This window comes from Bacillus sp. WC2503 (assembly GCF_052682895.1).
Map to the genome: position 1 here is coordinate 4,601,543 of NZ_JBQYMD010000001.1, position 40,958 is coordinate 4,642,500.

Below are 40,958 nucleotides of genomic sequence, written 5' to 3' on the forward strand. Positions count from 1 at the left end.
ATAAGCTCCGTATAAATAAAATAAAACACTCCAAGCTACAAAAGGTATAATTACCTTACTTGCACGTTTCTGTATAAATTCTCCAATAGAAATATCTTTCGTACCCTTTAATAATAAAGCTCCACTAATCATCACAAAGATTGGAACGCTAGCGCGTGAAAGTGACTCAAAAAGATTCCCAGACAACCAACGCGAAACGTTATTTGCATCCAATGTGGAAACATAACCAGCGGAGACATGAATTGTAACTACTGCGATTGTCGCTAACACACGCAACCAGTCCATATACACTAATCGTTTCATTAACAGCTCTCCTAAATTTACATATTTGATTTTTCCTATACCACACATAATTTTACATTAAATCATGTTATGTTAAAACAAATTTTGACGATATAAACCTACAGTAGACTTAAATCAACTTAATTTTTTTATATAAACATTAAAACCTTTGACTTATTAGTGAAAATAATGTAAATTATCCTTTGGACGAACATTTTCAAACGAAACAAATAAAATATTCGTATTTTAGGGGTGTAAATGATGGAAAACGTATTTGACTATGAAGATATTCAATTAATTCCTGCAAAATGCATTGTAAACAGTCGATCTGAATGTGATACAACTGTCACTTTAGGAAAACATAAATTTAAATTACCTGTCGTACCTGCAAATATGCAAACGATTATAGATGAAAGAATCGCAACTTATTTAGCTGAAAATAATTACTTCTATATCATGCATCGTTTCCAACCAGAGAAACGAATCTCATTCATTAGAGATATGCAATCACGTGGATTAATTGCTTCAATCAGCGTTGGTGTTAAAGAAGACGAATACGAATTCGTACAACAATTAGCCGCTGAGCAACTTTCACCTGAATACATTACAATCGATATCGCACACGGTCACTCTAATGCTGTGATCAACATGATTCAACATATTAAAAAACATTTACCAGAAAGCTTTGTTATCGCTGGAAACGTTGGAACTCCAGAAGCGGTAAGAGAATTAGAACACGCTGGCGCTGACGCAACAAAAGTTGGTATTGGACCCGGTAAAGTTTGTATTACTAAAATTAAAACAGGCTTTGGAACTGGTGGTTGGCAGTTAGCTGCACTTCGCTGGTGTGCAAAAGCTGCAAGTAAGCCGATTATTGCTGACGGTGGTATTCGTACACACGGTGATGTAGCTAAATCTATTCGATTTGGGGCAACTATGGTTATGGTCGGTTCTCTATTCGCTGGTCATGAAGAGTCTCCAGGGGAAACAATCGAAAAAGATGGAAAGCTTTATAAAGAATACTTCGGTTCAGCTTCTGAATTCCAAAAAGGTGAGAAGAAAAACGTTGAAGGTAAGAAAATGTTCGTGGAGCATAAAGGTTCTTTAGAAGACACTTTAATCGAAATGGAACAAGATCTTCAATCTTCTATCTCTTACGCTGGTGGAACAAAATTAGATGCTATTCGTACTGTAGATTATGTTGTCGTGAAAAACTCTATTTTCAACGGTGATAAAGTATATTAATTCTTATATTGAGCTCGAAGGACAAGCATGTGTATGCCTGTCCTTCTTTTTTATGTATAAAACCGTTAAATATTTTTATTTTACTGAATTTTCTAGTATCATATTTTTAAATACTTAAAATAAGGGGGCTATAATAAATGAAAAATGTAATTGAAAATCGCCTTATTCGCGCAGAAGTTCCTACTGAACTAACATGGGATCTTTCTGATTTGTATAAATCTGATGCCGAGTGGCACGCTGCATTAAACGTATTAGAAAATGATATACAGAAACTTGGTGCATTTAAAGGACGCTTGCATACTAGCTCCACTACTTTACTAAATTGCTTACTTATAGAGGAAGAGCTTTTAATGAAATTAACAAAACTGAGCTCATATGCAAACCTAAAAGAATCTGCTGATCGGACAGATCCAGTTATTCAAGCGAACTCTTCCAAAGTTTCTGCTCTAGGAACGAAAGTACATACAGCACTATCCTTTATTCATAATGAAATTCTCTCATTTGAAGAAGGCACGATTGAAAAATATTTAATTGAGGAGATAAAACTCAACCCTTTTCGTAAATCATTACTAGAAGTGCTGAGCAAAAGGCAGCACACTCTTTCACCTGAAACAGAAGAAGCACTTGCTGCACTTGGCGAAGTTCATAGTTCTCCATACAAAATTTACGGCATGACTAAATTGGCCGATATGGATTTCAATCCTATACAAGACGAACAAGGAAACGAATTCCCTTTGTCATTTGCATTATTTGAAAGCAATTATGAATTCTCTCCAAGCGCATACATACGTAGAAAAGCATATGAATCGTTTGTTTCCACTTTGAAGCGATATAAAAATACAGTTGCCACAACATATGCTACTGAAGTAAAAAAACAAGTGACACTTTCTCGTTTACGCAAATATGAATCCGTTACTCATATGCTTTTAGAGCCGCAAAAAGTTCCACTTGAAATGTATAACAATCAACTTGATATTATTTATAAAGAATTAGCGCCTCATATGCGCCGTTTTGCAGATTTAAAAAAGAAAGTATTAGGACTCGATCAAATGCTTTTCTGCGACTTACATGCACCTTTAGATCCTGAATTTAATCCAGCAATTACTTACGAAGAAGCAGGCAAACTCATTCAAGATTCTTTAAAAGTATTAGGAGATGAATATAGTTCCATTATCGAAAAAGGCTTCAAAGAAAGATGGGTAGATCTTGCAGATAATGTAGGCAAATCAACAGGAGCATTTTGTTCAAGTCCATATGGTTCTCATCCATATATTTTAATTACATGGCAAAATACGATGCGCGGATGCTTCACATTAGCACATGAATTTGGTCATGCTGGGCATTTTTATTTAGCAAATAAAAACCAGCGCATTATGAATGTACGTCCATCTATGTACTTTGTTGAAGCACCATCAACAATGAATGAATTATTACTAGCCCAACATTTACTTGCAACAACTAACGATAAGAGAATGCGCAGATGGGTCATTCTACAACTACTTGGCACATATTATCATAACTTTGTTACTCACTTACTTGAGGGCGAATACCAACGAAGAGTATATACTCTAGCAGAAGAAGGACAAGCACTTACAGCTAAAAGTTTAACCGAAATAAAAACAAATGTCCTTTCTACATTCTGGGGGGATTCTGTAGAAATCGATGAAGGTGCCGGCTTAACTTGGATGCGCCAACCTCATTATTACATGGGCTTATATTCTTACACGTATTCTGCAGGTCTAACTGCATCTACCGCAGTAGCCCAAATGATTAAAGAAGAAGGGCAGCCCGCCGTTGATCGCTGGTTAGATGTACTTCGCGCTGGTGGTACAATGAAACCACTTGAATTAATGAAACATGCCGGAGTAGATATGTCAAAACCAGATGCAATCCGTAAAGCTGTTTCTTACGTTGGCTCCTTAATTGATGAATTAGAGCGTTCTTATCAAGAATAAAAAAATAAGCCCTCGCTTCTTTATGAGGGCTTATTTCATATTTACTTTCCAAATCTTTTACGGTATCCACATTTCCTACATAACTCTTCGACTGCAACTCTTTTCGAAAATCCATCGACAATGTTTGTTGCTCTTTCACCTTCTATAATGTTAGAAAATGAATCATTATTAATATTCCCAAGATTAATAATCCCTTCACCGTCTAAACAGCAAGGAATAACCGTTCCATTTGCTAAAATACCCGCTTGATTTCGAAGACCATGACAGAATCCTTTTCCATCATCCTCTTCTTCATGCAATGCCGGCCATTGAAATTCATAATCTTGATTAATAAAGACACGTTCCGCAATTTTTATACCTTTTCCTGGTGTAAGCTTCTCTTCAATTTGATAAGGCAGATCAAACTCATTTTCAATTATGGATAATAGCTCTCTATTTTTCTGGATTTCAGCATTTGTCTTATTATCCTGAGTTAAATTCCATAACCTTAGCGAAACAATTAAATCTGATTGACTTGTTGCTTCCCTAATGAAGGCAAGTATACTTCTTACATAGCCCTCTTTATCTTGCGAACCTGGATGTCCATCAAAACTGTGCAGGGAAAAGTTCATTTGTCTTAGAGCAGGCTTATTTAACAGTCTATGCCTTCTCTTATTAATTAACGTTCCGTTCGTTGTAATATTAACTTTAAATCCTTTTTCATGGCTTAAATCTAGCAGTTGATCTATTTTTGGATGGAGCAACGGCTCACCCTTCACGTGCAAATAAATGTAGTCTGTGTGAGGTTTAATTTGGTCTAATCTTTTAGCAAAATCCTCCACAGAAATGAATTGCTTCTGCCTTTCCGTCGGCGGACAAAAGCTGCACGCAAGATTACATACACTTGTAATCTCTAAGTAAAACTTCTTAAACTTCTTCACCTTTAATTCCTCACTTCTCTGACTATTTATAATTTTTTCCTCTTCATATTACAGCATACTTTTTTAGAAATAGAAACATACTTATTTTAGGAAATCTGCATACCACCTATTAATGTTTAAAAGACCATCGGTGATTTTTATCCAATGGTCTTTTTTACTCTTTTTATATACAAATGGAAATTTACTTATGATATGGTTCACCACGATTAATACGAAACGCTCTATACACTTGCTCAAGCAATACTAATCGCATTAATTGGTGTGGTAATGTCATTTTCGAAAAAGAAAGAGATTCATTGGAACGCTTCATTACTTCTGAACTTAGTCCAAGTGATCCACCAATTACAAAGGCAACTTTACTCTTTCCATATGTAGCAAGACGATCTAGGCTTACTGCAAATTCTTCTGATGACTTTTGTTTTCCTTCTATCGCTAATGCGATCACGTGCGTATCATCAGAAATTTTATCCAGTATACGTATACCTTCTTTTTCTTTTACAATTAACATTTCGGCTTCACTTAAATTTTCTGGTGCTTTTTCATCTGGCAATTCAATTACTTCTACTTTTGCGTACGCAGATAATCGTTTTAAATATTCTGCTATACCTTGTTTTAAATACTTTTCCTTTAATTTTCCGATTGAAATAATCGAGATATTCACATTTATTCCCCACCTTACAAACATGTTATCCACATAACTTATCCACATATCCACAAATGTTACCCACATATTGTGTGAGAATCTGTGTTCGATACAACATATGTCGCCTCATTTTGACAAAATTCACATGTTTTTTTATCTTTTTCTGAGTTATCCACATTGTTAATAACCGGTGCAACTTCACATTCATCAACAATAATATCTAACGCTAATTCAACATGTTCTAAACAACAAGGTAAATTCATATTCTTCACCTCACTTTTCTACAATAGAAAACAGGAGGTAGGCCCTCCTGTTTTTAATATTTTTGAATGCCTAATTTCACCGTTGTTGTTGCTCTTTTTGTACCACGATAAAACGTAAGAGTCATTTTATCATTAATTTTTTTATCATATAAGGCCGTACGGAACCCAATAATATCGTTTACTGGTTTTCCATCTACCGCTACAATAACATCATGTTCTCGCAAACCAGCATCCGCGCCTGGTGAAGGACTTTTCACATCTAAAATGCAAACTCCCTCTGCTACATTGCCTGGTAAATGTAATGTTTTGGACCAATAATAATTCGGAATCTCATTTAATGATCTAAGTTCAATTCCAACATAAGGTCTTCTTACTTTCCCGTACTTCTCAAGTTCATTCATAATCGGAACGGCTCTAGTAACCGGAATAGCTAATCCGATTCCTTCCACTTCTTTTGCAGCAATTTTCATTGAGTTAATACCAACTAATTGTCCTGCCGCATTTACAAGTGCACCACCACTATTACCTGGATTAATCGCTGCATCTGTTTGTAATACTTCTACTTGCCAATCGTAATGACCATCTTGGTCTAAGTCTACAGGAACAATACGCTCGTTAGCTGAAATAATGCCTTGTGTAACGGTCCCCGAAAATTGCAGTCCGAGTGGATTTCCAATCGCAATGACCGGTTCTCCTCGACGAACTTTATTAGAATCGCCAATCTCAATTATTTTTTTCACATGCTTCGCATCTATTTCTAGTACAGCTAAATCTGTGACTACATCGGTTCCTAATACTTTCCCTGGGACCTTCTTACCGTCACTTAGACTTACTTCAATACGATTTGCTCCAGCAACGACATGGTTATTTGTTACAATGTAAGCTTGTCCATCTGTCTTTTTATAAATGACACCAGATCCTGTACCGGCTTCTGAATCTGCCTCTGAAAAATTGTCTCGTTGAATATTAATAATACCAACAACAGCTTCAGAAGCGCGATCAACAGCGTCTACAAAGCTAACCTGTTTAATCCCTTGAGCTTCAGCCATGTTACTTCCACTTGCTTCAGCTTGCGAAAGCGCGCCAGCATGATTCGAAAATAAAGGCGCCCCAAATGCAAATAATGAAGCCCCTACAATTGTTCCTGCTATGCTAGAAATGACAATACCTTTATGCTTCTTTTTACCTGCACGTTTTATACGATACTTTTCTTCATCAATAAAGGACATATTTGTTCACCTATCTTCCTGAAAACAACTATATTCACCTTTATTGTTTACTAAAATGAAGAATTATACGTATTGAATTTTCGTAGGCATTTTTGGATCTGTATCATGAATTTCAAAGGATTCTCCCACTCCAAATCCTTTTTCCTCTAACACTTGCGATACTGACATACGCGCTAGTTCTTTCATATTGTTATCTAAGCTTAAATGTGCTAAATAAATATGTTTTGTTTCATCTGTAATTACATCTGCCATCGCTAACGCAGCATCCTCATTACAAACGTGACCAACGTCGCTTAAAATACGTCTTTTAATGCTCCACGGATAACGTCCCATACGAAGCATTTCCACATCATGATTACTTTCAAATACGAAAGCATTAGCTCCCTTAATAACACCTTTCATACGGTCACTCACGTATCCTGTATCTGTAATAAGGGCTAATTTTCTATTATTGTTATGAAAAGCATAAAACATCGGCTCTGCCGCATCATGGGAAACTCCAAATGACTCGACCTCAATATCACCGAATGTTTTCACATCGCCAACTGAGAAAATGAACTTTTGCTCAGTTGGAATATTTCCTATTAAATGTTCCATTGCATTCCATGTTTTCTCGTTCGCATAAACTGGTAAATCATATTTACGCGCCAATACACCTAATCCTTTAATATGGTCACTATGCTCATGTGTGACAAGAATACCTGATACATCATTTATATTCAGTTCTGCTTGTTTAAATAAAGCCTCTGTTGCTTTACCGCTTAAACCTGCATCGACGAGTAATTTTTTTTCATCCGTTCCTACATATAGCATATTCCCTGTACTTCCACTTGCAAGCACACTAAAATGCATACTCATTCTTTCTCACTCCATTATGTTCTTCCGGCACTTGAGTTTCCCCTAATTCCATAACTTGTCCTTCAATTGCATTCACAAAAAAGTCCTTTTTCTGCTCTGTCTTTAAGTTCCAAGTTGGAGCTAGCACTTGTATATTAGAAGATGATTCAGCTAGAGCCGCATATCCAATCTGCGCCTCTTTCACGTGCGTATTTTCTGCAATTTTATTTTTTAAATATATATTTTCCAAAGCTGTTTGAGCAGTGATAATTTCTTGTTCTTTCGTTTTTTCACTTTCGCCCATTTCCTTCAAATCCGTTAACATTGTTTGTGTATACGAAACAAGCTCGTTTTTTTCATTTAAATCCACAACAATCATTGCATGATTATTGTGGAAAATCGGCTTATCCTTATACTTTTGGAAGAAATAAATTTTAGAGTCTTTCATTGCTCCAAATTCGTATTTCTGCCCATCAAGGACACTGTTTTTTAAGAAATCATTATATTTATCCTTAGATAATGATTTTGCATTTAAAAATGGCTCTTTCAACTTACCTTCTATCGTATATTCATTTTGCAGATGCGCTGTTTGATTTTTTAAAGATTGCACATCTTCTTCTTTAAAGTTTTTATTTTTCGCCATAATAAATGACTCTTTTTTCGGCTCTTTAGGAAAACTCCCCATAGTAATTTTAGATTCTTTTAATTGTTGATCAATTTTTGTTTCTGTCACAATTTCCAACTGATTACTATCTTGCTTTTGAATGAACTGAAAGATAAGAAAGAGGTCTAAAACAAAAAAGGTCACAATAAATATCGTTTTAATTCGATCCCAATCCATTTAGTCCTCCCTCACTCCACTCATATATTTTTTGTTTACCCTCTTCATCACATTTTACATACCATATCGGCTGTAAAATACTGATCTCTCCTCCGTTCACAGGACCTCCGTTCACGGAAGATTTCAATGACATTTTATAACCAATACCAACATCCTGAATTGAATTTTTGTCAATTTCCGGATTATTCTCTAATGATGTCATCACTGTACGACCTGATGCAAGAGAAGTGGGTGTACTAGGTAAAGGAATATTGAAATCAAAAAGAGATCTCTCATACTGCATGATTTCGCCTGAACCCCATGCTTGTTTTAATTCAGCCATTCCATCTGCATTAAATACAGGTAAACCGCCCTCGTATAAACGGAATGAGGTTTTCCCCTTATTAATATAATCAAGACGATAAGAATTTAAGTTACCACTGTGCCCACTTACAAAGTCGAAGCTTTTCTTCAAAAGCATCGCATTATCTGTAACTTTATCACTATATACTGCGGAATTTTTATATTTCAACATTAAATTCAACTTATCAATTTCCATAGATCGAATACCATCTGTAAATGTTTCCTTTGATTTCTCGGTAATAGGACTTAAATAACGCGGATCACTAAATAAAACATTTTTAAATGAATCCACATCTAACCCAGACACAAAATACTCTATCTGATTTAATTCCGTAATTCCATCTGGTAAAAACAGTTTTTTCGTATCATTTACTTGATATTCAAAATATGGTTTTGCTAATGTAATAAATCGATTTTGGTCGTTTATAACATCCTTTACATAAGCACCACTCAACATCGCTTGATATATTCTACGAGGATTATCATAAGAAATAAAATTAACTTTAATTTCTTGGTCCTTGCTTCGAGAAGGATCGATTATAATGCGATTAAAACTTCTATTAGATTCTAAATTTTTATCTTTAATATTGAACATGTCTTTAATCGTCTCAAGTGGCACATTTGTAGGAAAAACAAATTCAATCTTTTCTTCTCCGTGTACATAAGAAAGAAAATCCCCTTTAGGAACTGTGCCTGTTATTTCCCTAAAATCATGTAATTCTCCATTTTCAAGAATTTTATAAAGTGAGTTCACGTTGTTCGTATTCTCACTTACGTAATGATTTTTTTCTTTATGAACAATAACAGAGGATGGGCGAACAACTCCTGAAATCTTTATCGGATTTATCTCTTCATTACCTTGAACAAATTTTGTATTTTGCACAGAAGTGGAATCGGGAACATATGTCCATAAATTAAAAGTTAAAAATAGACTAATAACAACTAAATTAATTAGAACTATCGTTTTAAAGTTTTCCATACTCATTCCCAATCGTCCTCTTCATCTGGTGCCAGTGGCAGTGTGAAATAAATCGTCGTTCCTTTTCCTTCCTCACTCTTCGCCCAAATAGAACCACCATGTGCCTCAATCATTTCTTTTGCAATAGCTAATCCAAGACCTGTACCACCCATTTGTCTTGAACGGGCTTTATCCACACGATAAAAACGTTCGAAGATTTTATCTACGTTTTCTTTCGGAATACCCATACCTTGGTCACTTACACTAATCTCTAATAACTCCCCTCGATCACGTAAGCGATATGTTACTGTTCCACCTTCTGGCGAATACTTTAATGCGTTAGAAATAATGTTATACAACACTTGTGTAATTTTGTCCGTATCCATATCAATAAATCTAGATTTTTTAGAGAAAGATCGTTTGAAACTTACATTTTGCTCTTTAGACATTTCAAAGCGATCAATAACATTATTAAAGAAGTCAGTAAAGTCGACCCACTCTTTCATCAAACGATGTTCTGTACTATCAAGCTTAGATAGTTGCAACAGCGCATTTACAAGCCTTATCATTCTTTCTGTTTCCTCTTGTGTAACTGTTAAAAATTGCGGTGCAATATTTGGATCTTGCCATGCACCATCTGTCAGCGCTTCTAAGTAACTACGCATCGTTGTTAATGGTGTTCTTAATTCATGAGAGACGTTCGCCACAAACTCGCGGCGTTCCCCTTCTATACGCTCCTGCTCCGTTACATCGTATAATACAGCAATTAAACCATTTGCCTTCCCCGTCTCTTTTTGAATAACAGAGAAACTAGCACGTAAAATGTATGGTTCATTTCTCGTACTAAAATCTAATAAAACAGAATCAGGCTCTTCGTATAAATGATCGAGCGTAAATTCTTCCTGTATCCCCAATACTTCTAAAACCGATTGATCCAGCGCCGTTTCACGCGAAACATTTAGCATCTTTTCCGCAGGGTCATTTAATAAAATAATATCCCCTTTTCGGTCAGTAGCAATTACTCCATCTGTCATATGTGATAAAACAGATGATAATTTACGTCTTTCGCTTTCTGTTGAAGAACGAGCTTGTTGTAGCTTTTTTGATAAATTATTGAAAGATAATGCTAATTGGCCAATTTCATCATGACTATGGACCTTTACTTTTCTCGAATAATTTCCTTTTGCCATTTCAATTGCTTGCCTTCGCATATCTGAAATTGGTCTTGTAATTGTTTGAGCTAGTAAAATCCCAAGTACAGCCGTTACTAACAAAGCAATCACTGTTCCGGTAGCAAAAATTTGATTTATATCCTTCATTTGTTTGTATACATCTTCCATAGATGCAACAATACGAATGACACCAAGTACCTCCCCAGCTTTATCGCTTTGAATAGGAGTAATCATCACTTGAACTCGATGGCCAGTTCCTCCATCTTTCTCAATTTTTGATTCTAGTTTATTTTGTACAATTACCCGTTGAACAGCTATATCTGTCGATGTTCTGCCTATCTTATTTTGCTTAGCCGTGTCTGAAATCGCCATTAATTTTCTATTAGAATCAAATACACTTACTTCTTGAATATCTTTCTTACGATCCGATGCAAACTTTTGAATCGAATTTTTTATAGCGTCATCTAATGATTCTGGATCTGTTTTTTCACGACTTTTTGTAAATTCTTGCTTTAAATTATACGATAGTAAATTCGTTTGTTGTGTCAGGGAATCCTTAAAGCCTTGTACAAGACTTTTTTCTAATTCTCTTACGAAATATACACCGATTACTTGCATCGCTATTAATATTAATAGCATATATATGAGCACAAACTTTAAATGAATGGATTGAAAAAAACCAACCTTTTTCATATATTATTCCTGCTCTGGGTCACGCAAGTAATACCCTACCCCACGTCTAGTTACAATTAAAGTAGGATGACTTGGATTATCTTCAATTTTTTCACGTAAACGACGTACTGTTACATCCACTGTACGCACATCTCCAAAATAATCATAACCCCAAACTGTTTGCAATAAATGTTCACGTGTCATAACTTGTCCTAAATGTTTTGCTAAATAATGTAGCAATTCAAATTCACGATGTGTAAGCTCAATATTTTCCTCACGCTTTGTTACACTATAAGCATTTGGATTAATAATAATTGGTCCAATAACCATTTCAGTATTTTCTTCTTTTTCTGCTGCACCACCTTGTTGATGGCGGCGTAAATTCGCCTTCACACGAGCAAGTAATTCCCTCGTACTAAATGGCTTCGTTACATAATCATCTGCTCCAAGCTCAAGCCCTAATACCTTATCAATTTCAGAGTCCTTCGCTGTAAGCATAATAATCGGCATTTCTGAGTTTTTACGTATTTCACGACAAACCTCTAAACCATCTTTTCCTGGTAGCATAATATCTAATAAAACCATATCTGGCTGTTCTTCATTAGCTTTCTCAATTGCTTCATCACCATCATGTGCCATTACAATTTCAAAACCCTCTTTTTCTAGGTTGAACTTCAAAATGTCTGCAATCGGCTTTTCATCATCAACTACTAAAATTTTCTTTCCCATCATCGTCTATTTCCTCCTCATAAAAATATGGTCAATGATTCTTAAATATATTGATGTTTCTATAGTATATCCCTATATGACAGCAACCTTTATTTAAGTGTTCTCTCCTCTATTCTCATAGACTCATGTATGATCCACCTTTACACGGAATCCTATACGATCTACAGAAAAACCTCTAGCTTCAACTGCTAGAGGCTCCTCATCCTATTGTAAAATAACTACCCACATTTGTAAAACTACACAAAATAAAAAGGATATTAAGTGGGCCCACTTAATATCCTGAGAGTGGCTCGGGACGGAATCGAACCGCCGACACGAGGATTTTCAGTCCTCTGCTCTACCGACTGAGCTACCGAGCCAAAACTATATATAAAACCACTAATGGTGGTATAAACAAAAGTGGCGGTCCCGACCGGGGTCGAACCGGCGATCTCCTGCGTGACAGGCAGGCATGTTAACCACTACACCACGGGACCAAAAATAAACATAAAAAAACATGACCCGTACGGGATTCGAACCCGTGTTACCGCCGTGAAAGGGCGGTGTCTTAACCACTTGACCAACGGGCCACGAAAAATAAAATGGTGAGCCATGAAGGATTCGAACCTTCGACCCTCTGATTAAAAGTCAGATGCTCTACCAACTGAGCTAATGGCTCATACTCACCAACGTCATATTTTCGTGACGACAAGATGTATCATAACATATCATCTTTCACTTTTGCAATACTTTTTTTGTTTTTTTTATAAAAGATAAGAAAAAACTCATGCGGACATGAGTTTTTCTTAAAAATATCAATTAAACTTCGTATACGTTACGAACGATATTCGTTTGGTTACGATCTGGTCCAACTGAGAACATAGATAATTGGATTCCTGTTAATTCAGAAACACGCTCTACGTATTTTCTTGCATTTTCAGGAAGCTCATCTAATGATTTAACACCAGTAATATCTTCTTCCCAACCTGGAAGCTCTTCATATACAGGCTCACATTTCGCTAAAATGTTTAAGTTTGCTGGAACTTCATCTATAACTTCTCCGTTATATTTGTAAGCAACACAGATTTTAAGAGTTGGAATACCTGTTAATACATCAATAGAGTTTAATGATAAATCCGTTAAACCACTAACACGACGCGCATGTCTTACAACAACGCTATCGAACCAACCTACACGGCGTGGGCGACCAGTTGTTGTTCCGTATTCACGACCAACTTCACGAATTTGATGACCAATTTCATCATTAAGTTCAGTAGGGAATGGACCATCACCAACACGGCTTGTATATGCTTTACATACACCTACAACGCGAGTAACTTTCGCCGGACCAACTCCAGTTCCAACTGTTACACCACCAGCAATCGGGTTAGAAGATGTAACAAATGGGTACGTACCGTGGTCAATATCAAGCATAACACCTTGTGCACCTTCAAATAATACACGGTGATTGTTATCTAGTGCATCATTTAATACAACAGATGTGTCGCATACATATTGTGCGATTTGTTGTCCATATTCGAAGTACTCTTCAAAGATTTCTTCTACGCTGAAACCTTCTGTATCGTACATTTTTTCAAATAAACGATTTTTCTCTACTAAATTGCGCTCAAGCTTCTCTTTAAATGCTTCACGGTCTAAAAGATCAGCCATACGGATACCAATACGAGCAGCTTTATCCATATATGCAGGACCGATACCTTTTTTCGTTGTACCGATTTTGTTATCACCTTTACTAGCCTCTTCTAACTCATCTTGTTTTAAATGATAAGGTAAAATAACGTGTGCACGGTTACTTACACGTAAATTATCAGTACTTACACCACGGTCGTGTAAGTATTTTAACTCTTCAAGTAATGCTTTTGGATCTACTACTAAGCCATTTCCGATTACACAAATTTTCTCTTTATAGAAAATACCAGATGGAATTAAGTGTAACTTATATTTAACTCCGCCGAAAACAATTGTATGTCCCGCGTTATTTCCACCTTGATATCTTGCAACTACTTCCGCATGCTCAGAAAGAAAATCAGTGATTTTACCTTTTCCTTCGTCGCCCCATTGTGTTCCTACAACTACTACTGAAGACATTATTAAAGCACCTCCGCAATTTTCAAACGATCTATTCAAACAATATAATTGTACCAAAACCGAAAAAGAAGTCAACCAAAAAAGCGAACATTTTTTTATTAAAAATCATTTTCGTTCGTAAGAATTATATTTTCACCTTATGAAAGCCTTATCTTTACTCTATAAAAAAAGAAACACATCTTATTATAAGAAATGTGTTTCTTTTTTATACTGCCTTTATGCCCCATCCTCAAAGCGTCGTTCTAAGTTAACGAACTTATTAAATTCTTTAACAAACGCAAGCTCTACTGAACCTACCGGACCATTACGTTGTTTTGCGATGATAATTTCAATCGTATTTTTATTTTCCGTTTCACGGTCATAGTAATCTTCACGATACAAGAATGCTACAATATCAGCATCCTGCTCAATACTCCCCGATTCACGAATATCAGACATCATAGGGCGTTTATCTTGACGAGATTCAACACCACGGGATAACTGTGAAAGGGCAATAACAGGCACTTGTAATTCACGCGCAATCCCTTTTAATGTACGCGAAATCTCAGATACTTCCTGCTGACGGTTCTCGCCCGACTTCCCACTTCCCTGAATAAGCTGTAAATAGTCAATTAAAACCATCCCAAGACCTTGTTCCTGCTTTAATCTACGGCATTTTGCTCGAATCTCATTTACCTTAATCCCTGGTGTATCATCAATATATATACCGGCATTTGAAAGGCTTCCCATCGCCATTGTTAACTTCGCCCAATCATCAGAAGTTAATGACCCAGTACGAAGTCTTTGCGCATCAATATTACCTTCTGCACAAAGCATACGCATAACAAGCTGATCAGAGCCCATCTCCAAACTAAAGATCGCTACATTTTCATCCGTTTTCGTCGCTACGTTTTGTGCGATATTTAATGAAAATGCAGTTTTCCCTACTGACGGACGCGCCGCTACTATGATTAAATCATTTCGTTGGAAACCTGCGGTCATCTTATCTAATTCAGTAAATCCAGTTGGTATTCCTGTAACTTCACCTTTTTGATTATGCAAAAGTTCGATTTTATCGTAAGCATCCACAAGAACGTCTTTAATATTCTGGAATGCTTTAGCGTTCGTTTGATGAGATACTTCTAATATTTTTTTCTCAGCCTCATTTAAAAGGCCGTCCACATCATCTTCTCTCTCATATCCATCAGACACGATATGAGTCGCCGTTCGAATTAAACGACGTAAAAGCGCCTTTTCAGCGATGATTCGTGCATAATACTCTACGTTAGCAGCAGTTGGAACAATCTCTGCTAACTCTGCTAAGTAAGAAACCCCACCAACTTCTTCTAGTAATCCTTGATCAGCCATCGCTGACGTCATCATTACTAAGTCAATTGGCTCTCCCTTATCAGACAAGCCAAGCATCACTTCAAAGATCTTTTGATGTTTCGTTCGATAAAATGAGTCAGGTACCAATAGTTCTGATGCTGACGTTAACGCATCTTGATCAATCAATATGGCACCTAAGACTGCCTGCTCAGCTTCTATATTATGCGGAGGGGTACGATCAGCCATTACATCACTCATACGCAATCCTCCTTGTTTAATTTATTTTTATTGTTCACTAACATGAACTTTTACTTTTGCTGTTACTTGCGGATGCAATTTTACAGTCACATTTGTATAACCTAATGCACGAATTGCATCATCCATTTCAAATTTACGTTTATCAAGTTTGATTTTATGTGATTTTTGCATTGCGTCTACGATTTGTTTGCTTGTGATAGAACCAAATAAACGGCCACCTTCCCCAGATTTCGCCTTCAGTTCCACAGTTAATTTCTCTAAAGTTTCTTTCAGCTCTTTTGCATTCTCAAGCTCTGCTGCTGCATCTTTTTCTTCTTTACGCTTTTGAGCTTCTAAAGTTTTCATACTGCTGTTTGTCGCTTCAGCAGCTAATCCTTGTTTTAGTAAAAAGTTATTTGCATAACCATCTGGTACGTTTTTTATTTCTCCTTTTTTACCTTTACCTTTTACGTCTTTTAGAAAAATTACTTTCATGATTGTGTGCCTCCCTGTAAATAGTCATCAATAACAAATCGAAGCTTCTCCTCAGCTTCATCTACTGTAACATTTTTCATTTGTGTGGCTGCATTCGTCAAATGCCCGCCACCTCCTAGATTCTCCATAATTAGCTGCACATTCACTTCACCTAAAGACCTGCCGCTAATTCCAATGAAATTCTCCCCACGTTTCGCTATAACAAATGATGCAATAATACCCGTCATCGTTAATAGCGTGTCCGCTGATTGTGCAATAAGCACTTGATCGTAATAGTCATCACTATCAACTTTTGCAATAGCAATTCCATTTTTATAAATGTACGCATTTTTAATAGCTTTTGCAACTCGTAAATACTGATTCATATCTTCTTTTAACAATTCTTGTACAAGTACAGTATCTGCACCATGCGAGCGTAAATAAGAAGCTGCATCAAACGTACGAGCACCCGTCCGGAACGTAAAACTTTTCGTATCAACAATAATACCAGCTAACAATGCCGTCGCTTCTAACATTGTCATCTTTAAATTTTTCGGTTGATACTCAAGTAATTCTGTAACAAGTTCTGCCGTCGAAGAAGCATATGGTTCCATGTAAACAAGTAATGGATCTTCAATAAAATCTTCTCCACGACGATGATGGTCAATCACCACTACATTTTCAATTTTACGAACCAGTTTTTCCTCCATCACCATAGAAGGCTTATGTGTATCCACAACAACAAGTAAGGACTCATCATTTGCAAATTCCATCGCTTGATCTGGGGTAATAAAATGAGACCATAGTTCTTCATTTTGTTTCACTTTATCCATCAGACGTTTAATTCCCTTATCGGAATCATTTTCATCTAACACAATATATCCTTTGCGCTCATTTAATTGAGCTACCTTTAAAATACCAATCGCAGCACCAATTGCATCCATATCAGGGGCCCTATGTCCCATTATAATGACATTACTACTTTCTAATACTAAATCCTTCAATGCATGCGAAATAACTCTAGCACGTACACGAGTACGCTTTTCAACTGGATTTGTTTTACCGCCGTAAAATTTAACTTTACCTGTCGCTTGTTTAATAGCTACTTGATCCCCACCACGTCCAAGCGCAAGGTCTAAACCAGATTGAGCCATTGCTCCAAGCTCTGATAAAGGCATATCACCTGATCCGACACCCACACTTAACGTAAGTGGTATATTCCTTTTAGATGTTTCTTCACGCACTTGATCTAAAATGTTAAACTTGCCTTTCTCCATTTGTGCTAAAATACTTTCATTTAGTACAACGAAGAACCTCTCTGAAGATGCACGTTTTAAATAAGCGCCATACTTAACGGCCCATTCATTTAGACGTGACGTCACAAGACTTGTTATATTCGTACGTAATTGATCATCTAATCCTTGTGTAACTTCATCATAGTTATCTAAATAAATAACAGCTAAAACAGTGCGTTGATCTTCATACATCTTTTCAATTTCTGTTTGTTCCGTTACATCAAAGAAATAAATTAGCTTTTCTTCTTTCCTTACAAAAACACGGAACTTTCGATTATTTAAAGAAACTATATCGTCAGAAGTTTCCCCCTTAATAAAAAGGAGTAATGTTTCTGATACATCGTAAAGGTGCCAACCGGCTAATGCATGCTGTCCCAAACATGATGATAAATAAGGATTTGCCCAATCAATCCCATAATCCTTATTGTATAACAAAATACCAATTGGCATTTGGTTAAATGCTTCATTACTCACTTTCTTTACCCTTGTAATCATATCTGTCGTATGTTTTTCAAAATTTCTTTGGAAAGTAAGTTCGAATCGTATAACGACAAAAAGTACAATACAAAAGATAAAAAAGGCTGATATTCCCATAATTAAATGAAAGTAACAGAGGAGTGAAATTAGCACAAATACAAAAAATGCCAATACATAAACAGGATATAAAAACCACTGTTTCTTATAAAATTCAGGCATGTATACAACTCCTATAAAGTAAAACTAACTCACCTTCCAGTTAGTTTTACAGATTAAAATAGTATAAGGAATATTATTTTATCCCCCTATTTTAGAACGCAATGAAATCCCTAAGTCAATTATACCTAAGATTGTTACAAGAGGAAACATCATCGGAATAAACATGCATACAATAAAACTAATAATAGGAACACCTTTAGTAAATCCTTTTCTATGCGCTAAAAAGGTGATAAATGTCAGACCTTGCAGTACGAGCAATAGTGCAAATATGACATATAGGTTGGAAAATACCATATATAAATATGATGCTGGTTCTACCTTTATAAAAGTTGCTAACAAAATAAATATAACGTAATACCAGACAATGCTCTTTGGCAATTGTATATCTTTAAATTTAGGCCAAGATATAACGTCATACTTTAACTTCCTCAAGACACTACCCGATAGGAGCACTGTAATCCAAGAAAAACAAACAGAAACCATTACAAGTAAACTCGGGAATAGTGTTTGTAATATCTCATTGAATTGTCCAAATAACTCTTTTTGTTCTTTACTAATTGGCATACCTGCAGCGCTTACCATCTTTTCACTTTGCGCCATACTTTCATTAAACATATTTTGTATTTGCTTCATTAAATCTATGTTAAAAAACTTTATACTTGCAACATAAATGAGCACAAAACCAATTAAATATGCAAGGGTTCCTGCCATCAAGATCTCTATTGGCTTTTTTCTTTTTTTATACATGGATCCTAAAACAATCCCTATCAATCCAAACATTATTGTCTTCACTAGATTCAAGGGCTGGCTCACAATAACGGTAATAAAAAGCGCAGCTGTAAAAATTATAAAAGCATTGGATAACCTATATTTTATCGTAAACAATATAAACGGTAATGGTAATGCGAAAGTTACAACTGTACCTAAAACCGGAACGTATAAAGACACAAGCAATAATATCGCGTATATAGCTAATAACGCTGCGCCTTCAGTAATAAATTTTGTTTGTTTCATGATTTAACCTCTCTTTCAAAAAAGAAAAGCATAGCAAAATGCACAGTAGAGTCCGACTCTACTGTGCATTTCATACGCTATTATTCACCAACATATGGTAAAAGTGCCATTTGACGAGCACGTTTAATTGCAACTGTAAGTTTGCGTTGGTATTTTGCGCTTGTTCCTGTTACACGACGAGGTAAAATTTTACCACGTTCAGAAACGAAACGTTTTAATAAATCAACATCTTTATAGTCAATGCGAGTGATGCCGTTAGATGTGAAGAAACACACCTTACGACGTTTCGCACGTCCACCTTTGCGTCCTGCCATGTCTATTCCCTCCATTCTTTGTTAAAAATAGCCGATTCATACCATTAAAATGGTAAATCGTCGTCCGAAATGTCAATCGGTTGACCAACATTCGAAAATGGATCGTCATTCTTCGTAAATCCAGAGTTTCCAGTGTTACCTGAGTTGCCTGAATTACTAGATTGACCAAATGGGTTAGAGCTTTGGTTACCGAAACCAGCTCCTGATGGTTGCTGATTGAATGAACCACGTTGCTCCCCACCGCCATTACGCGGCTCTAAAAATTGTACGCTCTCCGCAAGAACTTCTGTTACATATACACGTTTACCATCTTGTCCATCGTAATTACGAGTTTGAAGACGTCCGTCTACGCCTGCTAAGCTACCTTTTTTCAAATAATTTGCCACGTTTTCTGCTTGTTTACGCCATATTACACAATTAATAAAGTCAGCTTCACGCTCACCTTGTTGATTCGCAAATGCGCGATTCACAGCTAACGTAAAAGTAGCTACTGCAACACCATTGGGCGTGTAACGTAAGTCAGGGTCCTTAGTTAAACGACCAACGAGGATAACACGATTCATCAATCGAACCACTCTCCCTTATATATCAATTATTTTTCTTCTTCTTTAACAACGATATGACGAAGGATATCTTCGTTGATCTTAGCTAAACGGTCGAATTCGTTAATCGCTTCTGCGTTAGAGTTCACGTTTAAGATCATGTAGAAACCTTCACGTAAGTCGTTGATTTCGTAAGCTAAACGACGCTTACCCCACTCTTTCGTGTTAATGATTTCTGCACCATTGTTTGTTAAAACACCTGCAAAACGTTCAACTAAAGCTTTTTGAGCTTCTTCTTCAACGCCAGGACGAATGATGTACATAATTTCGTACTTTCTCATTACACTTTCACCTCCTTTTGGTCTAAACGGCCCATAATGGGCAAGGAGCAATTAATTTATAGTAATTACTCACGAGTTTAGATTATATCATAGTAAGTTATATGAATCAACTCACCAATACGTAAAAAACTTGGCAAACACATAATATATTTGCCAAGTTCATACCTTTATTTTTCCTAGGAAATATTAAATTAAACGTTAAAACGGAAGTGCATAACATCTCCGTCTTTTACGATATACTCTTTTCCTTCTAAACGTACTTTTCCAGCTTCTTTTGCAGCTGTCATAGAACCGTTTGTCATTAAATCATCATAAGAAACTGTTTCTGCGCGAATAAATCCACGCTCAAAGTCTGTATGAATTACGCCCGCACATTGTGGTGCTTTCATACCTTGTTTAAACGTCCATGCACGCACTTCTTGCACACCAGCTGTGAAGTAAGTAGCAAGTCCTAATAAGTCATATGCAGCACGGATTAACTGATCTAAACCAGATTCTTCAATGCCTAGTTCTTCCAGGAATACTTTTTTCTCTTCCTCATCTAACTCAGCGATTTCTGATTCAATTTTTGCACATACAACAATTACTTGTGAATTTTCATTTGCTGCAAATTCTTTTACCATTTGTACGTATTTATTTTCAGAAGGATCCATAATATCATCTTCACTTACGTTTGCTACGTATAGCATTTCTTTCGTTGTAAGTAAATGAAGGCCTTTAACAATCTTCATTTGCTCTTCTGTAAATTCAACAGTACGAGCTGGTTTCCCCTCTTCGAAAGCTTCTTTTAAACGCACTAAAATTTCATGCTCATATACTGCTTCTTTATCTTTTTGTCTTGCTAATTTCGCAACACGCTCGATACGTTTATCAACAGACTCTAAGTCTGCTAAGATTAGCTCTAAGTTGATTGTTTCAATATCATCAATTGGATCTACTTTTCCTGAAACGTGCGTAATATTTTCGTCTTCAAAACAACGAACAACTTGGCAAATTGCATCTACTTGGCGAATGTGAGATAAGAATTTATTTCCTAACCCTTCGCCCTTACTTGCACCTTTTACGATACCTGCAATATCAGTAAACTCAAATACAGTCGGAACAGTCTTTTTCGGTTCTACTAATTCCGTTAATTTATTTAAACGCTCATCTGGTACTTCTACAATTCCTACGTTTGGATCAATTGTACAGAATGGATAGTTCGCAGATTCTGCTCCTGCTTGTGTAATTGCATTAAATAAAGTGGACTTCCCTACGTTAGGTAATCCAACAATCCCAGCCGTTAATCCCATATTTTTCACTCCTATGTCTCAATCTTTCATCATTATAGATAGTAACGAAAAAAATGACAAGTTTCCTCCAAACGAAAAAAGCAACAGCCACCTACTGCAACTGTTACTTTTTCTCTATTCTTCGTGCTTCACAAGTATTTTTTTCACCTTACGATCAAACTCTCTTCGAGGAATCATTACTGAATGGTCACATCCCTCGCACTTAATGCGGATATCCATTCCCATACGAATAATTTTCCAACGATTCTCACCACATGGGTGGGCTTTCTTCATTTCCACAACGTCGTACAAGTTATATTCCTTTTGCTCCACTCTCCAAACCCCTCTCGATACTAAAGTGCTTTTCCACTAACCAGTTCTTCACGATTATATAAAACCATACGTGGATATGGAATTTCAATTCCATGTAAATCTAGACGATTTTTAATCTCTTTACGAAGTGCTCTTGCAATAACTGCATGTTGCATCGGTTCTACTTCAGCAATAACGCGTAATATAACTTCTGATGCAGCTAATGTTTGCACACCTAATAATTGAGGCGTCGTTACCATTTTTTCGTATTGTGCAGGTAACTCTATTAATAAATCCTCAATAACTTGCTCTGCTTTCGCAATGTCAGCCTCATATGAAATAGATACATCAACAAATGCTACACTATTACTAACTGAGTAGTTAGTAACTTGAACAATACTTCCGTTTGGTAAAGTATGAATTTCACCTGTCCAACTCTTTACTTTCGTTGTACGAAGTCCAATTTCTAAAACGACTCCTTCAAATTGACCGATTTTAACATAATCGCCAACTGAAAACTGATCTTCTAGCAAAATAAATAAACCTGTAATAACGTCTTTCACTAAACTTTGAGCACCAAATCCGACTGCTAAACCAATTACCCCGGCACCCGCTAATAAACCTGATGCATTAATATTAAACACACCTAAAATCGCAATTAGCATAATGAACATAACAACGTATGCTACAATATTTTCAAGTAATTTCGCTACCGTAACTGTACGACGTTCTGAAATTTGGATTGGAGAACGGCTCCCCATGCGAAACGCATTTCGTACAACCGCTCTTGCAACTCGCACAACAACTGCACCAATTGTTAAAATAATACATATTTTTAATGTCGCAACTCCAATATGAGCCCAACGATCAGCATCCAATAAATACTGTTTCGTAGAATTAAACCACTTCGTTAATAAATCCATGTATCTCTACCTCTCCAGCCAAAATTTCTTTTTAGTTATTCTTCTTATTGTATCAGAAGTCTCTCTGATTGCTGAAAAAATTTATAACTTTAATTGCATTTGTTAACTTCTATCCAGGTATAAAATGGAACGAATATATATATACTAGTACTATTATTTCCGTTTTCATTTACATTTTGCAAAAAGTACGCACTTATAGTTTTCCATTTTATTCGCCATATAACATATTTTGAAAATTTATTAAAAGGATGGGTGCTTCATGAATATTGGAAGTTTTCGCTTACCTTTTTTCGAAAAAGAAACTCAAAATGTTATGCACCAAGACTTAGAAGCCTCCGAGACAATCAGTAACTTCTTGCTTTCCCATATTCCTATTCAAACTAATATACCACTTATTCTCGTTTGTATCGGAACAGATCGTTCCACCGGTGATGCACTCGGCCCATTAGTTGGCACTAAGCTAGAACAAGTAGAAATCAAAAACTTCCAAGTGTTCGGCACACTAGATGAACCAGTGCATGCACTGAATCTAGAAGAGAAAATTCAAAATATACAGAAAGAAAATCCTACTTCCTTTATAATTGCCGTTGATGCATGTTTAGGAAAGTCTCAAAATATCGGTTCAATTACTACTGGAAAAGGACCTAGTAAACCTGGTGCTGCGATGAATAAGAAATTACCTGCAGTTGGTGATTTGCATATACACGGCATCGTCAATTTAAATGGTTTTATGGAGTTTTTTGTTCTTCAAAATACGAGATTAAGTTTAGTGATGAAAATGGCCGATGTAATCGCACAAAGTATAAAAGAGACGGATCAAAAATTATCTGCATTAAAAAAAGCAAACCATCTATAAATAATAAGATGGTTTGCTTTTTAATTTTTATGTGATAATAATTCTAAAATACGATTTAAATCTTCTTTATTAAAAAATTCAATTTCGATTTTACCTTTTTCTTTTTTCGTCTCTTTAATTTTCACATCTGTGCCAAACTTTTCTCTTAAGAACGTTTCACGTTCTACGAAAAATATATTTCGCTCTTTTTTCACTTGTTTTGTTTCACGTGAAACGTGTTGATTAATCTCTTGGACGATTTTCTCTAATTGACGAACATTTAATCCTTCTTTTTCAATGCGTTTCAATAAGGACTTCAATTGTTCTTCATCTTTGATTGTAAGTAAAGTTCTCCCATGAGCCATTGAAAGTTGACCATTTGCAATCATATCTTGTACGAAAGAAGGGAGGCTTAATAACCGAGTATAGTTTGCAATGTAAGGTCTACTTTTACCAAGACGTTTCGCTAATTGTTCTTGCGTTACATTTAGCTCATTCATTAACATCTGGTATGCCATTGCCTCTTCCATCGGATTTAAATCTTCTCGTTGTAAGTTTTCTAACAAAGCAAATTCCATCATTTGCTGCTCGTTTAATTGCCTTACAACGGCAGGTACCTTTTCAAGTCCAGCCTCTTTGGCAGCACGATATCTTCTTTCACCTGCAACAATTTCATATCCTTTAATACTCTTTCTAGCAATTAACGGTTGTAATATGCCGTGTTCTTTAATAGAAGCCGCTAATTCCTCAATCGCAGCTTTATTAAAGTGCTTACGCGGTTGGTATGGATTCGGCCTTAATTCAGTTACGATAATCTCCTGAATCGTTTCTTCTTCTTTCACATCTAAATCAGGAAAAAACACATTAATCCCTCTTCCTAAACCTTTAGCCACCTGCAATCACTTCCTCTGCTAAATCTATATATACTTCTGCCCCTCTTGATTTAGCGTCATACTGCATAATCGGTTTCCCATGACTTGGTGCCTCACTTAAGCGAACATTACGTGGAATAATGGAACGGTATACTTTATCCCTAAAGTATTTCTTCACTTCATCTATAACTTGAATCCCTAAATTTGTACGGGCATCTAGCATTGTTAACAATACACCTTGAATTGCTAGATCTTTATTTAAATGTTTTTGTACAAGTCGAACTGTATTTAATAGCTGACTTAATCCTTCGAGTGCGTAATATTCACACTGAACAGGAATAATAACAGAATCTGCTGCTGTTAATGCATTAATCGTTAATAACCCTAAAGACGGGGGACAGTCGATAATAATGTAATCATATTCATCACGAACTGGCTGTAATGCCCTTTGCAAACGTACTTCCCGGGAAATAGTCGGTACCAATTCAATTTCAGCACCAGCCAATTGAATTGTAGCGGGTAGAACATCTAAGTTTTCAGTTGCGGTTTTCCGTATAACTCCCTGAACATCTGCATCTTCCACAAGAACATTGTAAATACATTGGTCTAATTCTGACTTTTCAATTCCCACACCAGTCGTTGCATTTCCTTGAGCATCAATATCTACGAGAAGGACTTTCTTACCTACTTGCGCCAATCCAGCCCCTAAATTAACAGATGTTGTTGTTTTTCCAACACCGCCTTTTTGATTAGCAATAGCAATGATTTTTCCCATGATGTCACCTACTTTCAACCTTTCTATCTTATTCTAGTAACAATTACGTTTATTGTAACATGAAATAAAAGTTTTTCTTTTCCGTCCTTATTAAACTTCAAAATTTATTTCTAAACTCCTTCTTCATTAACAAGAAAATATAGCAAAAGAGACCTCTCCAGTAGGATAAGGTCTCTAACACATCATTATTATTTTTTCTTCGGAACTTTAATCGTAATTTGATAGTACTCATCAAATTCTTCTTCCTCAGAATTAACATTTAAACCACTGTCAGCCACCATTTGTAATGATTGCCTAATTGTATTCATAGCAATTCTCGCGTCTCGGCTTACTGCTTTTTGCTTCGCCTTGCGCTTCGGTTTTACTTCTTCTAGTAATTTCGCGATTCGTTCCTCTGTTTGTTTTACATTGAGTTGTTTTTCCACAATTTCTTGTAAAACTTTCAGTTGTAATTCCTCATTTTTTAAAGGAATGAGAGCACGAGCATGACGTTCTGTAATACTTTTTTCTAACAATGCACTTTTTATTTCTTCAGGCAACTTTAACAATCGCAACTTATTTGCGATTGTAGATTGTCCTTTTCCAAGTCGTTGTGCCAATGCTTCTTGCGTTAAATTATGTAACTCAATCAGCTTTTGATATGCCACAGCTTCCTCGATTGCTGTTAATTCCTCACGTTGCAAATTTTCAATTAACGCTACAGAAGCCGTCTCTGTATCATTTAAGTTCTTTATGATCGCAGGGACCTTTTCCCAGCCTAACTTCGTTGCTGCGCGAAAACGTCTTTCTCCAGCAATAATCTCGTACTTATCATCCTCATACTGCCTCACAACAATCGGCTGAATGAGCCCGTGTGTACGAATCGTTAATGCCAACTCGTCGATACGTGCATCGTCAAAAACCGTTCGTGGTTGATAACGATTAGGAGTAATATTTACGATCGGAATTTCTTGTATTTCTTCATATACCTTTTTATCTATTTCTTCATGGCTTTCGTCTTGTAATTCGAATTCGCTCTCTTTATCTCCAAAGCCAAATAAACGAGAAAACGTATTTTTCATACATATTCCACCACCTTTTAGGCCTATTGACTATTCTACATAAAATGTTTCCTATGAAACATTTACGTTTTCATTTATATAATTTAATCTTACGTCTAATAAGATTTATTTTTCAATAGGTAATTTATTGGGTGTTCCCGGTTTGCGTGGATATTTCTTTGGTGTCTTGCGCTTTTTCTCGATTAATAAAATATTACGTTCACTTTCTTCAAACGGTAATTGGAACGTAGACATCTCTTTTAACTCTCCGCCAAGCACCTCTAAAGCATACTTGCCATTTTCAATTTCTTCGTTTGCTGCTGCACCCTTCATCGCAATGAATGTTCCTCCGACTTTTACAAGTGGTAAACATAGCTCACTTAATACAGAAAGACGCGCAACTGCACGTGCCATTACAATATCATACGATTCACGTACACCTTCTTTTTTCCCAAATGTTTCAGCACGATCGTGACAAAATGCAACGTCACTTAATTCTAGCTTTTGTGCTAAATGATTTAAGAAATTAATACGTTTTTGCAATGAGTCTACAATTGTTACTTTTAAGTGCGGGAAACAGATTTTTAAAGGAATACTTGGGAATCCAGCCCCTGCACCAACATCACAAATTGAGAATGGTTTTGAAAAATCATAATAAAAAGCAGCTGTAATAGAATCAAAAAAGTGTTTTAAGTATACTTCTTCTTTTTCCGTAATAGCCGTTAAGTTCATTTTTTCATTCCACTCTACTAATGTTTCAAAGTAGATTTTGAACTGCTCTAACTGCCTAGAAGAGAGGGTAATACCCTTCTCTTCTAGCATAGATTGAAATTGTTCTATGTTCATCTAGCGATAGCTCCTTACTATTTATTGGTTCGATACGCGCGCAATTTTTCCTTGTTCAATATACACAAGTAAAATGGAAATATCTGCTGGATTTACGCCGGAAATACGTGAAGCCTGCCCCATTGAAAGTGGACGAACATCTTTCAATTTCTGTCTAGCTTCTGAAGCAAGGCTAGAAATTGCATCATAATCAATATCCACAGGGATTTTTTTATTTTCCATTTTCTTCATACGCTCTACTTGCTGTAATGATTTTTCAATATATCCTTCGTACTTAGTCTGAATTTCAACTTGTTCCGTAACTTCATCACTTAATTCTACTTCGCTTGGTACTAAAAGATGAATATGCTCATATGTCATCTCTGGACGACGTAATAAGTCACTTGCACGTATTCCGTCTTTCAATTCACTTCCACCAATGCTACGAATTAATTCTTGAACTTCAGGACGTGGTTTAATAATAATGCTACCTAAACGTTCCTTTTCCTGTTCAATTTGTAACTTTTTATTTGTAAATCGCTCATAGCGCTCTTCTTTAATTAATCCGATTTCACGACCAACTTCAGTTAAACGAAGATCCGCATTATCGTGGCGTAATAATAGACGGTACTCTGCACGAGATGTTAATAAACGATATGGTTCATTTGTACCTTTCGTTACAAGATCATCAATTAAGACACCAATATAAGCATCCTCGCGCCCTAAAATAACTTCTTTTTTACCTAAAGATCGACATGCCGCATTAATTCCAGCCATAAGCCCTTGTCCTGCCGCTTCTTCGTAACCAGAAGTTCCGTTAATTTGTCCTGCTGTATATAAATTTTTAATGTTTTTCGTTTCAAGTGTTGGCCATAATTGCGTTGGCACAATTGCATCATACTCAATTGCATAACCTGTACGCATCATTTCGACATTTTCCAGCCCCGGGATTGTTCTAAGCATGTCACGCTGTACATCTTCTGGTAAGCTTGTAGATAGACCTTGTACGTATACTTCTTGCGTATTGCGTCCCTCTGGCTCTAAGAAAATTTGATGACGTGGTTTATCATTAAATCTTACTACTTTATCTTCAATAGAAGGACAGTATCTAGGTCCTGTTCCTTTAATCATACCAGAATACATAGCTGAACGATGTAAATTTTCATCTATTAAACGATGTGTTTCCGTACTTGTATATGTCAACCAACATGGAATTTGATCCATAATAAATTTCGTCGTTTCAAAAGAGAACGCACGTGGTTTATCATCACCCGGTTGAATTTCTGTTTTACTGTAGTCAATTGTATTGCTGTTTACACGAGGAGGTGTACCTGTTTTAAATCTAACAAGATCAAATCCAAGCTCCTCTAAATGCTCAGATAATGTAATAGATGGTTGCTGATTATTTGGACCGCTCGAATATTTTAAATCACCCATAATAATCTCACCACGTAAAAATGTTCCAGTTGTAATTACGACTGTTTTTGCTGTATATTCAGCACCCGCTTGCGTAATTACCCCTTTACATACGCCATCTTCAACGATTAAACGCTCTACCATTCCTTGGAACAAAGTTAAATTTGGTGTTTCTTCAATTGTTTTCTTTAATTCATGTTGGTAAGAGAACTTATCTGCTTGTGCTCGAAGTGCACGTACAGCTGGTCCTTTACCTGTATTTAACATACGCATTTGAATATGCGTTTTATCAATATTGCGTCCCATTTCTCCGCCTAATGCATCAATTTCACGAACAACAATCCCTTTTGCTGGTCCACCAACAGAAGGGTTACATGGCATAAACGCTACCATATCTAAATTAATTGTTAACATTAATGTTTTGGAGCCCATTCGTGCTGCCGCAAGACCAGCTTCACATCCTGCATGACCTGCACCGATTACTATAACATCGTATGAACCGGCATTGTATCCCATTATTTATTCCTCCTAATAATCTCTATCTTTCTGAAACATCGCCATATTATTTTCCTAAACAAAATTGAGAGAACAACTGGTCAATTAAGCTTTCATGGACAGTATCACCAGTAATTTCACCAAGTATTTCCCACGTTCTCGTTAAATCAATTTGTACCATATCAATCGGAACACCATTTTCTATTGCCTCAATTGCATCTCCAATTGTCTTTTCTGCTTGTGTTAATAGTCCGATATGCCTTGCGTTAGAAACATATGTCATATCTGCAGAATCAATTGTTCCTTCAAAGAATAGCTCAGCTATCGCCTGTTCAAGCTCATCTATTCCTTGCTCCTCGATTAAGGATGTTGTAATAACACGATTTCCCGCAGCCAATTCTGCAACACGTTCCATATCAATTCCTTGCGGTAAATCCGTCTTATTCACAATAACAATGAAATCTTTTCCTTGTACCGCACGGAATAAATCTTCATCTTCATTTGTTAAAGCCTCACTATAATTTACGACAATTAACACTAAATCTGCTTGGCTCATCATTTCTTTTGAACGTTCTACCCCAATTCGTTCAACAACATCTTCCGTTTCACGAATCCCGGCTGTGTCTATAAGTTTAAGTGGTACACCACGCACATTAACGTACTCTTCAATAACATCACGAGTTGTTCCTGCAATATCAGTTACAATTGCCTTTTTCTCTTGAACGAGACTATTTAATAGCGATGACTTCCCAACGTTAGGTCTACCGATGATTGCAGTAGCAATACCTTCACGTAAAATCTTCCCTTGCTTCGATGTTTCTAATATTTTTGCAATTTCAGCACGAACATGTGTCGCTTTCTCAATTAAAATATTATGTGTCATCTCTTCCACATCATCATATTCTGGGTAATCTATGTTTACCTCAACATGAGCTAGCGTTTCTAATATGTCCTGACGCAGGCGGCCAATTAATTTAGATAATCGCCCCTCCATTTGATTAATCGCTACGTTCATTGCACGATCTGTTTTTGCACGGATTAAGTCCATGACAGCTTCTGCTTGTGATAAATCAATACGACCATTTAAAAAAGCACGTTTTGTAAATTCACCAGGCTCTGCTAATCGTACTCCTTGCGCTAAAATAAGCTGCAATACTTTATTTACCGAAACAAGTCCACCGTGGCAGTTAATTTCTACTATATTTTCGCGTGTAAAAGTTCTTGGTGCACGCATAATAGACACCATAACTTCTTCAATAACTTGATTTGTATCTAAATCAACAATATGACCATAATGAATTGTGTGAGAAGGAACCTCTGTTAAGTCCTTCCCTTTAAAAATACGATTAACTTTTTCAACCGCATCATCCCCACTTACTCGAACAATGGCAATTGCGCCCTCTCCAAGCGCTGTGGAAATCGCAGCAATTGTATCAAATTCCATGTCCTTTCACCTCACTTGCTTATTTATCTCTATTTCAACACGATTATTTTCTTCACTAAATTATTAGAATACCATAACGAACCTATCTACAAAAGAATAATAACTCATTTTATTATGTCCTCATGTAAAAAACACTAAACTTATTCACAGTGGATAAGTTTAGTGTTTTTAGTTATCCACATCTGTTTTCCCCTCAAAAAAACCGGCACTCATTTGAGTAACCGGTCATTTGGAAGATATTACAACATGCCGATGTGGTTCATTTCCTTCAGAAGTTGTATTGATATCTTGATGATTAGATAATGCTTGATGGATAATTTTTCGTTCAAAAGATGGCATCGGCTCTAAAACAACTCTTTTTTTCGTTTTAGACACTTGTTTTGCTAATCGATAAGAAAGCGATTCTAACGTACTTTTTCTTTTACTACGATAATTTTCAGCATCTAGTGTGATACCAATATACTGTTTCGTATGGCGATTCGCGACAAGTTTTGTCAAATACTGTAAAGAGTTCAACGTATTACCTCTTTTTCCAATTAAAACACCTACATTATCACCAGAAATTGTAAATTCAACTTCGCGTCCCTTTACAATTTTACTAATCTCGACTTCCACACCCATGTTGCGAATAACATTTTTTAAATACTCTTCACATTCTTGAATGGGATCTTTCTTCAATACAACTTCTACTACTGCAGGACGATTCCCAAATAAGCCTAGGAATCCCCTTTTACCCTCATCGATAATATTTATATCAACTTGATCTTTTGAAGTGTTTAATTGCCTTAAAGCATCTTCTACTGCCAGCTCGACTGTTTGTCCTTTAGCAGTAATTACACTCACTTACCTGCTCCTCCAGCCTTACTAGCCTTAATTTCTGGCCCTTTGATAAAGTACATTTGAGCGATACCAAAGATATTACCAACAACCCAGTAAAGTGATAATGCCGCTGGGAAGTTAATTGCAAAGATTAAAATCATAATCGGCATAAGCCAAATCATCATTGCCATTTGTGGATTTTGACCAGCAGTTCCTGCCATTGCAAGCTTTTGCTGAATAAATGTCGTAATCGCTGCAACAACCGGTAAGATATAGTAAGGGTCTGCCTGTCCTAAATCAAACCATAAAAATGTATGTTTACTAATTTCTGATGTTCTCATAATCGCATGATAAAATGCGAATAAAATAGGCATCTGAACAAATATTGGTAAACAACCGGCTAATGGATTTATACCATTTTTTTGATATAACTGCATCATTTCTTGTTGTAATTTTTGCTGTGTTGCTTGATCTTTAGAGCTATGTTTTTCTTTTAACTTCACCATTTCTGGTTGTAATGCTTGCATTGCTTTCGTACTCTTCGTTTGTTTGATCATTAGTGGTAATAATGCAAAACGAATGATAAGAGTTGTAACGACGATTGCTAAACCATAATTCTTACCGAATAATTCAGCAAAATACGTAATTAACTGAGATAGTGGATATACAAAATATTCATTCCAAATCCCAGTGCTTTTCGGTGTAATTGGCTGATTTACTTCACTACAGCCAGCAGTAATTGCCATTAACGCAACAACCATGGCTAGTAAACCTAATTTCTTTTTCAAAGCCTACTCCTCCTTGTATCGGTATGTATATAGTGTAATTCATTTCCTTACGCTACTTTTTTATTTTTTTCATACCAGAGCGTTTAAAGACATGAATTAAGCTTTTCTTTACTTCTTCATATGTCATCTCTGCACAAGGCTTCCTTGCTATTATAACAAAATCTTTTCCAGAATCTATCTCATCTTTCAATTCTGTAATGGACTGACGGATCATACGCTTAATTCGATTACGAACTACTGCGTTTCCTATCTTCTTGCTAACAGAAAGACCGATGCGAAAATTTGGCTGTTCTTCTTTATTTAGTTGGTATACAACAAACTGACGGTTCGCATTTGATTTTCCTTTTTGAAAAACCTCCTGGAATTCATCATTCTTCTTTATACGATTTTTTTTCTTCATATCAATTGACACTCCTGTATTTCATCAGCGGAAATTCACTATTATTAGAAAAAAAGACCACTGAACGATCAGTGGTCTACGCAGATAATACTTTTCTTCCTTTACGACGACGAGCTGCTAGCACTTTACGTCCGTTCGCTGTGCTCATACGGCTGCGGAAACCATGTACTTTGCTGCGCTTACGTTTATTTGGTTGGTAAGTTCTTTTCATTATATGACACCTCCCTGAGGAATATCTGTTAAAGACAGTCTTATAAATTATAGTTAATCAACTAGGAAAATGTCAATGGTTCTCGAAATTTTCATCAAATATTCATTTTGAACCTGTTCACATTCTTTTTCACAGTTCTTATATTTCCTTGTGGATAAATGTTTTTTTATGTTTTTTATATCCACAAACTTTTTTCTTACTTTTACACAGTATATCGTATTGTGGACAAGTTTATTCCACAAGGTATTGATTTTGTGGATAACTTTCTTAATTTCATTGCTATAGCTACTTTTTTTTGATATTATAGTTGTGTTTTCACTTTGAATAAGTTTCCCACATGTTTATTTTATCCACAATTTGTGTATAACATGTGGACAGTTTTAATCACATGTGGGTAAATAGTTGTCCACATTTGCTTTTTTTGTCGAAAACCCTATCTCATATACAAACGACGTTTTTAGGTTTTAAAAGACGTTTCGTATAAATATACATTCACTATTTATTGGGTTGTACATTTGTTGCGCAACCTTATTCTTTTACCATCTTAGTAAAGGAGGGACACCTTTGGAAAACATCTCTGATTTATGGAATAGTGCCTTAAAAGAACTTGAAAAAAAGGTCAGTAAACCTAGTTATGAAACGTGGTTGAAGTCAACAACAGCACATAACTTAAAGAAAGACGTATTAACGATTACAGCTCCAAATGAATTTGCTCGTGATTGGCTAGAATCTCATTACTCAGAACTCATTTCGGAAACACTTTATGATTTAACAGGGGCAAAATTGGCTATTCGCTTTATTATTCCCCAAAGTCAAGCTGAAGAGGATATCGATCTTCCTCCTATAAAAAAAAATCGAGCACAAGATGATTCTACTCATTTACCACAGAGCATGTTAAATCCAAAATATACATTTGATACATTTGTTATTGGCTCTGGTAACCGTTTTGCCCATGCTGCTTCATTAGCTGTAGCTGAGGCTCCAGCTAAAGCATATAATCCTCTCTTTATTTACGGGGGCGTTGGGCTTGGAAAGACGCATTTAATGCATGCGATCGGTCATTATGTAATTGAACACAATCCAAACGCGAAAGTTGTATATTTATCATCCGAAAAATTTACAAATGAATTCATTAACTCTATTCGTGATAATAAAGCAGTCGATTTTCGTAATAAATATCGCAATGTAGATGTTTTATTGATAGATGATATTCAATTTCTTGCTGGAAAAGAACAAACTCAAGAAGAGTTTTTCCATACATTTAATGCATTACACGAAGAAAGCAAACAAATTGTAATTTCAAGTGATCGGCCACCAAAAGAAATTCCAACTTTAGAAGATCGTCTTCGTTCTCGCTTTGAATGGGGACTCATTACGGACATTACGCCACCAGATTTAGAGACGCGAATTGCGATTTTACGTAAAAAAGCAAAAGCTGAAGGACTTGATATACCAAACGAGGTTATGCTGTATATCGCAAATCAAATCGATTCAAACATTCGTGAATTAGAAGGTGCGCTCATCCGAGTTGTAGCTTATTCATCTTTAATTAACAAAGATATTAATGCTGATTTAGCAGCTGAAGCACTTAAAGATATTATTCCAAATTCTAAACCAAAAATTATTTCTATTTATGATATCCAAAAAGCTGTCGGGGGCGTTTACCAAGTAAAATTAGAAGATTTTAAAGCGAAAAAGCGTACAAAATCAGTTGCGTTTCCTCGTCAAATTGCAATGTATTTATCACGCGAACTTACAGATTCCTCTTTACCTAAAATAGGTGAAGAATTTGGTGGACGTGACCATACAACCGTTATCCATGCCCATGAAAAAATTTCTAAGCTACTAAAAACGGATACGCAATTGCAAAAACAAGTCGAAGAAATTAATGATATTTTAAAGTAGTAGCTGAATAGTGTGAATAACTCTCCTTGTTTTACGCACAGTCTATCCACATGTAGATAGACTGTTTTTACATCTTTCAACGGGGTTATCCACATATCCACAAGCCCTATTACTATTACTACTATTTTTTATCTTTATTAATTAAATAAAATCTTATACTTACCGGAGGTTTTTCTTTATGCGTTTTACAATACAAAAAGACTATCTTGTAAGAAGTGTACAGGATGTAATGAAGGCTGTTTCTTCTCGTACAACAATTCCAATTCTTACAGGAATTAAAGTTGTCGCTACTGAAGAAGGGGTTACATTAACAGGAAGCGATGCAAACATCTCTATTGAATCCTTTATTCCCGTCGAAGAGGACGGAAAAGAGATTGTAGAAATAGGACAATCAGGAAGTATTGTTTTACAAGCAAAATATTTTAGTGAGATCGTAAAAAAACTACCGAAAGACACTGTCGAAATTTCTGTGGAAAATCATTTTATGACAAAAATAAAATCTGGAAAATCAGAGTTTAACTTAAATGGTTTAGATTCTGCTGAATATCCATTATTACCACAGATTGAAGAACATCATGTTTTTAAGATTCCAACAGACTTACTTAAACATATGATTAGACAAACTGTATTTGCAGTTTCTACTTCGGAAACAAGACCGATCTTGACAGGTGTAAACTGGAAGGTATATAACAGCGAATTAATTTGTATTGCAACAGATAGTCACAGACTAGCACTTCGAAAAGCAAAAATCGAAGGATATAATATTGCAGATGCGTTTCAAGCAAATGTTGTAATTCCAGGTAAGAGCCTAAATGAATTAAGTAAAATTCTAGATGAGTCGGAAGAAATGGTAGATATCGTTATTACGGAGTATCAAGTATTATTCCGTACAAAACATTTATTATTCTTCTCAAGATTGTTAGAAGGAAATTATCCTGATACAACACGTCTAATTCCAGCAGAGAGTAAGACGGATATTTTTGTGAATACAAAAGAATTTCTACAGGCTATTGATCGTGCTTCACTATTAGCAAGGGACGGCCGCAATAATGTTGTAAAATTATCAACGTTAGAACAAAAAATGTTGGAAATCTCTTCTAATTCTCCGGAAATCGGAAAAGTAGTGGAAGAAGTTCAATGTGAAAACGTAGATGGAGAAGAATTAAAAATATCTTTTAGTGCAAAATATATGATGGATGCATTAAAAGCTTTAGATAGTACAGAGATTAAGATTAGCTTTACTGGGGCAATGAGACCATTCTTAATTCGTACAGTAAATGATGATTCAATTACTCAATTAATTTTACCAGTTCGTACTTACTAGATAGAAAATAAGGGTTGCTAGTTTAAAGATGCTAGTAGCCCTTATTTGATTTTGGGGTATTACTTTCCTAATGCTAGTTTATTTAGTACAATGAAAGAATGAACACTTTGAGAAAGTGAGCGATTTTATGAAACGTATTAAAATTTCAACAGAGTATATTACACTAGGACAATTTTTAAAGTTAGCTGATGTAATCGATACAGGTGGCGCTGTAAAATGGTTTTTACAAGAATATGAAGTGTACGTGAATCAAGAACTTGAAAACAGAAGAGGTCGCAAGTTATATGCGAACGATATTATTGAAATTCCGGGTAGCGGAACTTTCCAAGTTCAGGCATAAAGGGGGAGCCCTTTGTTTATTTCAGAAATACAATTAAAAAACTATCGCAATTATGAAAAATTAGAGCTTTCCTTTGAAGATAAAGTGAATGTAATTATCGGCGAAAATGCGCAAGGGAAAACAAATTTGATGGAAGCTATTTATGTGTTAGCGATGGCGAAATCTCATAGAACCTCCAATGACCGCGAGCTTATCCGTTGGGATGAAGATTTCGGTCAAATTAAAGGGAAATTACAAAAGAGAAATAGTTCTTTGTCTTTAGAATTAAATATTTCGAAAAAAGGTAAAAAGGCAAAATTAAATCAACTTGAACAACAAAAGTTGAGTCAATATATTGGCGAAATGAATGTTGTCATGTTTGCCCCAGAAGATTTAAATCTTGTAAAAGGAAGCCCTCAAGTAAGAAGACGCTTTTTAGATATGGAATTAGGACAAATAGCTCCTGTTTATTTGTATGAATTAAGTCAATATCAAAAAGTGCTCACGCAACGAAACCACTTGCTAAAAAAAATGCAAGGGAATAGTAAAAATGAGGAAACGATGTTGGATGTATTTACACTGCAACTGATTGAACACGGTGCAAAAATATTGCAAAAGCGTTTTGATTTTTTACATTTACTGCAAGAATGGGCAGCCCCAATTCATCGTGGTATAAGCCGTGGATTAGAAGAATTAGAAATTATTTATAAACCAAGTGTAGATGTATCAGAATCAATGGATTTGTCGAAAATAAAAGAAGTATACTATGAAAGTTTTCAATCTGTGAAACAACGTGAAATTTTCCGTGGTACGACTTTAATTGGTCCTCATCGTGATGATTTACAATTCTTCGTTAATAGTAAAAATGTTCAAGTCTTTGGTTCGCAAGGACAACAACGAACGACTGCACTATCCCTAAAATTAGCTGAAATTGAATTGATTTATTCAGAGGTTAAAGAATATCCAATCCTTTTGCTGGATGATGTTTTATCAGAATTAGACGATTATCGTCAATCACATCTGTTAAATACAATTCAAGGAAAGGTGCAAACATTTGTTACAACGACGAGTGTCGACGGAATTGAACACGAAACATTGAAAGATGCGAAAACAATTCATGTAACGAACGGCACGGTAGATTGTGAAATAGATAGGGCATAAACCCCTGTTTAAATGGAAAAGTAGGTGATCTTTGTGTCAATGGAACAAAAACAAATGCAAGAAAATGCATATGATGAAAGTCAGATACAGGTACTTGAAGGACTAGAGGCAGTTCGGAAACGTCCAGGTATGTATATTGGATCTACGAGTGGGAAAGGACTTCACCACCTTGTATGGGAAATTGTTGATAATAGTATCGATGAAGCATTAGCAGGATATTGCGATGAAATTAACGTTAGTATTGAAGAAGATAATAGTATTCTTGTAACGGATAATGGCCGTGGTATCCCAGTTGGTATACAAGAAAAAATGGGACGTCCTGCAGTTGAGGTTATTATGACTGTCCTCCACGCTGGTGGTAAATTTGGCGGTGGCGGTTATAAGGTTTCTGGTGGTTTGCATGGTGTTGGTGCATCTGTTGTAAATGCCTTGTCAACAGAACTAGAAGTATTTGTACATCGTGACGGTAAAATTCATTACCAAAAATACGAAAGAGGTATTCCGGTTGCAGATTTAAAAGTCATCGGTGATACAGATAAAACTGGAACAATAACTCGCTTTAAACCGGATCCAGAAATTTTTAAAGAGACGACAGAATATGAATTTGATACGCTAGCGACTCGTATGCGTGAGTTGGCGTTTTTAAATCGTAATATTAAATTAACAATTGAAGATAAACGTGAACATAAACAAAAGAAAGAGTTCCACTATGAAGGTGGAATTAAATCATATGTTGAACATTTAAATCGTTCAAAACAACCAATTCATGAAGAGCCTGTATATGTAGAGGGTTCAAAAGATGGTATTCAAGTTGAAGTTGCGCTTCAATATAACGAAGGATATACAAATCATATTTACTCATTTACAAATAATATTCATACGTATGAAGGTGGTACACATGAGGTAGGATTTAAAACTGCCCTAACACGTGTGATTAACGATTATGGCCGTAAAAATAACATTTTAAAAGATGCGGATAGTAATTTAACTGGTGAAGATGTTCGTGAAGGTTTAACAGCAATCGTGTCAATTAAACATCCAAATCCACAATTCGAAGGGCAAACGAAGACGAAACTTGGAAATAGTGAAGCGAGAACGATTACGGAGTCAGTATTCTCAGAGGCTTTTGAAAAGTTCTTACTGGAAAATCCCAATGTTGCACGTAAAGTTGTAGATAAAGGAACGATGGCAGCGCGTGCGCGTGTAGCAGCTAAAAAGGCTCGTGAGCTAACTCGCCGAAAGAGTGCTTTAGAAGTTTCAAGTTTACCAGGGAAATTGGCAGACTGTTCTTCTAAAGATCCCGCAATTAGTGAAATTTATATCGTAGAGGGTGACTCTGCGGGTGGATCTGCAAAACAAGGACGCGATCGTCATTTCCAAGCGATTTTACCGCTGAAAGGTAAAATTATTAATGTTGAAAAAGCACGCTTAGATAAAATTTTATCAAATGATGAAGTTCGTACAATTATTACGGCGATCGGTACAAATATCGGTGGAGACTTCGATATTGAAAAAGCACGCTATCATAAAGTTATTATTATGACCGATGCCGATGTTGATGGTGCGCATATTCGTACCCTATTATTAACGTTCTTCTATCGTTATATGCGTCAAATCATTGAGTGTGGCTATATATATATTGCGCAGCCACCTTTGTTTAAAGTACAACAAGGTAAAAAAATTCAATATGCTTATAACGATAAAGAACTTGAAAAGATATTAGCTGAGCTACCAGCCCAGCCGAAACCAGGAATTCAACGTTATAAAGGTCTTGGAGAAATGAATCCAACTCAGCTATGGGAGACGACAATGGATCCAGAAGTACGTTCGTTACTTCAAGTTTCTCTTCAAGATGCAATAGAAGCAGACGAAACGTTTGAAATTTTAATGGGTGATAAAGTGGAACCACGTCGTAACTTTATCCAAGAGAATGCAAAATACGTGAAAAACCTTGATATTTAAATGAGTAATGACAGGAATCTAAGTATTCCTGTCTTCTACATATAAATCAATGTATGTGTAACGGAAATGTAAGAGGAGGTGCTCGTTGATGTCAGACAATCAACAACAAGCACGAATTCGAGAAATTAATATTAGTCATGAAATGCGTACCTCATTTTTAGATTACGCAATGAGTGTTATCGTATCTCGTGCATTACCAGATGTTCGTGATGGATTAAAACCTGTGCATCGTAGGGTTTTATATGCGATGAATGATTTAGGAATTACAGCTGATAAAGCGTATAAGAAATCAGCACGTATTGTTGGTGAAGTAATTGGTAAGTATCACCCCCACGGTGATTCAGCTGTTTATGAAACGATGGTACGTATGGCGCAAGATTTCAGTCAACGTTATATGCTTGTTGATGGGCATGGTAACTTCGGTTCTGTAGATGGAGATTCAGCAGCGGCAATGCGTTATACAGAGGCAAGAATGTCTAAGATTTCTATGGAATTAATACGTGATATTTCAAAAAATACAATTGATTATCAAGATAACTACGATGGTTCGGAAAGAGAGCCGATTGTATTACCAGCGCGTTTCCCTAATTTATTAGTAAACGGTACGACAGGTATTGCTGTTGGTATGGCAACAAATATCCCGCCGCATCAGCTTGGCGAAGTAATTGATGGTGTGCTGGCATTAAGTCATAACCCTGATATTACTATCGCGGAATTGATGGAATATATTCCTGGGCCAGACTTTCCGACGGCAGGTTTAATTTTAGGGCGAAGTGGAATTCGAAGAGCTTACGAAACAGGTCGCGGTTCTATTATGCTTCGTGCTAAGGTTGAAATTGAAGAGAAGTCAAACGGTAAACAATCTATTATCGTAACGGAACTACCTTATCAAGTTAATAAGGCACGATTAATTGAAAAAATCGCAGAATTAGTTCGCGATAAGAAAATTGAAGGTATTACAGATTTACGTGATGAATCAGATCGTAATGGTATGCGTATCGTTATGGAAGTACGTCGTGATGCTAATGCTAATGTACTATTAAATAATTTATATAAACATACAGCGCTTCAAACAAGTTTTGGTATTAATATGTTATCTCTTGTAAATGGAGAGCCTCAAGTACTAAATTTAAAACAAAACTTATATCATTATTTGGAGCACCAGAAGGTAGTAATCCGTAGACGTACTGCTTATGAATTAGAAAAAGCAGAGGCACGTGCTCATATTTTAGAAGGATTACGAATTGCTTTAGATCATCTTGATGAAGTTATTACGTTAATTCGTAGTTCAAAAACGGCAGATATTGCAAAGCAGGGCTTAATGGAACGTTTCGGTTTAAGTGAGAAACAAGCGCAAGCGATTTTAGACATGCGTCTGCAACGCTTAACTGGATTAGAACGTGAAAAAATCGAGCAAGAATATCAAGACTTAATGAAGTTAATTGCTGAATTAAAAGCGATTTT

At 36.0% G+C, this 40,958-nt stretch carries 40 protein-coding genes and 4 tRNA genes (2 of these 44 running past the window's edge); 9 read left to right on the top strand and 35 right to left on the bottom strand.

Features of this window, described 5'->3' with window-relative positions:
* A protein-coding gene (locus ACUN26_RS23705; protein ID WP_000827026.1) for an acyltransferase crosses the window boundary here: on the bottom strand, nt 1-303 show its start. Its footprint begins 729 nt before the window's first position; the window shows 303 of its 1,032 coding nt (coding positions 1-303); its start codon is at nt 301-303; its stop codon lies off the left edge, out of view.
* Between the two features lie 240 nt (nt 304-543).
* Between ACUN26_RS23705 and guaC the strand changes: the two genes are divergently transcribed.
* Both guaC and pepF read left to right on the top strand, forming a co-directional pair.
* Nucleotides 544-1,527: a GMP reductase gene (guaC, locus tag ACUN26_RS23710; RefSeq protein ID WP_000432439.1), complete on the top strand. Its 984-nt coding sequence runs from the start codon at nt 544-546 to the stop codon at nt 1,525-1,527.
* A gap of 137 nt (nt 1,528-1,664) precedes the next feature.
* On the top strand, nt 1,665-3,482 hold the full coding sequence (pepF, locus tag ACUN26_RS23715; RefSeq protein ID WP_000800001.1) for an oligoendopeptidase F: 1,818 nt from the start codon (nt 1,665-1,667) through the stop codon (nt 3,480-3,482).
* Nucleotides 3,483-3,523: 41 nt separating this feature from the next.
* Here pepF and ACUN26_RS23720 read toward each other — a convergent pair whose 3' ends face one another.
* From ACUN26_RS23720 to ACUN26_RS23835, 24 genes are all read right to left on the bottom strand, one after another.
* Nucleotides 3,524-4,402 carry a radical SAM/SPASM domain-containing protein gene (locus ACUN26_RS23720; protein WP_000713626.1) on the bottom strand — a complete coding sequence of 293 codons (879 nt, stop codon included), beginning with the start codon at nt 4,400-4,402 and terminating at the stop codon, nt 3,524-3,526.
* A gap of 181 nt (nt 4,403-4,583) precedes the next feature.
* Nucleotides 4,584-5,063, bottom strand: a complete 480-nt coding sequence (gene rlmH, locus ACUN26_RS23725) for a 23S rRNA (pseudouridine(1915)-N(3))-methyltransferase RlmH (RefSeq protein WP_001027003.1) — start codon at nt 5,061-5,063, stop codon at nt 4,584-4,586.
* A 59-nt stretch (nt 5,064-5,122) separates the two neighbouring features.
* A complete protein-coding gene (locus tag ACUN26_RS23730; RefSeq protein WP_001052826.1) occupies nt 5,123-5,308 on the bottom strand; it encodes a CxxH/CxxC protein in 186 nt (61 codons plus the stop codon).
* 53 nt (nt 5,309-5,361) lie between these two features.
* Nucleotides 5,362-6,537, bottom strand: coding sequence for a S1C family serine protease (locus ACUN26_RS23735; protein WP_000008025.1), 1,176 nt, complete (start codon nt 6,535-6,537; stop codon nt 5,362-5,364).
* 63 nt (nt 6,538-6,600) lie between these two features.
* On the bottom strand, nt 6,601-7,395 hold the full coding sequence (locus ACUN26_RS23740; protein WP_000061688.1) for an MBL fold metallo-hydrolase: 795 nt from the start codon (nt 7,393-7,395) through the stop codon (nt 6,601-6,603).
* Nucleotides 7,379-8,215: a two-component system regulatory protein YycI gene (locus tag ACUN26_RS23745; RefSeq protein WP_000383715.1), complete on the bottom strand. Its 837-nt coding sequence runs from the start codon at nt 8,213-8,215 to the stop codon at nt 7,379-7,381. Before ACUN26_RS23745 ends, ACUN26_RS23740 begins: the two co-directional genes overlap by 17 nt.
* Nucleotides 8,196-9,542: a YycH family regulatory protein gene (locus ACUN26_RS23750; protein ID WP_000061573.1), complete on the bottom strand. Its 1,347-nt coding sequence runs from the start codon at nt 9,540-9,542 to the stop codon at nt 8,196-8,198. The genes ACUN26_RS23745 and ACUN26_RS23750 overlap by 20 nt, the downstream gene beginning before the upstream one ends.
* Complete coding sequence (walK, locus tag ACUN26_RS23755; protein ID WP_000755358.1) at nt 9,539-11,380, bottom strand: cell wall metabolism sensor histidine kinase WalK; 1,842 nt, start codon at nt 11,378-11,380, stop codon at nt 9,539-9,541. Before walK ends, ACUN26_RS23750 begins: the two co-directional genes overlap by 4 nt.
* A 3-nt stretch (nt 11,381-11,383) precedes the next feature.
* The gene (gene walR, locus ACUN26_RS23760) at nt 11,384-12,091 is read right to left on the bottom strand and encodes a cell wall metabolism DNA-binding response regulator WalR (protein ID WP_000971864.1); all 708 of its coding nucleotides are present in this window, start codon (nt 12,089-12,091) and stop codon (nt 11,384-11,386) included.
* Between the two features lie 283 nt (nt 12,092-12,374).
* Nucleotides 12,375-12,447 (bottom strand) — tRNA-Phe (locus tag ACUN26_RS23765).
* 41 nt (nt 12,448-12,488) lie between these two features.
* A tRNA-Asp gene (locus ACUN26_RS23770) sits at nt 12,489-12,564 on the bottom strand.
* Between the two features lie 21 nt (nt 12,565-12,585).
* Nucleotides 12,586-12,657, bottom strand: a tRNA-Glu gene (locus tag ACUN26_RS23775).
* Nucleotides 12,658-12,670: 13 nt separating this feature from the next.
* A tRNA-Lys gene (locus ACUN26_RS23780) sits at nt 12,671-12,746 on the bottom strand.
* 140 nt (nt 12,747-12,886) lie between these two features.
* Nucleotides 12,887-14,176, bottom strand: a complete 1,290-nt coding sequence (locus ACUN26_RS23785; protein WP_000100232.1) for an adenylosuccinate synthase — start codon at nt 14,174-14,176, stop codon at nt 12,887-12,889.
* Between the two features lie 216 nt (nt 14,177-14,392).
* Nucleotides 14,393-15,742, bottom strand: a complete 1,350-nt coding sequence (gene dnaB, locus ACUN26_RS23790; RefSeq protein ID WP_001286243.1) for a replicative DNA helicase — start codon at nt 15,740-15,742, stop codon at nt 14,393-14,395.
* A 27-nt stretch (nt 15,743-15,769) separates the two neighbouring features.
* Nucleotides 15,770-16,216, bottom strand: coding sequence for a 50S ribosomal protein L9 (gene rplI, locus ACUN26_RS23795; RefSeq protein WP_000864222.1), 447 nt, complete (start codon nt 16,214-16,216; stop codon nt 15,770-15,772).
* A complete protein-coding gene (locus tag ACUN26_RS23800) occupies nt 16,213-18,186 on the bottom strand; it encodes a DHH family phosphoesterase (protein WP_001113905.1) in 1,974 nt (657 codons plus the stop codon). The genes rplI and ACUN26_RS23800 overlap by 4 nt, the downstream gene beginning before the upstream one ends.
* Nucleotides 18,187-18,264: 78 nt before the next feature.
* Nucleotides 18,265-19,200: a YybS family protein gene (locus tag ACUN26_RS23805; protein ID WP_000814850.1), complete on the bottom strand. Its 936-nt coding sequence runs from the start codon at nt 19,198-19,200 to the stop codon at nt 18,265-18,267.
* Nucleotides 19,201-19,280: 80 nt separating this feature from the next.
* On the bottom strand, nt 19,281-19,514 hold the full coding sequence (gene rpsR, locus ACUN26_RS23810; RefSeq protein ID WP_000918874.1) for a 30S ribosomal protein S18: 234 nt from the start codon (nt 19,512-19,514) through the stop codon (nt 19,281-19,283).
* A gap of 44 nt (nt 19,515-19,558) precedes the next feature.
* On the bottom strand, nt 19,559-20,080 hold the full coding sequence (gene ssb, locus ACUN26_RS23815; protein ID WP_000981965.1) for a single-stranded DNA-binding protein: 522 nt from the start codon (nt 20,078-20,080) through the stop codon (nt 19,559-19,561).
* Nucleotides 20,081-20,106: 26 nt separating this feature from the next.
* Complete coding sequence (rpsF, locus tag ACUN26_RS23820; RefSeq protein ID WP_001233781.1) at nt 20,107-20,397, bottom strand: 30S ribosomal protein S6; 291 nt, start codon at nt 20,395-20,397, stop codon at nt 20,107-20,109.
* Nucleotides 20,398-20,588: 191 nt separating this feature from the next.
* Nucleotides 20,589-21,689, bottom strand: coding sequence for a redox-regulated ATPase YchF (ychF, locus tag ACUN26_RS23825; RefSeq protein ID WP_000524664.1), 1,101 nt, complete (start codon nt 21,687-21,689; stop codon nt 20,589-20,591).
* Between the two features lie 114 nt (nt 21,690-21,803).
* Nucleotides 21,804-22,001 carry a DUF951 domain-containing protein gene (locus tag ACUN26_RS23830; protein WP_000435485.1) on the bottom strand — a complete coding sequence of 66 codons (198 nt, stop codon included), beginning with the start codon at nt 21,999-22,001 and terminating at the stop codon, nt 21,804-21,806.
* A gap of 20 nt (nt 22,002-22,021) precedes the next feature.
* Complete coding sequence (locus ACUN26_RS23835) at nt 22,022-22,903, bottom strand: mechanosensitive ion channel family protein (protein ID WP_000365117.1); 882 nt, start codon at nt 22,901-22,903, stop codon at nt 22,022-22,024.
* 259 nt (nt 22,904-23,162) lie between these two features.
* Here ACUN26_RS23835 and yyaC point away from each other — a divergent pair, with 259 nt between their 5' ends.
* Nucleotides 23,163-23,759 carry a spore protease YyaC gene (gene yyaC, locus ACUN26_RS23840; RefSeq protein WP_001020736.1) on the top strand — a complete coding sequence of 199 codons (597 nt, stop codon included), beginning with the start codon at nt 23,163-23,165 and terminating at the stop codon, nt 23,757-23,759.
* Nucleotides 23,760-23,779: 20 nt separating this feature from the next.
* Here the strand turns inward: yyaC and spo0J are convergent, their stop codons facing one another.
* From spo0J to rpmH, 10 genes are all read right to left on the bottom strand, one after another.
* Nucleotides 23,780-24,631, bottom strand: coding sequence for a stage 0 sporulation protein Spo0J (gene spo0J, locus ACUN26_RS23845; RefSeq protein WP_001051819.1), 852 nt, complete (start codon nt 24,629-24,631; stop codon nt 23,780-23,782).
* Nucleotides 24,624-25,385: a sporulation initiation inhibitor protein Soj gene (gene soj / locus ACUN26_RS23850; RefSeq protein ID WP_000516116.1), complete on the bottom strand. Its 762-nt coding sequence runs from the start codon at nt 25,383-25,385 to the stop codon at nt 24,624-24,626. The genes spo0J and soj overlap by 8 nt, the downstream gene beginning before the upstream one ends.
* A 188-nt stretch (nt 25,386-25,573) precedes the next feature.
* Nucleotides 25,574-26,446, bottom strand: a complete 873-nt coding sequence (noc, locus tag ACUN26_RS23855; protein ID WP_000799019.1) for a nucleoid occlusion protein — start codon at nt 26,444-26,446, stop codon at nt 25,574-25,576.
* Nucleotides 26,447-26,551: 105 nt separating this feature from the next.
* Complete coding sequence (rsmG, locus tag ACUN26_RS23860; protein WP_001019628.1) at nt 26,552-27,271, bottom strand: 16S rRNA (guanine(527)-N(7))-methyltransferase RsmG; 720 nt, start codon at nt 27,269-27,271, stop codon at nt 26,552-26,554.
* Nucleotides 27,272-27,292: 21 nt separating this feature from the next.
* The gene (mnmG, locus tag ACUN26_RS23865; RefSeq protein ID WP_000541048.1) at nt 27,293-29,182 is read right to left on the bottom strand and encodes a tRNA uridine-5-carboxymethylaminomethyl(34) synthesis enzyme MnmG; all 1,890 of its coding nucleotides are present in this window, start codon (nt 29,180-29,182) and stop codon (nt 27,293-27,295) included.
* A gap of 46 nt (nt 29,183-29,228) precedes the next feature.
* Nucleotides 29,229-30,605 (bottom strand): tRNA uridine-5-carboxymethylaminomethyl(34) synthesis GTPase MnmE, encoded by a 1,377-nt coding sequence (gene mnmE, locus ACUN26_RS23870; protein WP_000393771.1) that lies wholly within the window; start codon nt 30,603-30,605, stop codon nt 29,229-29,231.
* Between the two features lie 225 nt (nt 30,606-30,830).
* On the bottom strand, nt 30,831-31,448 hold the full coding sequence (gene jag / locus ACUN26_RS23875; protein WP_000111507.1) for an RNA-binding cell elongation regulator Jag/EloR: 618 nt from the start codon (nt 31,446-31,448) through the stop codon (nt 30,831-30,833).
* Nucleotides 31,445-32,212, bottom strand: a complete 768-nt coding sequence (gene spoIIIJ / locus ACUN26_RS23880) for a YidC family membrane integrase SpoIIIJ (RefSeq protein WP_000727742.1) — start codon at nt 32,210-32,212, stop codon at nt 31,445-31,447. Before spoIIIJ ends, jag begins: the two co-directional genes overlap by 4 nt.
* 52 nt (nt 32,213-32,264) lie before the next feature.
* The gene (rnpA, locus tag ACUN26_RS23885; RefSeq protein WP_000728890.1) at nt 32,265-32,612 is read right to left on the bottom strand and encodes a ribonuclease P protein component; all 348 of its coding nucleotides are present in this window, start codon (nt 32,610-32,612) and stop codon (nt 32,265-32,267) included.
* Nucleotides 32,613-32,688: 76 nt separating this feature from the next.
* Nucleotides 32,689-32,823: a 50S ribosomal protein L34 gene (gene rpmH, locus ACUN26_RS23890; RefSeq protein WP_000831901.1), complete on the bottom strand. Its 135-nt coding sequence runs from the start codon at nt 32,821-32,823 to the stop codon at nt 32,689-32,691.
* 564 nt (nt 32,824-33,387) lie between these two features.
* On the opposite strand from rpmH, the gene dnaA reads away from it, so the two are divergent.
* The 6 genes from dnaA to gyrA form a co-directional block, all read left to right on the top strand.
* Complete coding sequence (dnaA, locus tag ACUN26_RS23895; protein WP_000428014.1) at nt 33,388-34,728, top strand: chromosomal replication initiator protein DnaA; 1,341 nt, start codon at nt 33,388-33,390, stop codon at nt 34,726-34,728.
* A 178-nt stretch (nt 34,729-34,906) separates the two neighbouring features.
* Entirely contained in the window at nt 34,907-36,052 is a 1,146-nt protein-coding gene (dnaN, locus tag ACUN26_RS23900) for a DNA polymerase III subunit beta (RefSeq protein WP_001212897.1), read from the top strand.
* Nucleotides 36,053-36,179: 127 nt separating this feature from the next.
* The gene (gene yaaA / locus ACUN26_RS23905) at nt 36,180-36,392 is read left to right on the top strand and encodes a S4 domain-containing protein YaaA (RefSeq protein ID WP_000821369.1); all 213 of its coding nucleotides are present in this window, start codon (nt 36,180-36,182) and stop codon (nt 36,390-36,392) included.
* Between the two features lie 12 nt (nt 36,393-36,404).
* The gene (gene recF / locus ACUN26_RS23910) at nt 36,405-37,532 is read left to right on the top strand and encodes a DNA replication/repair protein RecF (RefSeq protein WP_000470741.1); all 1,128 of its coding nucleotides are present in this window, start codon (nt 36,405-36,407) and stop codon (nt 37,530-37,532) included.
* A 39-nt stretch (nt 37,533-37,571) separates the two neighbouring features.
* Nucleotides 37,572-39,494, top strand: a complete 1,923-nt coding sequence (gyrB, locus tag ACUN26_RS23915) for a DNA topoisomerase (ATP-hydrolyzing) subunit B (protein ID WP_000435980.1) — start codon at nt 37,572-37,574, stop codon at nt 39,492-39,494.
* An 88-nt stretch (nt 39,495-39,582) separates the two neighbouring features.
* On the top strand, nt 39,583-40,958 hold the 5' portion of the coding sequence (gene gyrA / locus ACUN26_RS23920) for a DNA gyrase subunit A (protein ID WP_001282862.1). It continues 1,096 nt past the right edge of the window; 1,376 of the gene's 2,472 nt are visible here — the first part of the coding sequence; the start codon lies at nt 39,583-39,585; its stop codon lies beyond the right edge, outside the window.

What these genes read in the sequence shown, in the direction of transcription:
- soj (WP_000516116.1), bottom strand. Translation starts at nt 25,385, where the DNA reads ATGGGAAAAATCATTGCTATTGCTAATCAAAAAGGCGGTGTTGGAAAA.
- walR (WP_000971864.1), bottom strand. Translation starts at nt 12,091, where the DNA reads ATGATGGGAAAGAAAATTTTAGTAGTTGATGATGAAAAGCCGATTGCA.
- ACUN26_RS23800 (WP_001113905.1), bottom strand. Translation starts at nt 18,186, where the DNA reads ATGCCTGAATTTTATAAGAAACAGTGGTTTTTATATCCTGTTTATGTA.
- ACUN26_RS23735 (WP_000008025.1), bottom strand. Translation starts at nt 6,537, where the DNA reads ATGTCCTTTATTGATGAAGAAAAGTATCGTATAAAACGTGCAGGTAAA.
- guaC (WP_000432439.1), top strand. Translation starts at nt 544, where the DNA reads ATGGAAAACGTATTTGACTATGAAGATATTCAATTAATTCCTGCAAAA.
- ACUN26_RS23835 (WP_000365117.1), bottom strand. Translation starts at nt 22,903, where the DNA reads ATGGATTTATTAACGAAGTGGTTTAATTCTACGAAACAGTATTTATTG.
- rpsF (WP_001233781.1), bottom strand. Translation starts at nt 20,397, where the DNA reads ATGAGAAAGTACGAAATTATGTACATCATTCGTCCTGGCGTTGAAGAA.
- ACUN26_RS23785 (WP_000100232.1), bottom strand. Translation starts at nt 14,176, where the DNA reads ATGTCTTCAGTAGTAGTTGTAGGAACACAATGGGGCGACGAAGGAAAA.
- ACUN26_RS23805 (WP_000814850.1), bottom strand. Translation starts at nt 19,200, where the DNA reads ATGAAACAAACAAAATTTATTACTGAAGGCGCAGCGTTATTAGCTATA.
- rsmG (WP_001019628.1), bottom strand. Translation starts at nt 27,271, where the DNA reads ATGAACATAGAACAATTTCAATCTATGCTAGAAGAGAAGGGTATTACC.
- ACUN26_RS23745 (WP_000383715.1), bottom strand. Translation starts at nt 8,215, where the DNA reads ATGGATTGGGATCGAATTAAAACGATATTTATTGTGACCTTTTTTGTT.
- rplI (WP_000864222.1), bottom strand. Translation starts at nt 16,216, where the DNA reads ATGAAAGTAATTTTTCTAAAAGACGTAAAAGGTAAAGGTAAAAAAGGA.
- yyaC (WP_001020736.1), top strand. Translation starts at nt 23,163, where the DNA reads ATGAATATTGGAAGTTTTCGCTTACCTTTTTTCGAAAAAGAAACTCAA.
- gyrB (WP_000435980.1), top strand. Translation starts at nt 37,572, where the DNA reads ATGGAACAAAAACAAATGCAAGAAAATGCATATGATGAAAGTCAGATA.
- ACUN26_RS23750 (WP_000061573.1), bottom strand. Translation starts at nt 9,542, where the DNA reads ATGAGTATGGAAAACTTTAAAACGATAGTTCTAATTAATTTAGTTGTT.
- dnaN (WP_001212897.1), top strand. Translation starts at nt 34,907, where the DNA reads ATGCGTTTTACAATACAAAAAGACTATCTTGTAAGAAGTGTACAGGAT.
- rpsR (WP_000918874.1), bottom strand. Translation starts at nt 19,514, where the DNA reads ATGGCAGGACGCAAAGGTGGACGTGCGAAACGTCGTAAGGTGTGTTTC.
- ACUN26_RS23730 (WP_001052826.1), bottom strand. Translation starts at nt 5,308, where the DNA reads ATGAATTTACCTTGTTGTTTAGAACATGTTGAATTAGCGTTAGATATT.
- rpmH (WP_000831901.1), bottom strand. Translation starts at nt 32,823, where the DNA reads ATGAAAAGAACTTACCAACCAAATAAACGTAAGCGCAGCAAAGTACAT.
- dnaB (WP_001286243.1), bottom strand. Translation starts at nt 15,742, where the DNA reads ATGAGTGATGTAATGGCTGATCGTACCCCTCCGCATAATATAGAAGCT.
- rnpA (WP_000728890.1), bottom strand. Translation starts at nt 32,612, where the DNA reads ATGAAGAAAAAAAATCGTATAAAGAAGAATGATGAATTCCAGGAGGTT.
- ychF (WP_000524664.1), bottom strand. Translation starts at nt 21,689, where the DNA reads ATGGGATTAACGGCTGGGATTGTTGGATTACCTAACGTAGGGAAGTCC.
- mnmG (WP_000541048.1), bottom strand. Translation starts at nt 29,182, where the DNA reads ATGGGATACAATGCCGGTTCATACGATGTTATAGTAATCGGTGCAGGT.
- mnmE (WP_000393771.1), bottom strand. Translation starts at nt 30,605, where the DNA reads ATGGAATTTGATACAATTGCTGCGATTTCCACAGCGCTTGGAGAGGGC.
- noc (WP_000799019.1), bottom strand. Translation starts at nt 26,446, where the DNA reads ATGAAAAATACGTTTTCTCGTTTATTTGGCTTTGGAGATAAAGAGAGC.
- yaaA (WP_000821369.1), top strand. Translation starts at nt 36,180, where the DNA reads ATGAAACGTATTAAAATTTCAACAGAGTATATTACACTAGGACAATTT.
- ACUN26_RS23740 (WP_000061688.1), bottom strand. Translation starts at nt 7,395, where the DNA reads ATGAGTATGCATTTTAGTGTGCTTGCAAGTGGAAGTACAGGGAATATG.
- pepF (WP_000800001.1), top strand. Translation starts at nt 1,665, where the DNA reads ATGAAAAATGTAATTGAAAATCGCCTTATTCGCGCAGAAGTTCCTACT.
- walK (WP_000755358.1), bottom strand. Translation starts at nt 11,380, where the DNA reads ATGAAAAAGGTTGGTTTTTTTCAATCCATTCATTTAAAGTTTGTGCTC.